46 protein-coding genes (1 of these 46 running past the window's edge) are annotated in these 57,671 nt (G+C 36.4%); 26 read left to right on the top strand and 20 right to left on the bottom strand.

All coding sequences use genetic code 11. From position 1 onward, the window contains the following. Positions 1-371 precede the first annotated feature (371 nt). Positions 372-770 carry a LytR/AlgR family response regulator transcription factor gene (locus QM491_RS01155; RefSeq protein ID WP_283325420.1) on the bottom strand — a complete coding sequence of 133 codons (399 nt, stop codon included), beginning with the start codon at positions 768-770 and terminating at the stop codon, positions 372-374. Between the two features lie 602 nt (positions 771-1,372). On the opposite strand from QM491_RS01155, the gene QM491_RS01150 reads away from it, so the two are divergent. Further along, positions 1,373-1,990, top strand: a complete 618-nt coding sequence (locus QM491_RS01150; protein ID WP_283325419.1) for an alpha-ketoglutarate-dependent dioxygenase AlkB family protein — start codon at positions 1,373-1,375, stop codon at positions 1,988-1,990. Between the two features lie 14 nt (positions 1,991-2,004). Here the strand turns inward: QM491_RS01150 and QM491_RS01145 are convergent, their stop codons facing one another. The 3 genes from QM491_RS01145 to QM491_RS01135 all read right to left on the bottom strand — a co-directional run bounded on the left by QM491_RS01145 (position 2,005) and on the right by QM491_RS01135 (position 5,741). Next, a complete protein-coding gene (locus QM491_RS01145; protein WP_283325418.1) occupies positions 2,005-2,736 on the bottom strand; it encodes a hypothetical protein in 732 nt (243 codons plus the stop codon). Between the two features lie 248 nt (positions 2,737-2,984). Beyond that, a complete protein-coding gene (locus tag QM491_RS01140) occupies positions 2,985-4,961 on the bottom strand; it encodes a beta-L-arabinofuranosidase domain-containing protein (RefSeq protein ID WP_283325417.1) in 1,977 nt (658 codons plus the stop codon). Positions 4,962-5,258: 297 nt separating this feature from the next. Beyond that, entirely contained in the window at positions 5,259-5,741 is a 483-nt protein-coding gene (locus tag QM491_RS01135; RefSeq protein WP_283325416.1) for a peptide deformylase, read from the bottom strand. Positions 5,742-5,812: 71 nt separating this feature from the next. Between QM491_RS01135 and QM491_RS01130 the strand changes: the two genes are divergently transcribed. From QM491_RS01130 to QM491_RS01110, 5 genes are all read left to right on the top strand, one after another. After that, positions 5,813-6,394 carry an aminotransferase class IV gene (locus QM491_RS01130; RefSeq protein ID WP_283325415.1) on the top strand — a complete coding sequence of 194 codons (582 nt, stop codon included), beginning with the start codon at positions 5,813-5,815 and terminating at the stop codon, positions 6,392-6,394. A gap of 53 nt (positions 6,395-6,447) precedes the next feature. After that, the gene (locus QM491_RS01125; protein ID WP_283325414.1) at positions 6,448-7,884 is read left to right on the top strand and encodes an ATP-dependent DNA helicase; all 1,437 of its coding nucleotides are present in this window, start codon (positions 6,448-6,450) and stop codon (positions 7,882-7,884) included. 104 nt (positions 7,885-7,988) lie between these two features. After that, positions 7,989-8,489, top strand: coding sequence for a lipocalin family protein (locus QM491_RS01120; RefSeq protein ID WP_283325413.1), 501 nt, complete (start codon positions 7,989-7,991; stop codon positions 8,487-8,489). A gap of 1,195 nt (positions 8,490-9,684) precedes the next feature. Next, positions 9,685-10,746: a glycoside hydrolase family protein gene (locus QM491_RS01115; RefSeq protein WP_283325412.1), complete on the top strand. Its 1,062-nt coding sequence runs from the start codon at positions 9,685-9,687 to the stop codon at positions 10,744-10,746. Between the two features lie 53 nt (positions 10,747-10,799). Beyond that, positions 10,800-12,605, top strand: a complete 1,806-nt coding sequence (locus tag QM491_RS01110; RefSeq protein ID WP_283325411.1) for a rhamnogalacturonan lyase — start codon at positions 10,800-10,802, stop codon at positions 12,603-12,605. Positions 12,606-12,825: 220 nt separating this feature from the next. On the opposite strand, the gene QM491_RS01105 is transcribed toward QM491_RS01110, so the two are convergent. Together QM491_RS01105 and QM491_RS01100 are read right to left on the bottom strand one after the other, a co-directional pair. Beyond that, complete coding sequence (locus tag QM491_RS01105; RefSeq protein ID WP_283325410.1) at positions 12,826-13,995, bottom strand: PQQ-dependent sugar dehydrogenase; 1,170 nt, start codon at positions 13,993-13,995, stop codon at positions 12,826-12,828. Positions 13,996-14,128: 133 nt separating this feature from the next. Further along, the gene (locus QM491_RS01100; RefSeq protein WP_283325409.1) at positions 14,129-15,091 is read right to left on the bottom strand and encodes an MBL fold metallo-hydrolase; all 963 of its coding nucleotides are present in this window, start codon (positions 15,089-15,091) and stop codon (positions 14,129-14,131) included. A 361-nt stretch (positions 15,092-15,452) separates the two neighbouring features. Here QM491_RS01100 and QM491_RS01095 point away from each other — a divergent pair, with 361 nt between their 5' ends. The 5 genes from QM491_RS01095 to QM491_RS01075 all read left to right on the top strand — a co-directional run bounded on the left by QM491_RS01095 (position 15,453) and on the right by QM491_RS01075 (position 26,455). Then, positions 15,453-16,409, top strand: a complete 957-nt coding sequence (locus QM491_RS01095) for a hypothetical protein (protein ID WP_283325408.1) — start codon at positions 15,453-15,455, stop codon at positions 16,407-16,409. Positions 16,410-16,413: 4 nt separating this feature from the next. Next, positions 16,414-17,742: a flippase gene (locus tag QM491_RS01090; RefSeq protein ID WP_283325407.1), complete on the top strand. Its 1,329-nt coding sequence runs from the start codon at positions 16,414-16,416 to the stop codon at positions 17,740-17,742. A 268-nt stretch (positions 17,743-18,010) separates the two neighbouring features. Beyond that, positions 18,011-20,917 (top strand): exo-beta-1,4-galactosidase, encoded by a 2,907-nt coding sequence (locus QM491_RS01085; protein ID WP_283325406.1) that lies wholly within the window; start codon positions 18,011-18,013, stop codon positions 20,915-20,917. 596 nt (positions 20,918-21,513) lie between these two features. Next, positions 21,514-24,837: a SusC/RagA family TonB-linked outer membrane protein gene (locus QM491_RS01080; protein WP_283325405.1), complete on the top strand. Its 3,324-nt coding sequence runs from the start codon at positions 21,514-21,516 to the stop codon at positions 24,835-24,837. 31 nt (positions 24,838-24,868) lie between these two features. Continuing rightward, positions 24,869-26,455, top strand: coding sequence for a SusD/RagB family nutrient-binding outer membrane lipoprotein (locus QM491_RS01075; protein WP_283325404.1), 1,587 nt, complete (start codon positions 24,869-24,871; stop codon positions 26,453-26,455). Between the two features lie 307 nt (positions 26,456-26,762). Here QM491_RS01075 and QM491_RS01070 read toward each other — a convergent pair whose 3' ends face one another. The 7 genes from QM491_RS01070 to xerD form a co-directional block, all read right to left on the bottom strand. After that, positions 26,763-27,086: a hypothetical protein gene (locus tag QM491_RS01070; protein WP_283325403.1), complete on the bottom strand. Its 324-nt coding sequence runs from the start codon at positions 27,084-27,086 to the stop codon at positions 26,763-26,765. Beyond that, positions 27,074-27,940, bottom strand: a complete 867-nt coding sequence (locus QM491_RS01065) for a hypothetical protein (protein ID WP_283325402.1) — start codon at positions 27,938-27,940, stop codon at positions 27,074-27,076. Before QM491_RS01065 ends, QM491_RS01070 begins: the two co-directional genes overlap by 13 nt. A gap of 795 nt (positions 27,941-28,735) precedes the next feature. Beyond that, on the bottom strand, positions 28,736-31,447 hold the full coding sequence (locus QM491_RS01060) for a PQQ-dependent sugar dehydrogenase (RefSeq protein ID WP_283325401.1): 2,712 nt from the start codon (positions 31,445-31,447) through the stop codon (positions 28,736-28,738). 384 nt (positions 31,448-31,831) lie between these two features. Further along, positions 31,832-32,350, bottom strand: a complete 519-nt coding sequence (locus tag QM491_RS01055) for a hypothetical protein (RefSeq protein ID WP_283325400.1) — start codon at positions 32,348-32,350, stop codon at positions 31,832-31,834. A 342-nt stretch (positions 32,351-32,692) separates the two neighbouring features. Continuing rightward, positions 32,693-33,136: a response regulator gene (locus QM491_RS01050; protein WP_283325399.1), complete on the bottom strand. Its 444-nt coding sequence runs from the start codon at positions 33,134-33,136 to the stop codon at positions 32,693-32,695. Between the two features lie 25 nt (positions 33,137-33,161). After that, positions 33,162-33,776 (bottom strand): transcriptional regulator, encoded by a 615-nt coding sequence (locus QM491_RS01045; RefSeq protein WP_283325398.1) that lies wholly within the window; start codon positions 33,774-33,776, stop codon positions 33,162-33,164. 2,871 nt (positions 33,777-36,647) lie between these two features. Then, positions 36,648-37,559 (bottom strand): site-specific tyrosine recombinase XerD, encoded by a 912-nt coding sequence (gene xerD, locus QM491_RS01040; RefSeq protein WP_283325397.1) that lies wholly within the window; start codon positions 37,557-37,559, stop codon positions 36,648-36,650. Between the two features lie 188 nt (positions 37,560-37,747). On the opposite strand from xerD, the gene aroQ reads away from it, so the two are divergent. The 3 genes from aroQ to QM491_RS01025 all read left to right on the top strand — a co-directional run bounded on the left by aroQ (position 37,748) and on the right by QM491_RS01025 (position 40,059). Then, positions 37,748-38,179 (top strand): type II 3-dehydroquinate dehydratase, encoded by a 432-nt coding sequence (aroQ, locus tag QM491_RS01035; protein WP_283325488.1) that lies wholly within the window; start codon positions 37,748-37,750, stop codon positions 38,177-38,179. A gap of 66 nt (positions 38,180-38,245) precedes the next feature. Further along, positions 38,246-39,340, top strand: a complete 1,095-nt coding sequence (locus QM491_RS01030; protein WP_283325396.1) for an aminotransferase class V-fold PLP-dependent enzyme — start codon at positions 38,246-38,248, stop codon at positions 39,338-39,340. 146 nt (positions 39,341-39,486) lie between these two features. Continuing rightward, complete coding sequence (locus QM491_RS01025) at positions 39,487-40,059, top strand: MarC family protein (protein ID WP_166549495.1); 573 nt, start codon at positions 39,487-39,489, stop codon at positions 40,057-40,059. Positions 40,060-40,414: 355 nt separating this feature from the next. Here QM491_RS01025 and QM491_RS01020 read toward each other — a convergent pair whose 3' ends face one another. Then, the gene (locus QM491_RS01020; protein WP_283325395.1) at positions 40,415-43,219 is read right to left on the bottom strand and encodes a TonB-dependent receptor; all 2,805 of its coding nucleotides are present in this window, start codon (positions 43,217-43,219) and stop codon (positions 40,415-40,417) included. A gap of 285 nt (positions 43,220-43,504) precedes the next feature. Between QM491_RS01020 and QM491_RS01015 the strand changes: the two genes are divergently transcribed. The 6 genes from QM491_RS01015 (at position 43,505) to QM491_RS00990 (ending at position 47,225) form a co-directional block, all read left to right on the top strand. After that, positions 43,505-44,080, top strand: a complete 576-nt coding sequence (locus QM491_RS01015) for an RNA polymerase sigma factor (RefSeq protein WP_283325394.1) — start codon at positions 43,505-43,507, stop codon at positions 44,078-44,080. A gap of 4 nt (positions 44,081-44,084) precedes the next feature. Further along, complete coding sequence (locus tag QM491_RS01010) at positions 44,085-44,378, top strand: hypothetical protein (protein ID WP_283325393.1); 294 nt, start codon at positions 44,085-44,087, stop codon at positions 44,376-44,378. Positions 44,379-44,415: 37 nt separating this feature from the next. Next, complete coding sequence (locus tag QM491_RS01005) at positions 44,416-44,886, top strand: Spy/CpxP family protein refolding chaperone (protein WP_283325392.1); 471 nt, start codon at positions 44,416-44,418, stop codon at positions 44,884-44,886. A 246-nt stretch (positions 44,887-45,132) separates the two neighbouring features. Then, on the top strand, positions 45,133-45,885 hold the full coding sequence (locus QM491_RS01000; protein ID WP_283325391.1) for a YHYH protein: 753 nt from the start codon (positions 45,133-45,135) through the stop codon (positions 45,883-45,885). Positions 45,886-46,035: 150 nt separating this feature from the next. Next, positions 46,036-46,602 (top strand): toxin-antitoxin system YwqK family antitoxin, encoded by a 567-nt coding sequence (locus QM491_RS00995; protein ID WP_283325390.1) that lies wholly within the window; start codon positions 46,036-46,038, stop codon positions 46,600-46,602. Between the two features lie 62 nt (positions 46,603-46,664). Next, positions 46,665-47,225 carry an SCO family protein gene (locus tag QM491_RS00990; protein ID WP_283325389.1) on the top strand — a complete coding sequence of 187 codons (561 nt, stop codon included), beginning with the start codon at positions 46,665-46,667 and terminating at the stop codon, positions 47,223-47,225. Positions 47,226-47,278: 53 nt separating this feature from the next. Here the strand turns inward: QM491_RS00990 and QM491_RS00985 are convergent, their stop codons facing one another. From QM491_RS00985 to QM491_RS00970, 4 genes are all read right to left on the bottom strand, one after another. Next, positions 47,279-47,938, bottom strand: coding sequence for a hypothetical protein (locus tag QM491_RS00985; protein WP_283325388.1), 660 nt, complete (start codon positions 47,936-47,938; stop codon positions 47,279-47,281). 12 nt (positions 47,939-47,950) lie between these two features. Further along, complete coding sequence (locus tag QM491_RS00980; RefSeq protein WP_283325387.1) at positions 47,951-48,556, bottom strand: hypothetical protein; 606 nt, start codon at positions 48,554-48,556, stop codon at positions 47,951-47,953. Positions 48,557-48,854: 298 nt separating this feature from the next. Beyond that, complete coding sequence (locus tag QM491_RS00975) at positions 48,855-48,995, bottom strand: hypothetical protein (protein ID WP_283325386.1); 141 nt, start codon at positions 48,993-48,995, stop codon at positions 48,855-48,857. An 84-nt stretch (positions 48,996-49,079) separates the two neighbouring features. Continuing rightward, the gene (locus QM491_RS00970; RefSeq protein WP_283325385.1) at positions 49,080-49,454 is read right to left on the bottom strand and encodes a hypothetical protein; all 375 of its coding nucleotides are present in this window, start codon (positions 49,452-49,454) and stop codon (positions 49,080-49,082) included. Between the two features lie 229 nt (positions 49,455-49,683). Here QM491_RS00970 and QM491_RS00965 point away from each other — a divergent pair, with 229 nt between their 5' ends. Genes QM491_RS00965 through QM491_RS00945 form a run of 5 tightly spaced genes read left to right on the top strand, consistent with a single transcriptional unit; the run spans position 49,684 to position 53,954 of the window. Continuing rightward, positions 49,684-50,313, top strand: coding sequence for a ribonuclease H1 domain-containing protein (locus tag QM491_RS00965; protein WP_283325384.1), 630 nt, complete (start codon positions 49,684-49,686; stop codon positions 50,311-50,313). Between the two features lie 58 nt (positions 50,314-50,371). Then, a complete protein-coding gene (locus QM491_RS00960; protein ID WP_283325383.1) occupies positions 50,372-51,064 on the top strand; it encodes a tRNA1(Val) (adenine(37)-N6)-methyltransferase in 693 nt (230 codons plus the stop codon). 36 nt (positions 51,065-51,100) lie between these two features. Further along, a complete protein-coding gene (locus QM491_RS00955) occupies positions 51,101-52,075 on the top strand; it encodes a glycosyltransferase family 2 protein (protein ID WP_283325382.1) in 975 nt (324 codons plus the stop codon). A gap of 30 nt (positions 52,076-52,105) precedes the next feature. Next, positions 52,106-52,894 (top strand): tRNA threonylcarbamoyladenosine dehydratase, encoded by a 789-nt coding sequence (locus tag QM491_RS00950; protein ID WP_283325381.1) that lies wholly within the window; start codon positions 52,106-52,108, stop codon positions 52,892-52,894. Positions 52,895-52,949: 55 nt separating this feature from the next. Then, the gene (locus QM491_RS00945) at positions 52,950-53,954 is read left to right on the top strand and encodes a hypothetical protein (RefSeq protein WP_283325380.1); all 1,005 of its coding nucleotides are present in this window, start codon (positions 52,950-52,952) and stop codon (positions 53,952-53,954) included. Between the two features lie 40 nt (positions 53,955-53,994). Here QM491_RS00945 and QM491_RS00940 read toward each other — a convergent pair whose 3' ends face one another. Both QM491_RS00940 and lepA read right to left on the bottom strand, forming a co-directional pair. Continuing rightward, positions 53,995-54,456 carry a hypothetical protein gene (locus QM491_RS00940; protein WP_283325379.1) on the bottom strand — a complete coding sequence of 154 codons (462 nt, stop codon included), beginning with the start codon at positions 54,454-54,456 and terminating at the stop codon, positions 53,995-53,997. Positions 54,457-54,683: 227 nt separating this feature from the next. After that, complete coding sequence (gene lepA, locus QM491_RS00935; RefSeq protein ID WP_283325378.1) at positions 54,684-56,471, bottom strand: translation elongation factor 4; 1,788 nt, start codon at positions 56,469-56,471, stop codon at positions 54,684-54,686. 431 nt (positions 56,472-56,902) lie between these two features. Between lepA and QM491_RS00930 the strand changes: the two genes are divergently transcribed. Then, positions 56,903-57,671: the 5' portion of a hypothetical protein gene (locus QM491_RS00930; protein ID WP_283325377.1), read on the top strand. Its footprint extends 164 nt past the window's final position; 769 of the gene's 933 nt are visible here — the first part of the coding sequence; its start codon is at positions 56,903-56,905; the stop codon falls past the right edge of the window.

Raw genomic sequence — 57,671 nt, 5'->3', positions numbered from 1 at the left:
TACCCCTGTAGCATAATTACTAACCCTGTTGACAATACGTTAATATTTACTTTACAAAAAAAATTGAGTCACAAGATAAACATTTATAGGTTTTTACAGGGATACTTAAGATTGTTCTAAAAATATCATACACAAATGGAGTTTGTACTCTTTGTCCGTAGTTTTGGTGACAACATGGGCATTGATTTTTAATAGTGGTTCTATTTTTCATTCTATAAAAATAGAGCATACCAATAATTACACTCACAACAAGAGCTATTGCTGTGAGAAAAACTAGGTTTAATAGTTCGGCTTTCATGAGTTCTAATTATTTAAATATAGTGTGTTAATGTTGAAAATGTATTAAATCAAAATAGTTTAAAGTAAGAGGTTTACATAAGCACTGTGCAGTTTAAAACAAGGCTTATAAAGTTTTCTTGATAATGTTTGCCAATAGGTAAAATACACCCATTACTAAGTGTAACTTCTTGAACACTAAATTCTATTAGGTGGTCAATGTTAATCAAATAGGAACGATGAATACGAATAATTTTTTCGTAATTCAAAGAGTTTTCTATTTGCTGAACACTTGTTTTTAGAAGGTATTTTTTTTGATTGCTTGTAATTAATTCTACATAATTGCCTGAGCTTTTTGCAAAAACTAAATTCTTATATGGCATCTTAACATATAAGTTATTTTGCTTTACAAAGACGTACTCGCGTCCATTGTTTTCTTTAGGTTCGAGTGTTGGCGAGATCGAAAAACTATCACTTTTTTTTAGATAAACCATTTAATACATAAGTGTTTGAAAGCAACTAATTTGAAAATAGAAGCTTGAAACAATGCTTTTCATTTTAATTGCCTAGGGTGAATGTTTAATAATATCAAAAATTAGGTTTTATATTATTCTAAAAACGGACAATTTAAGAAGTACTTAGGCGCAATAAAATGATAATGTTGATGATTTTTTAGTAAATAGAATCCCTGTTCGAAGGGCAATACCTTTGAATGTTTTATCTTAGAAATATGCAAGAAGAGTGGTACGACTGATTAATGTTAGGCAAGAAACTATTGAGTTGAATTCATAAAGTGTAGATGATAATATATGATTAAATACTATTGTTTTTTTTATTTTATGGTGAAAATTCTTCAGTTATCTTTTAGATTCTATACAAATCTCGTGAAACTGGAGACAGAAACCAATATCCTATTAGATATAAATTTATACTTAAAGATAATTAGAAGCAAATTTTTTTTGATTGTTAATCAACAATTTATGTTATTTCTTTAAATCCTTATATTTGAAAGTGAGCACAGAGAACATTTAGCAATAATCGGGTAGGATGTGTAGTGCAAATCCATAAAATTTGCTTTATAAAACCAACAAAATGTATGAGTCTTTTTTTATATAATGAGCATAATGCTCATATCAATTGGCTTCCAAAAGATGGTATAGTCAATTACCATGGCAAACTTTTTTTAGAAGAAGAAGCCAATATGTTTTTCGAAAAGCTTTGGAATACCATCGATTGGAGAAATGATGAGGCGATTATTTTTGGTAAAAAAATCATTACCAAACGCAAGGTAGCATGGTATGGCGATAGGCCGTTTCGATATACATATTCAAAAGTCACCAAAGAAGCTTTGCCTTGGACACCTGAGTTACTAGCACTCAAGAATCGAATAGAAATAGCTACTGGCGAAACTTTTAACTCATGCCTTTTAAATCTCTATCATTCTGGTGATGAGGGGATGGCCTGGCACAGCGACGATGAAATTGATTTGAAAAAAAACGGAGCTATTGGGTCGATTACTTTTGGTGCAGAGCGCAAGTTTGCTTTTAAACATAAACACTCTGGCGAGAAAGTAGAGATGTTATTAGAGCACGGAAGTTTGTTGGTGATGAAAGATACAACCCAGACTTTTTGGTTACATCGCTTACCACCAACCAAGAGAGTTAGCAAGCCAAGAATCAATCTCACTTTTCGCACTATTGAAAACCAGCACTGATGTATCAAAACTGGCTAAATCGCTTGGATTTTGCGCTCATAATACCAAACTATTTTGTCGAGTAGTACATCTCCGCCTCCATAAAAAAATACGGCTCCCATTGGAGGGTTGGCGGTCGCTAGTCCTCCATAAGTGATTGGCCTCCAAGTCCAACAGTTGTAATAGGTTCCAATTAGCTCGGTGGTGAATACTGCCAAACCAATAAAAAAATAGACATTTTGCCATCTTTTACGTCTTACCAGTATAAAAAACAAAAGACCAAATAATAGGGAAAAATCATCATTTAAGAAATAGCCAACGCTTAAGAACACAAGAGCATAAAAGGCAATAAAGATAGAACGAAGCGTATTGTCGTGTTTTATAACCCATTGGTTTTTGGCAAAAATATATCCAGTGGCATAAACAATACTATGCCCAAAAGGTACATAAAATGGGACATAGGGCGTTCGATAGTCATACATTCCGACACCATTACAAAATATTAATTCGCCAAGATATGATAAGAAAACCATGATGAATAATAGTTTTCGTAAGTGAGCATCGCTGTATTTAAACAAACTCGAAAAATAAAGAATAGTTAGGACGTCAGCTAGGTATCTACCCTCAAAAAAGCGCTCTACAAAGTAGGGTGAATCAATAAATAACAACAGAGCAATAAAAGGAAAAAATCCCCAAGCCAGAGTAATGAGTGCCTTAAAGTTTTGTGTATGATGGTTAAAAATGGGTTGGGAAAGAATGTACTTCATCTAAATATCAGATATAGTCAAGAAATATATATCTAACTTTCTTATTGAAGAGCGACCATATCACTACTCAATAAGAAAGTCTTGGATAAGCTGATTTTAAAAATAATATAAATCTTCGATTTTAAAAGGGAATAAACTACACAAATACAGTTTAAAATTAGCAAATGGTTTTAATCTTAAACCCAAAACAGCTTGTAAAGGTGTTTATCGCCTTTACAAGCAGAGCGTTTTTTATTAAAAAACCAATGTTATTTTGTGCCAACTACAGGAAATTGTGAAATTCGCAAAGTAGTACACCCATAGGGAATTAATTCGATGTCCTCTTCTAAATTACTTGCTTCTAAGCCATAAATTGGCGAATAAGGTAGGTGTCCAGCAGACTCATTATAAAGAGTCCATGTAGGGATTTTTTTAGCCTTTGTTCTAATTGTGATAGGAGTATTTTGGGTGTTCCAGGGGTAGCTTGAAATATGATTTGATTTTGTAGTTATAAAAAATGACTCTAACTTACTGTCAGGCATCTCAAAAATACCATAATTCCAATCTGTAGTAGGACGTGATTCTATATAGCTTTCGCCATAGATTTTTGAATCTTTGGTATTGATCATTCTTTTACTTTCCTCTCCAATTTTTAAAGCGTATGTAATTGGTCCTCGCTCAATTGATAAGGAATTTTCGAACCATTTATTTTTGAAAATATGCATTGGTAATATTAATTCTACGATATCGCCATTTTTCCAAATTCTATTTAAATTAACGATTTGATTTCCTTCAATTTCTTGAAAATCTTTACCATTTACTTTTACAATAGCCTTTTTACACCAAGCAGGAATCCTCAAATGAAAAGGGAAACTGTCTGATTTGTTGAGAGATAGCGTAAACTTGATGCTTTCGTCAAAAGGGTAATTGGTTTCTTCAAGTACGGTAAGCATGGTATTTTTACCAACCAAAGTTTTCATCTCATTGGATGAATATACCAACGCTGCGATACCTTTATCTGCGGTTGTGTACCAAAGATTTTGCGTGAATTTAGGCCAACCTTGGTGCATATTAGAAGTACAGCAAGGGTAACCTGTGAGTAAGCCAAAACACAAATCTGTTCCTCCATGATTGTCACCAAAATTGCGTTGATGACGAGTAGCCATGACCTGATTTGCTTGTTGGAAATATTGCCTTTCCATAAAATCATCGGTAATCTGAGTGGGTAAGGCGTTGAAAGCAAGTTTTTCTAACTGATCTGCAAAAGATATATCACCTGTAATTTCAAGAGCTTTTTCGAGGCTAAACATCATTTCTACAATTGTACATAACTCAGTTCCTTGGGTTGGATTATTGCCATGCAAAGCTTCATCTCCACCATATCCGCCATTTGCAAAACCATTATAATGACGAATATCTATAAGCCCTTTCTTTACGGCTTCAAGGTATTTAGCTTCTTGATGTTTTTGATAATAAATGATAGGTTCTTTGAGTCCCTGAGCCAGATTCACGGTGTGGATACTTCCAAAATGAGTCAAGAAATCTGTTTGAAGAAACTGATGAGTAAAGTCAAAAGATTGTTTGTGTAGCAACTCTCCAAGGTCTAACAAAAAAGGCTCATGGGTGATATCATAAAGCCAATATACTGCCATCAGATTGTCTGCAACTCGGAATTTTGCCCAAAAAGTCCAATGGTCAAGTGGTTTCTGAGGAAGTTCTTTTAATTGATAACGAAAGTAATTAGACATCAAAGTAAGCACTCTTTTGTCTTGAGTAGCGGAGTAATATTGCTGTAAAATCTTCAGCATAACCATCTTTGGCCACCAATCATGACTGTTGTCTCTTTGTATTCCAGCTTCATAGTCATAGTCTTTAGAAGGTCCAAAGTATCCATTTGGTTGTTGACTTTTTATACTCCATTCTATCCAAGGTTTTACTTTCGCAATTAGCTCTTTATCATCAAGAATATAGGCTAAGGGTAATAGCCCATCAATCCAATACGGACCACGTTCCCATTGGTCTCCATCACCGCCAAGCCAACCGTTGCGTTGTCCCATTACCAAAGGATACAACTCATCCAATTTTCCTGTTGATCCATTTTTTTGTGTCAAAAGCATTTCGCGAAGCCATCCTTTGGGTTTGATAGCACCTAAGGGTAGGGGCTGATAGTAGTTGCTTTGTGCCTGAAGGCAATAGGAAGCAATAAGGCAGAGTACTGCCAACCATGGTGTTGTTCTTTTTTTCATAGAAAATTTTATAGAAAATAGATTTATAGTGTATTAGTTGTTTGTGAAGAAAAAGATGTTTTATGATATCTTGTATTGGTTTCAAATGAAATAAACAAAAACGCTAAATCATCTTATTTCTTCAGACATAACTAATTCGTGGATGATTTATCCACTGCTAAAAATAGAATAAATTGCCCAATATGATATGCAGGGTTAGAGGGCAATAGAAGTAGGGGTATCAATACTGTTGAGCTCTATATTTCGGTAGGTACTTATTATTGTAGAAAGAGAGAATAAGGTGCAAAAAAATACACGCTACCTCCATTTGAAAGACTTATTATCGATAGCTCTCATAGTACACAAAATACCGTCTAAATGGTCATATTCATGTTGGAGCAATTCAGATAGATCATCTTGCATATCCCAAACCTGCTCTTGCCAATTTTCGTCAAGGTAGCGAATTGTAAGACTTTTATGACGCTTTACTTTGACCAAGAGACGAGGAAAACTCATACAATCATCCCAAAGCTCAAATAATTCTTCACTGAGATTTTCTAAAACTGGATTAATAAATACTACAGGTTTATCGATATTCATATAAATCACTCTTTTCATAATACCCAACTGCGGCGCAGCAATGGCTCTTCCAAAATTGTACTTTTCTCGTATTTCCTGCATGACTTGGTGCAGGTCAGCTGCCCACTCCTTTACCAAAACAAGTTCATCTTTTGTAACTTCTTGGCATATCTCATAAAGCCGAGGGTCGCCCAATACTAGCAAATCATCTAGAGTTTTCATTTTTGAATCAATTATTTATGCAAAATCTGGAATATCTATTTAAAAAAAGTAGTTTAAATTTACAGAAGAATATGAGAATTTTAGAAACTATACAGATACAAAATGGCAAGGTATTACAATTACCTTATCATCAAGCGCGCATGAACGCTGCCCGAAAGCAACTTTGGCAGTGTGAAGATGACATTGAATTAGCTCAGATTTTGACTATTCCTGAGGAATCCAAGGGCGGAATTGTGCGTTGTCGAGTAGTATATCAACAAGAAATAGAAGAGGTGCAGTTTATTCCATATCAGTGGAAAACTATTCGGAAAATAAAAGTGATAGAAACCTCACCGATAGATTATGCCATCAAATGGCTGGAAAGAAGTGTTTTTACACAATTACTTCAAGAAAATCCTGACGCAGACGAGTTGATTATTACACAGAATGGATGGGTTTCGGATGCCACTATTGCGAATTTGGCCTTTTGGGATGGAAAACAATGGTTTACCCCCGATACACCTTTGCTAAAAGGAACCAAAAGACAATATTTGTTGGATACTCAGCAAATACAAGAAAAAGCTATCAAAGTTGAAGACCTAAAGCATTTCGAGAAAGTATGCCTAATAAACACCTTTCGAGACTTGTCACATGAAGAGGCAATTATTCTTTAATGTATTAAAAATCACAATTCACTTTACTCCATCACAACTCACTCAATAATTCCGTGGCAGAAGAACAAAAGACACCTTCGTTTTTATTAAGACAAAAATTTCCATTTGAACCAACTGTTGGTCAGGTTGAACTTTTTCAGAAAATGGAAAAGTTTATCCTCAATACCGACGATTTTGGTCCATTATGCTTTTTGTTAAAAGGATATGCAGGTACAGGAAAAACCACGGTGATTTCGACAATAATTAAAGTTTTGCCCAAATTTGGCTATAAATCGGTATTGTTGGCACCGACAGGGCGTGCGGCAAAAGTCATGTCGAATTATTCGAAAAAAATAGCGTTGACGATTCACAAAAAAATTTATCGCCAAGTTGCCAATCAATATACAGGTAGCTTAGAGTTTCAGCGCCAAAATAACTACGCTACCAATACCATTTTTATCATTGATGAATCCTCGATGATTTCGGATGATGCCGAGTTTGGTACTGCGGGTTTGCTCACCGATTTGATGGAATATGTGTTTACTCATCCTGAACTGGATTATAATGGTAACAAAATCATTTTTGTAGGAGATACCGCCCAGTTGCCACCTGTGGGTAAATTTATGTCGCCAGCGCTGGAAAAAGTTTACATGGAAGGACAGTTTCATTTGGGCGTTTTGGAGCAAGAACTTACCGAAGTAATGCGCCAGGATGCCGAATCTGGGATTTTGTATAACGCTACTCAATTGCGTAGTACCCTCAGCACCAACAAACCGAAAATTTCTTTTGTGACCAAAGGATATAGAGATTTTTATAAGATGACTGGCGAAAAGCTAGAAGATGGCTTAAACTATGCTTATCGTAAATTTGGTAGAGAAAATACCATTATTCTAACGCGCTCCAACAAGACAGCGGTACTTTATAACCGATATATCCGACAACAAATATTTGCCTTAGACGATGAACTATCGGTAGGAGACCTATTGATGATTGTACGAAACAATTATCATTGGCTTGGAGAAGATTCACCCGCTGGATTTTTAGCCAATGGTGATTTTGTGGAGGTTATGAAAATTCGGGGTGTAGAAGAAATGCACGGGTTTCGCTTTGCGACCCTATACTTGCGTTTGCTCGATTATGAAGATCACCCCGAAATCGAGGCAAAAGTACTTTTGAGTACTTTATATTCTAATAATCCATCTTTAAATAAGGATGAAAGTAAAGCACTTTACGACTCTGTAGCCTTGGATTATGAGCATATTACAAACAAAAAAGATCGTATCGCCGAAATCCGTAAAGACCCCTATCTTAATGCGCTACAGGTAAAATTTGCTTATGCGCTTACTTGCCATAAATCTCAAGGTGGTCAGTGGAATGCGGTGTTTGTGGAACAAGGCTATCTGACAGATGAACAAATCAATGAGGACTTTGTGCGTTGGCTTTATACAGGTATCACACGTGCAACTCATGAAGTATTTTTAGTCAATTTTCATAATGAGTTTTTTGATTAGAAATTTGGTAATTTTCCCCAAAAAATTGATAAATGATAATGAGTTTTAAGTGATTCAAAATCTAAAAGACTGAGTTTTTCGTATTTTTCCAAAACGAGAAACTTATGAAATACTTACTTGTCTTTACTTTGTTTTGGATGAAAACCAATTTAGTGCCGAATGCTACAGTTGAGAAAGTTGATTTAAGACGCTATTGCGGTGTTTGGTATTCGCTTTACTCTTTACCCACAATGTTTGACCGCAATACTCGCGAAACCACAGGGTATTATTCTCTCAATTCCAAAGGTTATTTCGATGTCGTAACTACCTACAAAAAAGGAGATGACGAGGACGTTCACTCTGTCAAATCCAAAGTTTTTCCAGTTGTTAATACCAATAACGCTAAGCTCGAAGCACAATTTTTATGGCCATATCGAGTTGATTATTGGATTATCGAACTTCCCGAAGATTATTCTTATGTGGTAGTGGGACATCCAGAGTACAAATTTTTGTTTATCATGAGCCGCAAAAAGTCCATGCCCCAAAAGCAATTAGACGAGATTATAGCGAGATGTAAAGCGAAAGGCTATCCCGTAGATAAACTAAGCTCACAAAAGCATGATTAATGAATATCTGATGATATTTATTCTATCCATGTCGAGTGCCCTACTCGACAACTGGCGGTATCACATCGGATTACTTTTGCCAATTGGTCAGTGAGACACTGACCACGGACGCGATATGCGATGATATTTATTTCTCTATCTATGTCGAGTGTCCCACTCAACAACTGGCTATATCACATCGGATTACTTTTGCCAATTGGTCAGTAAGACACTGACCACGGATGCGATGAATATCTGATGATATTTATTCTATCCATGTCGAGTGTCCCACTCAACAACTGGCTATATCACATCGGATTACTTTTGCCAATTGGTCAGTGAGACACTGACCACGGATGCGATGAATATCTGATGATATTTATTTCTATCCATGGCGAGTGTCCCACTCAACAACTGGCGGTATCACATCGGATTACTTTTGGCAATTGGTCAGTGAGACACTGACCACGGATGCGATATGCGATGATATTTATTTCTCTATCTATGTCGAGTGTCCCACTCAACAACTGGTGGTATCACATCGGATTACTTTTGCTAATTGGTCAGTGAGACACTGACCACGGATGCGATATGCGATGATATTTATTTCTCTATCTATGTCGAGTGTCCCACTCAACAACTGGTGGTATCACATCGGATTACTTTTGCCAATTGGTCAGTGAGACACTGACCACGGATGCGATATGCGATGATATTTATTTCTCTATCTATGTCGAGTGTCCCACTCAACAACTGGCGGTATCACATCGGATTACTTTTGGCAATTGGTCAGTGAGACACTGACCACGGATGCGATATGCGATGATATTTATTTCTCTATCTATGTCGAGTGTCCCACTCAACAACTGGTGGTATCACATCGGATTACTTTTGCTAATTGGTCAGTGAGACACTGACCACGGATGCGATGAATATCTGATGATATTTATTTCTATCCATGGCGAGTGTCCCACTCAACAACTGGCTATATTACATCGGATTACTTTTGCCAATTGGTCAGTGAGACACTGACCACGGATGGACAGGTTCCTCTATTTATAATATCAATTAGTAGAAATTTATCAAAACAACCTTTTAGACTAAAGACGATATTCGTTTGTAAAGTTTGTTTAATAAACTCAATGTTAACAGCTATACATTTAACAAATAACGGTTACTTTCCTGATCTAAAAATTGATATTTATCTCTAAACAATATGCTATCTAGAAGAACCTTTTTGGCTTCTTTGGGAGTCTTGCCATTGACTACATTTAGCTTTGGAAAACCCAAAACAAAGGTTTTGCCTTTATCTGATTTTGTCAAGCATCTTGAACCAGTCGGTCGCCGATTGGAAATAGAAGGCTATTACGTTTGGTGCGCTTCGCCGATAATAGCTCCAGATGGGAAAGTGCATGTATTCTTTTCGAGATGGCCAGAAAAATACAAAATGGGTGGTTGGATTCATAAATCCGAAATCGCTCATGCTGTTGCTGATTCACCGACTGCTCCTTTTCAAGTGACAGGTACCATTCTTGCCCCAAGAGGCGAAGGATATTGGGACGCTACTACTTGTCATAATCCTCATATTCAGTTTGTAGATGGCCAATATTGTTTGTTTTACATGGGTAATTCCAATGGTAAAACAGACACCAAGCGTATAGGTATTGCTACAGCACCAAGTTTGGATGGCCCGTGGACTCGCTATGATAAACCGCTGTTAGAAGCGGGCGCCGAAGGTGCTTGGGATGACCATTGTACCACAAACCCTTCTTTTATCAAACATCCAAATGGTGAATATTGGTTGTATTACAAATCTTGGAATACGAAAGAATACCAAGAAGCTCAAGGTGCTATTCGAGGGAATCGAAAGTATGGTTTAGCGATAGCCAAAAACCTTATGGGACCTTATCAAAAGTATAAAGGAAACCCTATTGTGGATTTTTCAAGAAAAGGTAATAATGCCCAAGTTGAGGATGCTTTTACTTATTTAGAAAAGGGAAAATTTAAAATACTTACTCGTGATATGGGGTATTACAACCATGAAGTAGGTTTATTTATGGAGTCCCAAAATGGAAAAAAGTGGAGCGAACCTACGGTATCTTTTTTCCCTGCTGAAGCTTACATAACCGAACCACCAGCACCTGCGCACCTTAAGCGTTATGGTAGATTTGAACGTCCCCAATTACTTATGCAACACGGCAAGCCAACCCATCTTTTTACTGCTATGCAAGGAGGGAAGTATGCTACCTCTAGTTGTTTCGTTTTCCGCTTGAGCTAACATTTTACTACTAATATTCACTAATTTCTTTACCAATAAACCTGATTTATTTCATGAAAAAAATCGTAAGTAAAGTATTGCCCTACGCCGTGGGGTTACTGATGTCGCATGCTATTACTGCTCAATATCAACTTGAAAATTTAGACAGAGGTTTGGTCGCAGTGCGTACCAATCCCAAATCTGTTTTTTTGAGTTGGAGAATCCTTGGTACTGACGCCAAAAATCTTGCATTTAATCTTTATCGAGGCAAAACAAAACTGAATGCCAACCCAATTTCAGCTATATCTAACTGGGTGGATAGTAGCGGAGTTGAATCTGAAGAATACAGCGTTAGAGCCGTATTAAATGGCAAAGAGCAAAAAGCCTATTCTACCAAAGTATTAGCACAAAACTTTATTGAAATACCACTTAATATTCCTGCAGGAGGTATAACCCCAGATGGCAAACCCTATACCTATTCAGCATCGGATTGTTCGGTAGGAGATTTGGACGGTGATGGTAAATACGAAATTATATTGAAATGGGATCCGACTAATGCCAAAGATAACTCACAGCGTGGATATACAGGGAATGTCTATTTGGATGCTTATCGTATGGACGGGAAGCAATTGTGGCGTGTTGATTTAGGTAAAAATATCAGAGCAGGTGCCCATTATACTCAGTTTATGGTCTTTGACTTTGATGGTGATGGCAAGGCAGAAATTGCGTGTAAAACTGCCGATGGAACCACAGATGCAGCAGGGAAAGTGATTGGAGATGCAAAGGCTGATTATCGTAATGAAACAGGATATGTATTGGATGGACCTGAGTTTTTGACTGTTTTTGAAGGAATTTCTGGAAAAATTCTTGATTCAGTACCATTCACGCCTGAGCGTGGAGAGGTGGGAGCTTGGGGTGACAAGTATGGTAACCGAGTAGATAGATTTATTTCTGCTGTGGCATATTTGGACGGTAAACATCCAAGTTTGATTACTGGACGTGGCTATTATACTCGTTTGGTTAGAACTGCTTGGGATTTTGAAAAAGGCAAAATCAAAATGCGTTGGAATTTTGACTCCAACGATGCTGGAAACGAAGCTCACAAAAGTATGGGAAATCACCAGATGAGTATTGCCGATTTGGATGGAGATGGAAAGCAAGAGGTGATCAGTGGGGCTTCTGTCATAGCTTCAAATGGTAAAAGCTTTTATGCCAATGGCTTGGGTCATGGCGATGCGCTGCATGTTTCAGATATGGATCCAACCAGAAAAGGGTTGGAGCTTTGGCAATGTCATGAAGAACCAGCCAAATATGGAGAATATGGTATGGAGTTTAGAGATGTTTTAACTGGAAAACCTATTTGGGGAGTATCAGGAGAAGGTAAGGATGTGGGGCGTTGTATGGCTTCGGATATTGATCCAACACATTATGGATATGAGGTTTGGGGGTCTGTGGGAGGGCTCTATGACTGCAAGGGTAATCAGATTAGTGCGAATAGACCTCGTTCTATGAACTTTGCTATTTGGTGGGATGGTGACTTAACTCGTGAGTTATTGGATGGAAATCATGTAGATAAATGGGATTACCAGAATGGACAATTAGTTCGTTTGTTTACTGCTCAAGATTGTTCGTCTAACAATGGTACAAAGGCTACGCCTGCCGTTTCAGCCGATTTGTTTGGAGATTGGCGTGAGGAGGTTGTATTGAAAAAGAATGATAGTTCGGCGCTTCGTATTTTTACTACGACTATTCCAACAACCTACAAAATGCCAACTTTGATGCACGATGCCCAATATCGTGTGGCAATTGCGTGGCAAAACTCTGGCTATAACCAGCCTCCACATCCAAGTTTTTATTTGGGAGAAGTAGCACCGAAGTAATTTGAAAATTTGAAGATGTGTTGATTTGACAATGGATGATTAATAGCTAAACACCCGAATAGAAGTCATTCTGTATTTTGGGATACCTAGCTAGCAATATCATAACAGTTAACCAAAAAATGCGTTCGAAAAGAGCTTTTCGAACGCATTTTTTATACTATATCTCAGGGATAATAATCACTAATTTGCTCAATATCAACTCACTAAATTAGGGGCTAAATTATTCTGGAAGTAATTGGATAATTCTTCCTGGACCTTCTACCGAAATATAAATCAAGCCATCTGGACCTTGTTTTACGTTACGTACACGTCCGATGCTTTCCAATAGTTTTTGTTCTTTAACCACCTTTCCATCTTTGATTTCAAGACGACTTAAGTATTGATAAGCTAAACCACCAACTAACAAACTTCCTTTCCAACCTTTGTATTTATCACTTGTAATAAAAGCAATCCCGCAAGTTCCTATAGATGGGGTGTATTGGTGTTGTGGAAGCGTAACACCCTCTTTAGCAGGAGCTTTAGAAATTGTTTTTCCATCGTAGTTGATACCATAAGATACCACAGGCCAACCGTAGTTTTTACCTTTTTGGATAACGTTTACTTCATCTCCACCACGAGGACCGTGCTCTGATTCCCAAATTTCTTGTGTAGTGGGATTAAAAGCCAAACCTTGTGGGTTGCGGTGACCATAAGAATAAACTGTAGAAGGAGCAGAGTTTCCTTCTAAAATAGGGTTGTCGCTAGGCACTTTACCATCGTCTGTCATGCGGTGAACTTTTCCCCAAGGAATCGTAACATTCTGCGCATTCATGTTGGGCGATTCGGCACCGCCATAACTCGTTGCTCCACCTTCACCAATTGATAAAAACAAAAACCCTTTATTATCGAACTCAATGCGACTACCATAGTGATTGTACATTGTGTTGGTAGCAGGAGTTGTAAAAATCGTTTCAGTACCCGTAATAGCATCATCGCTGAGTTTGAAGCGAATCAAATTTAATTGTGATCCATCATCAGTGCCTTTGCTTACATAGGTCGCATAAATCCAACCGTTTTGAGCATATTTTGGATGAACTCTTAAGTCCAATAAACCACCCTGTCCTTTTACAAATACATCTGTTGGAGCTCCTGAAAGTTCAGTAGTTTTTCCACCTGAATAGCGGTAAAATTTACCTTGTTTCTCTGTAAAAAGTAAGTCACCATTAGGAAGAAAGTCCATTCCCCAGATAACATCCTTGTCATTAACTATGATGTTAGATTTGAGTTTTGGTTGAGTATCTGCGGTAGCGTTTTCTGTAGTAGGTTCTAATCCTCCATTAGTTTTGCAGGAGAATCCAGAAGAAAGAGACATGATTGATAAACAAGCACATCCTAAAAGTACATTTTTCATAATAATTGAATAGTTGGTTTTAATTTTTTTACAAAAGTATCATAATCAAGCTTTTCTCTGTCAGGGCTGTAGGGCTTTTGGTGCCAGATTGTGGAGCCATTCAAGAGTATTTCATGAAATCTGAAATCTTGATTTAGAGTTTAATTTTTTCTCCTTGTTGTGGAAAAATGATGTTTAATCCTAATATATTTTGAGCTTTTACCTGTTCAATGATTTTTTGCTCGTTGGTAGCTGGAGGTTTCAAATGCGTGATAACAACATTTAATCCTTTCATATTTTCTTTTCCAGCAAGGTCTGCCAAAACACTCATTTCTTTCATCAGCCATTGCGGTGTTAAGTGACCAAATAACAAATGATTGGGCTGTTCGTTGGGAAAAGAAACCTCGATAAGAATCCCTTTTAGTTGCTTACTTTTAACCAAGGGAGCTATATTCTTCCAAAGGTTTTTCAACTTACCTGCTTTTTCTAATTCATCAGCTCCTGTGTCTCCCAAATACAACACGTAGGAATCTTGATGTTTAATCAAAAAGGCTGTACTTTCAAAAGGTTCTATATGACTTAAAGAAAATGCTTTTACGGTCATATCTGTACCCGAAATATTTTGTTCAGTTTCAAGAGGTAAGGTTGCATAATGATATTTTTTCAAGAGTATCCCAACGCCTGCATCGCCAAAATTTACCCAAGTTTTATCATTGAAATAGTTTTCTTGCATAATACTCATACACTTCTGAGTGGCATAGATACTCTTGACTGTATCGCCAGGAGAATTAATAATAAGCCCCGAAACATGATCGAGATGAGGATGTGAAATAAAGTATCCTTTGATATATTTTCGCATCACTTGCGACGCTGGTAAAGTAAATGTCTTTTTCTCCACAGCTTTTTGCAAACCTGCATAAATCGTTCCTGCGTCTAATGCCACAAATTGTTCTGAACCACTCGCTCCAAGCATATAGCATGACATATTACTTTCGTCGGTGCCACCTTTTACTCCCAAAGGAATTAAGTCAAAGTGAGCTTTTTGTCCTAAAGTTTCTAGACTTAAAAGTGTTAATATTGTTAGAGCAAAAGTTTTTTGTTTGTTGAATCGTATCATAATCAAGAATATTAAATGCAAAGTAATTGGTCTAAATGAGACCAAGATTATCACTAATAACTGTAAAGTTAGTGGATTCGAAATTAAATTACGGTCGAAGTTCGGATTTAAAAAGGTTTGTACTTGTGTCTATCAATGTTGGAATACTTTTTGTAGAAATTTATAAAAAGAATCTTTTATAGGAAAAAGGAAAGAATAAAAATGAGAAATATTGCTTTTTATTTATCATTAAATTTCTATATTTAAAAAAAGAAATTATTCTTTCGGCATAATCATTGATGCTGTATCTTGTTTAATAAGATAATAGTAAAATAATTGTCCAAACCTGACTATTCTTTATATTGTTTCAACTCGTGTACTTATGTTTGAAAAAATCCTTAACAAATTTCTTAGCTTGATTGTCTTGCTCCGACACGGACGAATGACTCCAGATGTACGCTATTATTACCGTCATACTTATCGATGCCAGTTAACGCAACTTAAGTATGTTTTGCAAGACTATGTAATCAAGAAACCTTATAAGGAAATTGAGTTTCAAGGAGAATTTGCTCCTGAATTAGAATTTACGATTCCGTTTGCTTACTGGCACTACAAAAATGGTACGCTCAAAAGTACCAAGGCAGCGCTTTTTACCAAGGAAATGTACTTTTTTTCGCCACATCATGAAGAAGTCTTTGATGTAAGAACCAACGAAGGAAATTACAACTTTGAACTTCCTCGTGTATTGTACAGTCAAGATTATGATATGACCAAATGGCTTGAAGTGCCTTATAAAGAGCATTTTAAGAACAATGTTTATGTCTATGACAAACCGATGTTGATGATTGCTAATCGATACAATATGGAGTGGGGTGGAGCACCCATTAGTTTTTATAGTATCGAAGATTTGGACTTTATGATTAGTCACCTGAAAAAAGACTATACCATTCTTTATAACCGCCCACGCCCTCAGAATATCACCAATGATACCAGCGATATATACGAACTCAATGACTACGAATGGCTAGCCGAAACACATCCTGAAGTGGTGTTAATGGAGGATTTGTATAAAGAAAACAAAATCAAAGCTCGAAACTACAATCATTTTCAGTTATCGGTTTATGCCAATTGCGAGAAGTTTATCTCTATACATGGAGGTACTGCCGCTTTGGCGAGTTGCTTTAAAGGAGCCAATATTATTTTGTCTAAAAAAGGCCCAGAACATCATTTTGGTTGTTTCAAAACACTTTTTCCTAAACTTTCAGGAGCTACGATTTATCATGCCAAAACCAATGAAGAGGCGAGAGACTTTGTGCTAAAACATTACGTAAAATCATAATCGTATGGCAAACAACTATTGGCTAAAATCTGGCTTTTTGAATATTCTCCAAAGTTTGACTAATGTACTTTTTGGCTTTGGGGGATTTTATATGCTAGTGCGTGTTTTGGACAAAAATCAGTTTGGCGCTTGGACACTCTTTATGACTACTACCTCTATTTTGGAGGTAATCCGAAATGGGTTGATTGGCAATGCCTTGGTGAAGTTTTTGTCAGGCGCAAAGCCTGAAGAAAAGACGGCTATCGTTACTGCATCAGTAACGATAAGTGCATTATTATCAGTTTTTTGTGTGGTATTAAATCTTATTTTTTCTCATTACTTGAGCGTTATGTGGCATACGCCCGAGTTGGAACCAATGTTTTATGTGCACAATATTACTTTTTTGCTTTCGGGTGTATTGGCTATTTTTAATAGTGTAGAACAAGCTCATCTGGCATTTAATGGGGTTTTTATTACGACTTTTGTTCGCCAAGCAGTATTATTTTTGTTTATTCTGGTTTGTTTTATTACCAAGTTCACAATTCCTTTGGCGTATTTGGTTTATATTCAGATTGTGGCAGTTGTGATAGCAACTTTGATTGGATACAGCTACGCTAGAAAACACTTGACACTCGATAGACAGTTACACAAAGAGTGGATTAGTAAATTATTTCATTTTGGAAAATATACTTTTGGCACATCTGTAAGTTCGATTTTGTCAGGAACAATAGACCAAATGATGCTTGGAGCTATGCTTTCTCCTGTAGCTTCCGGGGCATTTAATGTGGCAGTACGAATCACAAACCTTATCGAGATACCAACCAATTCTATTGCTACAATTGTATTTCCACAAAGTGCCAAGCGTGCACAAGAGGGATTAGATGGAGTTCGATATTTGTATGAAAAATCTGTGGGTACAATTCTCGCATTGGTGATTCCTGCGATTATATTTCTTTATCTTTTTTCTGATTTAATCGTCAATATTATTGCAGGTGGAAAATACGATGATTCAATTCCTTTATTGAAAATCACTTTGTTATATTGCATTTTTGTACCATTTGGTCGTCAATTTGGTATTGTCATCGATTCTATTGGCAAAACCAAATTGACCTTCTCTGTAGTTGTTTTTTCAGCTTGTTTAAACATTGCTATGAACTACTTTTTGATTAGTTCACAAGGGGTGATGGGAGCGGCTAGAGCAACTTTGGTGTCAAGCTTTATTGGTTTTATCATCGGACAAGTAATTTTGTATAAAGAACTAAAAGTAAATGTGCTTCATCCATTTGTTTACGCTTTTAGATTTTATCCAGAATTTTATCACCAATATATCAAACCTCGTTTAAAAAAGGCTTGATTTGCAATCATTTTTAATGAAAAACTATTGAGTAATATAGAAGAGAGCAACTGGTTCAAGACTTCGTCTTGGACCTATTTTTTTTGAACAGTTTTAAAAATGTAGCAAGAGTGAGTCCGAGACAAGGTCTCGAAATAGAAAATAGACAAGCATCAGGATGATACATGATGGAGGGAAGACATTTGGAAGCTATATTTGATAGTTTAGGCTTATTCGGATTTTTTATCTTAATAAGCTATTCTTAATTGTATAACTTACCATTTTAACCGTGAAAAAAATCCTCAAAAATCTATTCATAGCATTATTTGTTCTTATAAGTTTCGCTTCGATAGGACAATCAAAAAGACTTAATTTACAAGGAACATGGCGATTTGCCATTGATTCCTTGGATAAAGGAGTACAAGAAAAATGGTTTTCTCAAAAACTAAAAGACAAGGTAATGTTACCAGGCTCCATGCTTGAAAATGGCAAAGGCAATACTGTAACACTTCAGACCCAATGGACGGGTAGTATATATGATAGTTCATGGTATTTTAATCCTCGAATGGCTAAATACCGCCAAGGTCCTCGCCCAAAATTCCCCTTTTGGCTTACTCCTAAAAAGCATTATGTAGGTGGCGCATGGTATCAACGTGATATTGTTGTTCCTGCTGACTGGAAAAATCAGCGTATTTGGCTAAATCTTGAACGTCCACATTACGAAACACGTGTGTGGATTGATAATCAGGAAATTGGTTTGCAAAATTCTCTTTGTGTAGCCCATGTTTATGATTTGACTGGAAAACTCAGCACAGGAAAACATACGCTAACAGTGCGAGTTGATAATAAAACCAAAGCAATCAATGTGGGGAAAGATTCTCACAGTATTACTGATCATACTCAAGGAAACTGGAACGGTATTGTTGGAAAAATGGAGTTGGCTACCGAAGGGCAAGTTTGGCTTTCGGATGTGCAGATATATCCGAGTGTAAAAGAAAAACTTGCTAAAGTAGTGATTCAACTGGAAAATAATCTGACCACTACCGTTTCTGGGAAAATTACCCTTTCTGCCAAAAGCTTCAATTCATCCAAACAACATTCAGTTGAACCTCTTGTGGTAGATTTTAAAGCGGATAAGGGAAGTAATACATTAACCTACACCTTACCGATGGGTGATAATTTTTTGACTTGGGATGAATATGCGCCAGCATTATACAAATTAAACGTACAGGTTTCTACAAATGAAGGTGTGCAGTCGGTAAGGGATGTTCAATTTGGTATGAGAGATTTTGCTATCAACGGAACTCGTTTTGAAATTAATGGACGTCCAATATTCCTGAGAGGAACGGTCGAAAACTGCCAGTTTCCATTAACAGGTTATGCCCCGATGGGTGTGGCATCTTGGGAAAAAGTTTTCAGAAAAGCCAAATCCTATGGGCTTAACCATTTTCGTTTTCATTCGTATTGCCCACCAGAAGCTGCCTTTATTGCTGCCGATTTAGTGGGTATTTATCTGCAACCTGAAGGTCCAAGTTGGGCAAATCACGGTTCGTCTTTGGGCGATGGACATCCGATTGATCAATATATAATGGACGAAACCAACCGTATGGCGAAAGTTTATGGGAATTATGCTTCCTTTTGTATGTTGGCATACGGCAACGAACCAAGAGGAGGAAAGCAGGTAGATTATTTAACAAAATTCATTAAATATTGGCAAGCAAAAGACCCTCGTCGTAAATATACAGGTGCTTCGGTAGCAATGAGTTGGCCATTAGTTCCTGCTAACGAATATATGATTAAGTCAGGACCAAGAGGTTTACCTTGGGACAAACTCCCATCAAGTAGTACTGATTTTGGAGATAAGGTCAAAAACTTTACAGTTCCTTACGTTACTCATGAGTTAGGTCAATGGTGTGTATTCCCTAATTTTGATGAAATCAAAAAGTATAAAGGACTTTATGAGGCTCGTAACTATGAACTTTTCCAAGAAGATTTGAAGGATAGAGGAATGGCTGATAGGGACAAAGATTTCTTTATGGCTTCAGGAAAACTACAAGCTATTAGTTACAAGCACGAAATGGAAATGGCATTTAGAACGCCTCTTTCAGCAGGATTTCAGATGTTAGGTCTCAACGATTATTCAGGACAAGGAACTGCTTTGGTCGGTTTGCTTGATAGTTTTTGGGAGGAAAAAGGATATATAGATGCCAAAGAATTCCGTCAATTTTGTGACTCAACGGTTATTTTAACTCGTTTTCCAAAATTTGTTTTTCAGCAAAATGAAAGTATCCAAATACCAGTTGAGTTGTTTCATTTTGGACAAAAAGCCTTGTCAAAAGCAGTAATTGCATGGCAAATTGTTAATTCAGAAGGAAAAACTGTACAAGTTGGTGAGTTTCAGTCCACTGATTATGCGATTGGAAATAACCTTTCAGTTGGAAAAATTACGTTTAATCCTCAGCAAATTAATCAAGCCCAAAAACTGTTACTTAAAGCGTCAATTAATGGCTCAGAAATTCAGAATCAGTGGACGTTTTGGGTATATCCAACAACTTTACCAGCTGTAAAATCAGAGGAAGTTTATTCATGTAATAGTTTAGATGAAAAAGCTTTGCAGGTTTTGGAAAAAGGAGGGAAGGTATTTTTGCAAGTCGCTGGCAAAATAGAAAGAGGCAAAGAAGTAGTCAATTATTTACAACCTGTTTTCTGGAATACCTCATGGTTTAAGATGCGCCCACCGCATACTTTAGGTTTTGTTTGTGATCCTAAGCATCCAGCTTTTCAATCTTTCCCTACTGATTTTCATGCCAATGTACAATGGTGGGAGTTAGTTCATAAAGCTCAAGTAATGCTACTAGACGAATTTCCGAAAGGTTTTAAACCTGTTGTTCAACCCATAGATACATGGTTTTTGAATAGACCCTTGGGTTTGATTGTGGAGGCAAAAGTAGGCAAAGGAAAATTATTGATTTGTAGCGCAGATGTTAGTTCAAATTTAGAAACAAGACCCGTAGCACGTCAATTAGCCTATAGTTTGCAGCAGTATATGGTCTCATCAGCCTTTAATCCACAGACTTCGGTTGATTTACAAATAGTGAAGAATCTTTTTGATAAGTCTTACAATCCTAATTTTAATACCTATACCAAAGATGCTCCTGATGAGTTGAAGGTAAAAAAGAATGGAATGAATCCCTGATAAGTGATAGATTAAAGTTCTCATTCCTTCTTGGGTACGACTTAAGTTGTATCCAAGAAGGAATTTTTTTGATATAATCTTTAACCCCTAAATCTTGTTACAAATAAGCCTATAAATGTTATAGTCAGTTTTTTTTAACTATTTGAAAATGAGTTTATAAGGCAAAGTACTAGGTGTTTTAGTAAGAATAGTTAATAAAATATTTTAAAAACATTTTGTGCTATTTGCTTCCTCATTTAACCCAAATTGCAATTGATTTTATCCTGAAAATTCCACTTTTAAGATAATTTTAGTGTAAAATGTTCAATTTAGTTGAGTATTTTATTCTCAAAACGGATTAATAAAATAATTTACAATAAATTAATATTTAATAATTTATTTTATTAATTTGGTTGCGAAATCCAACTAACACTTTCAAAACTAATTGCTACGAAATGGTTCATAGGATTTCAAAACCGCATCAACTTACCGTATTTAAACCATGAAAAACAACGAAAGGAGGGAAGCTTTTTCTCCGTAACACTCTAAAACTATTTTTTTCAAATTCGCTCTACCAGAGCTCCAATTTTCAATTTTCATCATTTTAATTCCTAACAATGAAAGCATGTAGAAAAATTTTTACTACGTTATTTGCTACACTCTTGATTTTGACTGGACAGTTCGTTATGGCTCAGCAGGTAGTCAAAGGAAAGGTCGTGGATAGCAATCAATCTGCCCTAGCAGGCGTAAGTATTTTAGTGAAAGGTACCACCAAAGGTACAGTAACGGATGGTTCGGGTAATTTTACGATTTCTGTTGCCAAAAATGCCTCTTTGATTTTCCAATCATTGGGATTCGCTACAAAGACCGTTGAAGTGTCGGGACGTACAACCATCGATGTGGTTTTGGAAGCTACTTCTCAAGACCTTGATGAAGTGGTTGTTACGGCCTTGGGTATCAAACGTGAACAAAAAGCCCTTGGTTATTCAATCGGAACGGTTTCGAGCAAGGAAATCACCGCTTCTGGTAATACCAACTTTGCTTCGGCATTGTATGGTAAAGTAGCAGGTGTTAAAATCTCTACGGCGCCAGGTGGTGCTACTTCAGCCGTAAACGTACAAGTGCGTGGCGTTAACTCATTGAATTACAATACACAACCACTTTATGTTGTGGATGGTATCGTAATCCGTGACTTTAACCAAGCAGGTGCAAACGGTTTGAACAACGGTGGTTATTGGGACGACCAACGTATCCGTGGTAATGGTATCTTGGATATTAACCCAGCCGATATTGCAAGCTTGTCAGTATTGAAAGGTGCATCTGCAACAGCCCTTTACGGTTCGGAAGCTTCGAATGGTGTAATTGTTATTACAACAAAATCTGGCGTAAAAGGTAAAGGTTTGGGCGTTGAATTAAACTACACGTATAACCAAGAGCGTGTGGCATTTACGCCTCAATACCAGAATGTTTATGGCCCTGGTTATGACCGTGCTACAAACCTCGCAGTTGGTGCTGATGAAGAAGGTTTTATCACAAATCCTGATGGTTCTAAGCGTGTTAACTACAGAGCTTACGGACAATTTGGCCCTAAAATGGACGGCAGAATGATGCCTTGGTGGGACGGAACAATGCAGTCGTATAGCGCTAAGCCAAACAACTTCAACGATTTCTACCAAACAGGTTATAACTCAACGGTTAACGCAGCTTTCTCAAATGCAACTGACAAGGGTTCTTACCGTTTTTCTTATACTGGTACAGATTACGCAGGTATTATGCGTGGAAGTGGTTTGAAACGTAATACTTTCAACTTGAACTCTTCTGTAAAATTGAGTAATAAAGTTACGGCCGATGTGGTGGTAAGTTATATCAACTCAAAAGTGCATAACCGTCCTGAGCAAATCAACCGTGTAACAGCCAACTATGGTGGTTTTTATAGCCGTGCGGAAGATATGAACAACTTCTTGAATCATTACCAAACATCACAAGGATACAAATATGTACCGTACAACGTTCCTGAGCGTAATCCTTCAGAGGCGTTCAAATACAACATTCGTGGTGGTGATATTATGGATTTGTTGTGGAATGCTTTGCGTAATAGCGAAGACGAAAACCAAGACCGTGTATTAAGTTCGGTGACTTTGAACTACAAAATCAATAATGAATTTGGCTTACGTGGTCGTGTAGGTAATGACTTTACAAGTTTGGGTACTGAAGTAAAGAAATATAACGAATTTCCAGCTTTGTTTAACTCAGGAAACAGTACTGGTGAATACCGTGTAGCAAGTGGTCGTTACTCAATCGTGTATGGTGATGCAATGTTGACTTATGCCAAAAAATTGAATAATAACTTTGACTTATCAGCTTCTGCTGGTGTACAAGGTCGTCAGGAAAAATACTATGACCAATCGGTTGGTACAAATGGTGGTTTGGTAATTGAGAACTGGTTTAGTATGAACAACTCTACTAACGTATTGAATGCCAGCGCTTCACGTAGAGAAATGATTAAGTTTGCTTACTTGGGTACGTTGAATGCAGCTTACAAAAATATGTTGTTTGTAGAAGGTACAGCTCGTCAGGAATACTCTTCAACATTGCCTGCTGGAAATAATGGCTATTTCTATACTTCGGTAAACTCTGGTTTTGTATTCTCAGACGCATTCCAAATGCCTAACTTTATGAACTATGGTAAAATCCGTGCTTCTTATGGTATTGTAGGTAATGCTCCTCCATTGTACGTAGCTAACACGACGTATTCTCAAACTATTTTGCAAACGGCTTACGGTGCAGTTCCTGCTTTAAGAGCAAGTTCTAGCTATGGTAACGATAACATCAAACCTGAGCAAAAATTTGAGAATGAATTTGGTTTAGAAACAAAATTCTTCAAAAATAAATTAGGTTTTGATGTAACTTACTACAACAGCCGTATCAAAGACCAAATCCTTCAAACTTCTATTCCAACAAGTACAGGTGCTAGCTCAGTATTGGCAAACGTAGGTGAGCTTCGTTCTTTTGGTTGGGAAGCATCGATTTATGCAACTCCTATCAAAACACGTGATTTCACTTGGAATACTCGTATCAACGCTGCTATCAACCGTACAAAAGTAGAGAAGTTGGCAAAAGGTATTCCTCAGTTAGTTGCTTATGATGCTGACCAATCTGCAATTAAAATCGTAGCTGACGAAGGCGATTATTTAGGAAATATCTACACGCATGTTCGTGCAACAGACTCAAAAGGTAACTATATTATTTCTGAAGACGGTCTTTATACATTGACATCTGACTACAAAAAAGTAGGTAACGTTATGCCGAAATTAATAGGTGGTTTCTTGAACTCATTTAGCTACAAAAACTTCAGTTTAGACATCAATATGGATTACCGTATCGGTGGGCAATTGGTATCAAACCCATTGTTGTATGCAACAGGTGCAGGTATGTTTGAAAGCACAATGAAATATCGTGATGCCGAAAATGGTGGTTTACCATATTATGTAGATGGAAGTGGCAACAACGTGTTGTTATCAAGTCACACTGCAACTGCGCCAAACGGTGGTAAAGTGTACCATGATGGTGTCATGTTGGATGGCGTAACAGCTAATGGTGAGAAAAACGGTAAAATTATTGATGCAGCCTCATATTACATGAACACTTACACTTGGGGTTCGTCGGGTTGGTACGAAAACGGTGCCGTTTATAACAACAGCTATTTGAAAGTTCGTGAAGCAATTTTATCTTATACTTTGCCTTCGGCAGTAGCTCAAAAATTGCGTTTGCAAAATGTTCGTGTGTCTTTGATTGGTCGTAACCTATTCTACTTGTATCGCACTTTGAAAAATCTTGACCCAGAAGCACCAATCGGTACTAGCTGGAATCGTCAAGGTATCGACGAAGGTTCAACAGCAGCAACTCGTAGCTTTGGTGTGGCTTTACACGCAAGTTTTTAATCAACCAATCAGACATTTTATTTAGAAAAGTATGAAAAAGACATTCATCAAAATAAGTGCAATGTTAGCGATTGTAGCTACTTTGAGTAGCTGTAAAGACCAACTCGGTGACTTGTACCTCAACCCTGAACAGACAACGACTCCTTCAGTTGAGAAGTTTTTTACTCAAATTCTCAACAATGATCGTATCTACCCAAAATATTGGGATATGCGTACTTTTGCGTTGACGCACGCAGGTGTATTTTCTCAAGTAATTTCATTTACCAACGATAAATTCATTTACCGTGAACAAGCGCAATATACTGAGCAACGTTGGGGTGATTTTTACACAACTAATGGTAATGGTAGTGGTCCTTTGGCACATTATCGTGAAATAGAAAAACAATACGCTAAACTTTCAGCTACAGAAAAACAAAGTGCAGATGTGTTTGTGAATGCAGCGAAAGTAGCAATGTTGGAACAAACTGCTCAAATGGTTGACCTTTGGGGAGATATTCCATTTTCTGAAGCAGGAATGTTGAACTTAAATGGCTCGATTACTTCACCAAAGTTTGATGACGCGAAGGAAGTATATTACACCGTAATTGCTGGCTTGAAAGATGCTTCAAATTATTTTGCTACCGCTAACTTGAGTAGTGTAACGGCTGGCTCGTTCAAAAAGCAAGATATTCTTTTCCAAGGCGATATTACAAAATGGCGTCGTTTGGCAAACTCTTTACGTTTGCGTGCATTAATGCGTATTTCATTCGTGGATGAAGCAAAAGCAAAAGCAGAAGTATTGGAAATGTTGAATAACCCAACACAATATCCTTTGTTGGAAGAAACAACTCAAAATGCTTTGTTGAACCCAGTAACAACTTATATCGACAATTTGCGTAATGCTTTCTATGAGTCAAATAACCATTTGGGAGCTTCGTTCTTGTTGGATAAAGTATTAAAACCTGCTAATGACCCTCGTATTGCAGTAATTTATGACAAAGGCGGTCGTCAGGATGGTAGCAAATGGGTAGCCAATGCAGATTATAATGCAATGCCTTTAGACTTGAACTCAACTGACCAAGCTACAAATATTACTAATGGTAAATATGCAGTGCTTGACTCAGCTACGTTTGTGTACAACAGCAAATTACCTGGCGTAATCTTTACTTCGGCTGAAACACATTTGTTGAAAGCAGAAGCGTATGAGCGTTGGGGAACTACTACAGATGCTGCAACGGCTTACAACAAAGGTGTAGCTCAATCAATTGCTTATTACTATGCTTTGAATAACTTGAGCAATAGTACAGCTCCAAAATTGACTGCTCCATCTGCCGCAGCTGTAAATGACTTTTTAGCAAACTCAACGATCAAATATGCTGGATCTTCGGCTCAAAAATTAGCCTTGATTTGGACACAAAAATGGGTACAATTTGGCTTTATGCAATCGGTACAAGCTTGGTCTGAACTTCGTCGTACAAAATATCCTCAATTGACTTTTGTAGCGGACAATACTTCAGGTTTTGCTTTGCCACCAAACAGATTGACTTACCCTGGTCGTGAGCGTACATTCAACCCGAACTATAGTGCTGTTTCTAGTAAAGATACTCGCGATGCGAAGATCTTCTGGGATGTTAAATAAAACAGATAAGTGAAAAACTGAATGATAATAAAAATCCCCCTCATCTATATGGACGTGGGGGTATTTTTTTAGTGCTGAGTTAAGAATGCGGAGTGAGGAGTTTTTACAGAATTTCAGATTTGGGATTTCTGTTTTCGGAAATGAAGCAAAATACTTTTATTTTTTACAAAATATAGAAGCTTACACTTCCGAAATCCAACATCCGATATCCGAAATAAACAGTTTTTACTTAGTTCAACCTATTTTAGGCAAGGACAACTCACAATTCACAATTCATCATTCAAAACTCACCATTCACAACTCATCACTACAAATGCTCCGCTATCTCCATAATTCTGTGAAGTATCATGTCGATTTCATCATCGAGGGTTGCAAGATTACTACTTGAAATATTTTCTGGATAATATCTCAAATAAGTCATGACCGATTCACGAACCCATTGAAGATTTTCGTCGGTGATATCTGATGTTGATAATGCTTGACACAATGAGTTGGATAAAATATCTTCTGCTCTCAGTCTTAATAATAAACCTGTTTGACCAGTAAGTAATTCTTGTTCAGCAAAACACTGAACTAAATGTTCGAAATTGGCTTTGAGCAATCTCAGGTACACGGGAGTTAACGTTTCCATGGTAATTCGTTGGCTGGTAATACTGTAATTCTATTTTGCATAGCTGGATTGATAGCTCTAAAATCAAAGCTTCCATCTGCCTTCTTTAATCTACGATATACCAGTGGAATCAAAATTTGTTCGCCTCCACCAGCTAAATATGGTTGACCAATATTCAAATTATTTGAGAGTTTTTGTGCTGCAGCTAATCCTCTCCAAACCCAAATACCACCCGCAGGAACGGAGTATTCTACAATATTTTTAAAGCTATTCCACTCTGGTTGTACGGCTGTTCCTCCAATTACCTCCGAAATTTGAGTCGGTTTGGTACGTGTCCAATAGCCTCCTGTGAATTGGTCCCAACCGTCATTACACACTCTGTACAATTTTGTCCCTTCTGGTAATTGCTCTAAGCTAGCCGTATTATTGACAAAAGACATCACATCTGGCGCATAACTTACAGCAAAATCTGGGTCAAAACTACCATTGGGTAATTTCACTTTGAAGTTGGCAAACTGTGTTCCTTGAGAGAAACCATTTGGCTGATAAGTACCGTTGGCTAGTCCTGCAAAGTCGAAATTACGAATAATTACCTTTCTATGGTAAATACTCAAGGCATTGTTTAGGTCAGAGTAAAGTTTCTGCTTGTTTGAGGTCGTGTCAAAAGTTCCTTTTAAGATACTTTCGTTTAATCCATCACGAATCCATTTTGACAATGTGGTATCCGAGCCTGCTGGCAAACTGCTGCTTAGTTGAACAATCCAAGCACGGGTACTGTCTTTTGAAATAGTAATTCCAGAAAAAGAAAATGAACTGAATGATAATAATAATAAGGTACAAAGCATCAAGTGCTTCAAGGTAGGTTGAGTTTTCATGATAAATAGTGTGAATTGAAAAGGAAATTAATTTGATTTGAGGTTACGAAGGTAGAGATTATTTTTAAATTATAAACGCAGAGTTTTTAATTTAAAACTTAAAAATATGGTCTCTATCTGTGTCGAGTGGGACACTCGACACAGATAGAGACATTGTACTGCTTTTACCTATGTATATGCGAGTTTTGCTGTCGCTAATTGGTCAGTGAGACACTGACCACGGATGTAGTACTATTTTTACCTATGTATATGCGAGTTTTGCTGTCGCTAATTGGTCAGTGAGACACTGACCACGGATGTAGTACTACTTTTACCTATGTATATGCGAGTTTTTGCTGTCGCTAATTGGTCAGTGAGACACAGACCACGGATGTAGTACTACTTTTACCTATGTATATGCGAGTTTTTGCTGTCGCTAATTGGTCAGTGAGACACAGACCACGGATGTAGTACTGCTTGTACCTATGTATATGCGAGTTTTTGCTGTCGCTAATTGGTCAGTGAGACACAGACCACGGATGTAGATTCATTTGTAATAAAAAATCGCCTTGTTGGTTGTTAGTCAACAAGGCGATAAAACAATCAAACTATTGTGGATTTGAGATTTCTGATTTCGGAAATAGGAACATATTCCTTATTATTCCCCTCCTTGTCGAATGTGCCACTCGACAAGCGACAGGACTTCGTACTACTTTTACCTATGTATATACGAGTTTTTGCTGTCGCTAATTGGTCAGTGAGATACTGACTACTGATGAAAAACAACATTCACAATTCACAAATCATAATTCAATATTACTTAAACTCAACCCATTCGAGGCTACACAAGTCTTTGTTTGGAGTATCTTTTTTAGTAAAGACAAAATACAAATCCTGTTTGCCCGTTGGCGCTTGAATACCCACTGTTTGCTCAGCATATTTGTCCCACGCACCTGTTGGACTATACGACAAAGTGCTAACTACAGGACCCGTTGGCGAACCAGTATGAACTTCCACAGTGGCAGCTTTGTCTCTTGACGAGAATTTGTAAGTCAATTCATTGATACCTTTCAAATCAATATTTTTCAAAACAAAATAAGAGCCATTATGAATAAAGCCCAAACGCTTGTCTTGACGACCAAGGTTATGTAATTCATCAGCTTCAGCACCATATACTCGGTTTGGACGTAATACTAAAGTGGCAGTTTTGTTTAAAGCCAAGATTGTTTTTGGCTTTCCTGCTGGAGCTACCAACGAACCCTTATCTGTGTACGAAGCAGTAATCACATAGCGACCTTCTTGTTCCTTGCCAACGTGCTCTTTCAAAGCCACTGTTCCTTTCGGAGCAATACGATTTTCAACTGGTTCTGTTCCCAATGAAAGGATATATTTTACCATTTCGGTAGTTTCCTCTCTCGAAAGTTGTGGGTGCGCGCTCATTTCACGGTCGCCCCAAAGACCACCACCACCAGTAATAATCTTGTTTGCTAGTTTGGCGATAGCTGTTTTATCATCACGATATTTTTTGGCTACTTCCTTAAATGCTGGTCCCGCTGAAGGAGCATTAAGTTGGTGACAAGCTTTACAGTCAGAACCTGCAATCAAAGATTTTCCTAAACTAAACGTAGATGTTAATTGCTGGTGACCCATTTGCGGTTCTCTACTTACTTTTGGAATATAGTTCAAAACCACCTTTATACGTTTCGAGTCGATGATTTTATCTTCCTTATCTTTTACTTCAACGGCGTATTTCAAATTACCTGTGTTAGCTTTGAAGAAAGTACTGTTTTCTTCTGTCGAAATAGCTACATCTGGTAAGGTATTACCCACTTTGATTGTCAAAGCCTTGGTATTGCTGATACCTGCTTGGTCTTTTACGGTTAGCGAAACTTTATAAATACCATTTTTCTTAAAAGTGTAACTTGGGTTTACTTCGGTTGAAGTATTATTTCCTTCAAATTTCCATAAATAAGACAATTTGTCGCCTTTGTCATAATCCAAACTTTGTTCGCCTTTAAACTGAACCGTCATTGGAGCCAAACCGATGGTATCTTGTGCTATTGCTTTTGCCACAGGAGCTCTGTTTCCTCCGTTAAAGTCAATTTTTACCAAACGAGCATCCTCATTGTCGATACCATATACCGAACCATATTCTAACAAATATATAGAACCATCTGAACCGATTTCCATATCGACAGGGCGACGGAAATCACCTGTTTGTGGCATAAACTGCTCCAGAGATTGATAATTCTGATTTTCGTCCAATCGTACAGCAAATATCCAGTTGCGCATCCAATCATATACAAATAATGCTTTGTCATAATACGAAGGTATTTTGCCTTTGTTAGCAATTTTGGCATCATAATGATATACTGGACCACCCATAGCGCAACGACCACCAACACCTAACTCAGGAAATTCAGCCGATTTGTTGTATGGGAACCAAATCATCGCTTTTTGAGCAGGAGGAAGGTTTTTGATACCTGTATTATTCGGAGAATTATTGATTGGTGCACTAGCATCAAATAAATCTCCCACTTTTTTTGTAGCGAAATCATACTGGTGATAAGGTTTGCTATCTCCTACAAAATAGGGCCAACCGTAGTTACCTGCTTTTTTTGCTTGGTTAAATTCATCATAACCTCTTGGTCCTTGTACGCCGTCGCTTCCTGCATCTGGTCCAATTTCGCCCCAGTAAACGATCGACGTAGCTGGGTCTACCGAAATACGGTAAGGGTTTCGACACCCCATTACATAAATTTCAGGACGAGTACCAGCAGTTCCTTTAGGGAAAAGGTTACCTTCTGGAATAGTATAAGAGCCATCTTTTTCGACATGAATACGAAGAATTTTACCACGTAAATCATTAGCATTTCCTGCCGAACGTTGCGCATCAAACGTAATACGTCCTTCACGAGAATCAATAGGAGCATGACCGCTCGATTCAAACGGAACAGTATTATCACCTGTCGAAATAAACAAATTGCCATGAGCATCCCACGCTAGTGAACCACCTGTGTGCGCACTCACTTCCAAATCAATCGGGAACTCGATAATAGATTGCTCACTAGCCAAATCAAGATTACTTTCGCTATCTACCTTGATACGAGAAATACGTTGTCTGGTTTGTTCTTTATCCTGAATCGTATAGAAGAAATACAAATAGTGATTATCCTTAAAATTAGGGTCAATCGTCATACCCAACATCCCATTCAGGTATTTGTCTACCGCTTTTACTGGAAAATCATACAAAAGACGAGTTTTCTTTTTGGCAGGTTCATACACATAAAATTTTCCTGCACGCTCCACAAAAAACACACGACCATCGGGGGCAACAGCCAATTCCATTGGCTCATTGAGGTCATTAGATAAGACAGTTTTAGTAAAACGATTTTCGTCAGGACGATTTAAGGTATCCACCTTTGTAAAAACCTCAGAGGGATAGGTTGAGGTAGGTGCTGGCTGGTGAATAAATGAGTACAAACCCAAGGATGCTCCAACAAGCACAGATAGTTTAGAAAGTGACATAGTTATTTATATAGTTAATTAATCTTTAGAAAATGGCCTTAAAAGCCAAAAGTTCTTTGGTCTGGGACTAAAATTATGGTAGTAAACGTAAAATACTATCATGCCTTAGGGCAATGACCTAAAATTATTAACTAATAGAGTTCAAAAAGTTGGAAATATACCCAGTTGGAAGAAAGAAATTGTATTATGCCCTCGTTGGAATTAACTCCTACGGGATGGTCGTCATCAACTAATAATGTTTTTAGGCATAATATAGGCTTGCGCAGGTTTGTTAGAAAAGCCCCCAAAAAGGCAGAAGGATAGCGAGGTAGTGAAATACAAATACCCTTGTTGTTTTTTCCAACAAGGGTGAAATAAGCAAGAAAAAATCCTATGTTACAGTTATTAATGTATTTCTACATTTGCTTTTCGACTAAGCTGGGCATTTTTTTGTCGTTCTGTCAATAGTTTTTGCTGCAATTGTAATTGCATAGCTTTGGTAAATCTTATCTTGTTGTTGAGAAGTCTTATTTTCTTTTGATATTGTTGATGAAGCCCCGATATTTTGTTGTTAAAGTTTGCAACAAGCATCGAGTTACTTTCATGACATTGTCTCAATTGTTCCTCATAATCTTGTAAACTAAGTTTATATTTTACAAGCTCTAGACTGTCTAATTTTATGGCATCTGCCAAATAATTAACTTTTTGATTTAACTCATTCAACTTGTGTGATTCTTCATCAAATTTGTTAATCAAAATATAAGTTTTTTCTCTTAGGCTCCCTAATTCATTCTCGGTGTACACAAGGTTTTTGGTAAGTCGCTCTTTGGACGATTGAAGCCTTTCGAATTTTGTTGTACTTACACACGAATACAATATGATATTGCCAATCAATAGGTATTTGGCGGAGCTGAATATTTTCATTTTAAGACAAATTATAAGTTAAAAAGATAGATTAACTCATGATAAGTATTAATACAATTTTATTTTGCATTAATACGCATTAGGCAGTAAGCCATAGGCATTAGGCAAAAAAGCTTTACATATTTCCTAAGAAATGCTTTTTAACGTTTAGCCTATGGCATAAAGTCTAGTGCTTAAAGCGGGTAAAATCATTTTAATTTTGCCCACTAACTTAATTTTTCATAAGCCAATAGATAATCATTCACTGCAACAGTATTGACGGATTACTGTTACAGTAATAAATGCAATTGATTGTGAGCGTGCCAACAAAAGTTAAAATGGTATTTATTCAAAATCAAACCATCATCTACTTTGCTGAAGACCCTCGTTGAATTTTGCCATATAGCAACTCGTTTTAAATGCTTCTTTAGCATTGTGAATAGCCAATTTTATATGTCGTAAATCAACAGGTTTATTCAAATAGTTGATAATTTTTGCATAGGGCATTTTTTTAATAAAATCGATATACATCACCGATGATAAAACAATGACTTTAATGTTTTTATGGGTAAAATCGTGAGCAAATTCATCTAAGAATTGTAGAAATTCATATCCATCCAAAACAGGCATATTCAAATCTAGAAAAACTATTATGTGGCTATAGTCTGTTGATTTAAGAAAGTTTATTGCTTCCTGACCATTGATTGCCTCATAGTGAATTTGTCCAAGCTCTTCGAGGGTTTTTGAGAGAATGAAACGATTAATTTTGTCATCATCAATTATTAATGAGATAGGTTCTATTTTCATGTTGTGTTAATGTTGTGTTATTCTTTTAAGATATGAATAGAGATAAAAGTTCACCTTTGGAATTGATATTAAGCTTAGTATAAATATTTTTTACATGATCATTAACTGTAAAAAAGCTAATATTTAAGCTATTCGCAATTTCCTTATATGACATTCCTTTTAGTAAAAAATGGACAACTTCAATTTCTCGTTTAGTAAGTATTTTTTTAAGTCTTGTGTCGGTTTTGTTTCTAGCTCTAAAAGAAGCATTTTTGATGTCATAGGGTATTGGTGTTCCTTTTTGTTTAAATAAATCAGGTTGATCATAAATGGTTGAGGCTAATATTGGTGCAAGCATATAACCACTTGCTCCAGCTTTAAATGATTCAAGAATTGAATGATCGGTAGTATCACTTGTAACGACAATAATTAAAGATTGTAAAAATTTTTTTCGAATGTTACTAATCTGCTCAGTACCTCTAAAACCACTCTGTTTTATTCGTATAAATATTACATCGGGTTCGGGGTTATCAGTAACGCCTACTATAAAATTTTCTATATCGTTCCCTGATACAATCAAGTCAATATCTCTAAAAGTGGTAAAGAATTCCTCTATGTTTAATATTTTATATTGGTCTTCATCAATTATTCCGATTAGCATGATATATAAATTTAAAACTAATAAAAAAAATACGGTTCAGTGAAAGACAACAATATAGGCTAATTGGTAAAATACTATTATTAATACAAAGTTAGAAAAGACTTTTTAAATACTTAAACATGTTTTTGGTTTCAAAAATTCAGTATTTATTAGCAAGAAAATCGTGCGGTTTAACATCTTTATAAATCAAACTGGTATAAAACAATGGTGGTGTTCGATGCTCAATTAGAAAATTTCTTATCACAAATTTGCTCTAGGAGTGGTTGTTTCAATTGAAAATATGCTACAAAGATAGGGATTAATAAAAATATTTAAAATCCCTATTTTTAGGGGGTATTTGCTAGAATTATCATTTGTTAAGTAGAATGAGATGGTCAAATTAAGCTTGATACATCAGAAAAATATATGCCACACAGCTCGCAAAGCATAGCAAGACTTCTTTGTATTGGGAAATTTATAAGTTCTTAGAGATGAGTTTTAGGATATATGTAAAGAAAATAGAGTTATGAAAGTCAATTAATTAAATAAGTGGAAATCATTTAATTAATTGATTATTAGTGGTTTATTTGGGCTTATTCTGGAGATAGTATAAACATTATCAATAAATGCCAGAAGAAGGAAGAAGTGTCGTAGAAACTAAAATACTTAAATCTTTAGATAAGGAAGTTGAAATTTACCCCTAACGTTATCGTACCAATAATTTATTAAAGGGATAACGTTAGGGGGGAGATTTTGCTGAGAGAGACAAAGATGAGTCTTACTCAATAAGGTTTGTCTCTTTACTGAAAATCTAGCATCAAATTTCGCTCATGACGCTTGTGATTGCAATCAGATTAAAGCCAAAAAGATAATTAATTATGGTGTTAAATATAGAGAAAGATGTTAACGTTGTTGCATATACGTATTCTGCGGTATGTCACTTTCTTTGACGAAGAAAATGGATTTGCAGGATAGACATTTATAGGTTTTTACCTTTATTCCTTTTATGTCTCTTAGCTTTCTCATAATAAAAGGGGTTTTGACACGAGTACCATAATTCTGGCTACATACAGGGCAGTGATTTTGGGAGCTTAGCCGTTTATTAAAGTATAAATTGTACTTGTAGCTGATATATAAGACTGGAATTAATACTGTAATAAATAGTGAAATTAGTAGGTTAAAAGTATTAGTGCTCATGTTTTTAATTAGATGTGTTAAATTTTGAAAAGGACTTTAATCCTCAATTATAAATAGTTAGGGCAATAGTTTTCCTGTGAGAATTTCTCCGAAAAACTCATTGTTTATTGGACAAAACAAAGTTCAAGCAAACCATTATTGGTGCCTTTAAGTGTTTTGTCAAAACATTATCTGCTTTCGAAAACAAAGTCAAGTCGTCAATACAATTAGTAACTATATTTTGTGATTGAGTTAGCGGTATACCAATCACAGGCCTATATGTTTAATTGACAATACTTAACATTATACTTTCAAAAGTAAATACAAAATCAATCCTTGACTGTCTGAAAATCAAGGTGTTGGTCGTTTAATAATAAATACAAAGGCTAATAGATAAAATTTTTGACCTCCTCGGTGGAAGAATCAAAATAGAATTATAAGATTAAAAGAAGCAAGTAATTTAATTTAGACACCTTTCGCCCACTCAATGGTCTGTGGCGATTTTCAAGAGCAAGAAGAAAAGTATTATATATATAGTTGAGCAAGAATAAGAAAAGTTTTTCTCTATAATTTAAAAGCAAGTTAGTATATCTATATTATATTTTGCATGATTCGTAAGTTATATTCAAGCAATATCGTCAATGTTTTTTCTTGATGAAATCCAATAAAAAATCATAAGACAAAAATAGTATATATTTTAAATTGCTGATAATTAGATTTTTATTGTAACATTAGTAAGCATTAATACTAAATCCTAGTTTGCTGATAATCGATAAAATTTAAACTAAACTCTTTTTCCTTCTGGATCATATATTCTTAGATGATTCAGAAGAAATAGGTGTGTAATGTGTAAAAATACTCTATCATTAAACTAAAAAATCATGTAGAATTATAAGAAATTGAATTTTGTATAAAGTTTTGATTATCAGATTACTGAATGATTTTTGTTGCGTATTGCTCTACGCAATTACTTAAATCTTGATACAAAATAAAGTTAATTGTTTACACAAGTTGTTAGATGTAAATATCGTTTAAAATTTTCGATACAAAAATAGGGATAATTATTTTGTCATAAAATCCCTAAAAATAGTGGGTTTGTGCATTTTTAGTAAAAAAATGAAATCCCCAATTATACTTTATTGATATGTTTTGGGATATTTTATTTATATGAGTTTGTTGGAGATAACTCCAGTAAAGATGTGAAGTCTAGATTAAGGTTCAGTTTGATATAACTCTGAGTTCTGTAAGATCATGAAAACTTGCATCATCACTATAATCAAACTAAATACAAGGCAAATTGTAAACTGAGTTTTAAATACTTTTTTATAAGAAATGGAATTTTCCATCATTGTTTTTAGTAGTGCCCAAACTAGAACACTCATTGTAGAAACGAAAGCACCTACAATGCAACTGAAGAAAAATTTTTCTATTAGATATGATATGAAATTTTCTATTATTTGATGGTATATATTGTATGTTGTTGTTAATCCAACTGTATGTAAAAATAGCATTATGCCAAATATCAATATCTCATATAGAAAAATTGTAATATAGTCTTGTGTATTGTTCATTGTATTAATATGGTAATTTAATTGTTAACTTAGATTTGCTCTCGTCGGAATTATCTGTAACGAAATAAACATTATTGATTAGCCCAATTTCGGCATTATATCGAGCACTAGACTTCAATCTCCCATGTTTTTTCATACTTTTTTACTATCTAAACCCTCTATTCCTAGGATGAAAATCTACAATGGTTTGTTGTAGATAGGCTCGGTCGAGGTGTGTGTATATTTCGGTGGTCGTAATGCTCGAATGTCCCAACATTTCTTGGATGGCACGCAGGTCTGCACCCCCTTCAATCAGGTGAGTCGCAAAAGAGTGACGGAATGTATGTGGACTGATATTTTTCTGAATACCTGCTATCAAAGCTAGGTCTTTGATAATCAAAAAGACCATCACTCTGGTGAGATTTTTTCCTCGACGGTTTAAAAAAAGATGGTCTGAAAAATCAGTCTGAATGGGCTGATGCTTTCTGATTTCTTCCATATAAATCTGTGTGTAGTGCATGGCATCTCTGCCAATTGGCACTAATCTTACTTTATCTCCTTTACCTCGGACTCTAATAAAACCAATATCAAAATAGCACTCCGAAATTTTCAACTCTACCAGTTCCGACACACGAAGTCCAGAACTATACAATACTTCTAGCATTGCACGGTTGCGGGTGCCTTCGGGTGTTGAGAGGTCGATGGCTTCCAGTATTTGTACAATTTCAGGATAGCTGAGCGTTGATGGTAGTTTTCTGCCAACTTTGGGCGAGGCTATCAAAAGGGTTGGGTCTTGTTTGATAATATCTTCTACTTCAAGGTATTTATAAAAAGCCTTGAGTCCCGAAAGTATACGTGCTTGGGAGGTGGCTTCCAGTCCGAGTTCGTCGATATATTGAAAAAAGTTAAAGATATGCTTGTCGTTTACCTCCGTTACCGATGGGGCATCTTCGTGCATGATTTCGAGATATTCCCAAAATTTACTAACGTCACGAATATACGCCTCAATTGAGTTCTCAGAAAGTGCCCTTTCGAGTGTAAGATAGTTTTTAAAGTTTTTTATATAAATTTGCCACATCTTGATACTTCCGAAATAAGTGAAAACAAAGCGATTTTGTATGAACTAGCGTATTTGAAGCTTTGTTTTTAGGATATAATTTTTATTGTATTTTGCGAAGCTAATCAATATTTGGCATATTCGTAGAATCAGGTGAAGGGGATGGAGCTTTTTCAAAGCCTGATTTCATTTTTAACTTTAAATTGATAATAGTTGTGACAAAAAAGCAAATTTTAATCGTGAATGGTCCTAACTTGAATTTGTTAGGAAAACGTGAGCCAGAGATATACGGTCACCAAACATTTGAGCAGTATTTTGAAATACTAAGAGATAAGTTTGAAGGTCTGGTGGATTTGCACTATTTCCAGTCAAATCACGAAGGTGCTTTAATCGACAAAATCCACGAAGTAGGTTTTACATTCGATGGTATCGTTTTGAATGCTGGCGGACTTACACACACGTCTATTGCCTTAGCTGATGCTATTGCGGCGGTAAAAACACCAACCGTAGAAGTACATATTTCGAATGTTCATGCTCGTGAAGAGTACCGTCATCATAGCTTTTTAAGTAAAAATTGTATCGGAATCATTATAGGCTTTGGCTTGAGAGGATACGATTTTGCTATCCAAACATTTTTATAATTTGGATTTGGGGTGATGAAAGCAAAACTCATCACCCCAAACTCCACTCTCCAAAGCCTTACTACGATGATTACATTTTATCCAGGACCTTCCAAAGTTTATCCAGTGGTTGAGCATTATCTCAAACAAGCCTTTGACGAGGGCGTGCTTAGTATCAATCACCGTAGTCAGACTTGTATGCAGATTACCCGTTCTGCTATTGATTTACTTCACCAGAAACTCCATATTCCAGAAGATTATACAATATATTTTGTATCCTCGGCTACAGAGGTTTGGGAAATCATTGCCCAATCGCTCACCCAGCGACATAGTTTACATTTATACAATGGAGCTTTTGGAGACAAATGGGCTGAATATGCCGAGCGTATTTTACCACAAGTATCGAGAGTATTTTATGATTATGAACAGTCGATAGAAGAGATTTTACTACCAGCTTCAGATGCAGACGTTGTATGTTTGACACATAACGAAACTTCAAATGGTACGCACTTAAAGCAATGGAATAATATTTTAGAAAAATATCCAGAAGCACTCATTGCCGTAGATGCTACCTCGTCGATGGCAGGGGTAGAGCTGGATTGGCTAAAGGCAGACATTTGGTTTGCTTCTGTGCAAAAATGTTTTGGACTGCCCGCAGGTATGGCAGTAATGGTATGTTCACCCAAAGCACTGCGATATGCTGAAATAATTGGTGATAGAAAATACTATAATAGTCTGTTGTTTATGAATGATAATTTTAAAAAATATCAGACTCATTATACTCCCAATGTATTGGAAATCTATTTGTTGTCTAAAATTTTAGACCAAATACCAGATATTTCAGAAACTTCTGCTCGTATTGAAGCACAAGCAAAAGAATGGTATGATTTTTTTGAAGAACATTTTGATTCAGATTTAACGAATGGAGGTGTAAAACCATTAGTACAGGCACCTGAGTTACGCTCAGATACGGTATTGGCAATTGAAACACAACCTTCGGTAGTTAAGTATATCAAACAGGTTATGGAAACACAAGGTATTACTTTAGGCAACGGTTATGGTGCTTGGAAGGAAAATACGTTCAGAATTGCCAACTTTCCCGCTATTTCGGAAGCTGACCGTTTGGCTTTACGAGAGCAGTTATTATTGCATTTGCCCAGCAAAGCGGTTATAACAGTTTAAAAAAATATTATGCTATATGCTGTAGGCAATAGGCAAAAAATGTATTGACAATTTTATAAAGAATATTTTGCCGAGTTCTCATCGCCAACTGCCAAAGGCTGAAAAGATAACTTCTGCTTTTTCATCAACTAAACCCCTTTCAAATCATGAATTTCAATCTAAAAGAGATTTTCTCTGTTTCACTCATTTTATTTTCTGTGATCGATATTCTTGGGTCGATTCCTGTGATTATTGATTTACGTAAAAAAACAGGTAATATCCACCCCGAGCAAGCTACCTTGGTTTCAGGCGGTATTATGATTGCTTTTTTATATGTCGGAAAATCTATTTTGAGCCTTTTCGGTGTCGATATTAATTCCTTTGCCATCGCAGGAGCATTGATTATTTTCTTGATTGGTCTCGAAATGATTTTAGGACGTAATATTTTCAAGTCTGAGGAGGTTTCAGGTTCAAAAGCTGCTTCGATTGTACCTTTAGCATTTCCAATTATTGCTGGAGCAGGTACCATGACGACTATTCTTTCTTTAAAATCTCAATATGATGAAATTAATATTCTAATTGGGGTATTTCTCAACTTAATCTTTATTTATATCGTACTTCGCTCAAGCGAATGGATTGAAAAAATGTTAGGTCAAGGAGGTACAAATGTGCTCAGAAAAGTGTTTGGAGTAATTCTTTTGGCGATAGCAATCAAGATTATCAAAACAAGACTAGGATAGTTCTGAATGATGAGTTTTGAGTGCTGAGTTTTGAGATGTTTTTATAGGTATTCATATCGTAGAGACGCAATGCTTTGCGTCTAAAGAGGTATCATTTTGGGATATAGTATCAAAAAAGGCGTTCGAAATTAGTTTTTCGAACGCCTTTTTTAATGAGTATACGATAGTCTAGGAAAATAGAATTCTTCCAGCTATGATTTTAATACATTAAGTAATAGAAAGGATTAAATAAATGGTATTGAGGTGTAATTTGGATATAACATTTTGATTATGAATGTCTTCAAATAACCCATATACTATTAACTAATAACGTCTTCCTACTTAACTGATATACTGTTAACAAATAACCTCGTCATTAGAAATTGAAATTCAAACGAGCAAATACATATCTACCGTTAAATCCAAACTGCTGAACACGACGAGAATACACAAAACGTCCAGCGCTCATGTTTCCTGAGTGAGTATGAATATCTTGGTAAACATCAAAGATATTGTTTGCCCCAACAGCAAGGTTAATTCCTTTCGCCACTTGGTAGTTTAATGTTAAATCAGTAGTGATTTTTGGTGAAAAAGTTTGGTCTAACGTCTCTTTGTTATTGTTATTGAAAGCATTAGCTACAAAGTTAGCAGAGCTTAACATCGTTGGGTCAAGATACACCACTTCTCCAAAACGGACCGCACGAAGCATGGCTCCAAATTTACCAAATTTGTAATTTACTGTACCCGTAATTTTGCTTTTTGGACTAGCTACCTCGATACGGCTTTGGTCTTCACGGTTGAAATAATTCCCTAACTGACCAGTTTCAATCAATGTCGGAGTGGCTTTAATTACTGGTTTACCATCAGAGCCTTTGATTACCTCATTGTCGATAAATGCGCCCGCTAAGGTAAATTTCAATGAATGCCCTTGTGGCAAGCGAGTTGCATAAGCTACCACAGCCTCCAAACCACGTGAACGAGTATCAATGGCATTTGTAAAGAAGTTAACTGTAGTTGCACCTGCTTGAGCTAATTGCGCAGCAATAGTGGCGTTGCCGTTAGCCGTAAAGTTATTGGTCAAGATGATACGATCTTTAATATCAATCTGATAAGCATCAACAGTTACTTCTAATTTACCCAATTCTGCCGTAGCACCGATACTATAGCTTTGTGAAGATTCAGCTTTTAACTCAGGAATACCAAATATTTTGGCTGGCTGACTGCTATTGGGGAATGTACCACTTTCAACAGGCGTTTGTACACCATTGATTGTTTGGAACAAGGTATTTGTTTTTGAATAATACTGTTGTTGTAAAGATGGTGCTCTAAACCCTGTACTTACGGCTCCACGTATTGCTAGTTTGTCCAACAATTTGTAACGAGTCGCTACTTTGTATTTTAGTCCTGTACTACCAAAATCCGAATAGTTTTCTAGACGCAAAGCACCTGAAACTACCCATTTTTTAGTTACATCTAATTCTAGATCTGTATAAACCCCAACGTTGCTACGTGAGTGTGTACCTGCATTTGAAGGTAAGAAACCTGGGAATACTTGCGCACCAGCCGCAACACCTAAGCTTGTGTTATAGTTTTTGTAAGAGGCTTCTTCACCAGCACGAGTACCAAATTGGTCGACACGATATTCTGCACCAAACGCTACGTTCAAACCTTCCAAGATATCACCGTATTTACGACTCATATCAAAATTGGTCGTATTTTGTGAAAATGTATTGCCTCCTGCATCAAACGAAGTTTGTGGAGTGCTTACACTGCCAACTTGAGAATAGTTAATAGAGTTTTGAACACCATAATCAAAAATATTCTTACCATAAACATTACTTAAATCGAAGTTCCAGTTTTTAGCAATTTTACCACGCACACCTGCTGCAATGGAAAAATCTGTTACATCAGAAGTGATTTCAGGTAAAAACCCATTTGGATAAAGTGCAAAAACTCCAGTACGAACTGCCGCAGGAACACCATTTGGATAACGATAAAAACCTGCAGCGTTACCTTTTTTGTTGTTATAACCTCCAAAAATATAGGCTTCAATATTATCATTGATAGGCATAGCACCGTTTACCACAATACCGCCACCTTTTACTTCAGAGTTACCAATACGCATATCAAAAGCATCACGTGTAAGTCCTTTACTTGCGATAATTTGGTCGTCGGTTTGACCTGTTACAGTTGGATATACCTGACCTGTGTATGTACCCGTACGGTTGGTACGTCCTCTCGAAACATATTCACCCGTGATATTCAAAAAACCTTTATCTCCTAGTTTGATACCATAGTTCAAGCCAAGTTGTCCCGTAAAACCATCTTGAACCGATACATCTTTGGGCAAACCGTTGCTGAAATTAACAGCATAATTCTTCGCATAAGATGTTACGTATTCTCCTGCCGATAGATTCCCTGATAGACCTGTTTGTTTTTTCAACACAATGTTGATAACACCTGCTATGGCATCAGAACCATATTGTGCCGCTGCTCCATCACGAAGGATTTCTATTTTATCAACTGCAGTAGCAGGGATCGCATTCATATCAGTACCAACTGTACCACGGTTTACGGTACCATTTACGTTGACCAAAGAGGACTGGTGTCTTCTTTTACCATTTACCAAAACTAATACTTGGTCTGGGCCAAGTCCACGTAGTTGAGCTGGGTCAACGTGGTCAGTACCATCCGAAATAGCCTGACGAGAAGATTGAAATGAAGGAGCGACAAAAGTTAAGATTTGGTTAATGTCAACTTGCCCAACATTATTGGTTACTTGCGAAAGCGGAATAACATCAACAGGCACTGGCGTGTCTATTTTGGTACGACCTTCACTGCGTGTACCTGTTACGACCACTTCTTCCAACGAAGAAATACTTTCTACCAAACTAAAGTTTTTGTTTGTGCCACTCGCATCAATTTGTACATTTTCAGTAATTACTTGATAGCCCACAGCACTAACTTTGATCGTGTAACTACCCGCTTGAAGTTTTAATACATAATTCCCATTGCCATCAGATACCGTACCTGTAGTACGTCCTTGTACACTAATTGATACCCCAGGAATTCCTTGACCTGTTTTGCTGTCCTTAATACTACCTTTTAAACTCTGAGCAAAAGTGAAAACACTTGAAAATAGTAGTACTAAAATCATTGAAAATCGATAGAACTGTCTCATAGAATAGTTGTTTATAAAAATTTAAAAAATTGATAAAGCATTTTATTTTTTCAAATAATAAGTTTTAAATCTATCTCATAAATCGGCAAAAAACAAAAATAATGCGATTAAAGGTATTAAAATGATGATAAAATTCAATAATTATCAGAAAAAATATAAAAAATAGTTTGAATTTGAAATGAGAGATTTTTGCGTTATAAAAAAAAATTAGATGTAAACCGCAGGTTTTACTTTAAATATAACGTCTAAACTCCAAATACCAAATCACTTGGCTAAATTATCTCTATGACTGAACAAGAACTTGTAAAAAAACTACAACAAGCCGATCAATTAGCTTTCAAACATCTTGTCGATAAGTATCAAGATAAGGTGCAGAATACTTGCTGGGGTTTTGTGAAAAGTTCGACGGAAGCAGAGGATTTGACTCAAGAAGTTTTTATTGAAATATATGAGTCTATTCATGCATTCAAATTTGATTCAAAGCTTGGAACCTATATCTATCGGGTAGCAGTAAATAAATCTCTTGACTATATACGTAAACAAAAAAGTCAAAAGCGATGGGGTGTAATATTATCTATCTTAAGCTGGAGTGAAAACAAAGAGTTACCCTCTATGCCAGACTGGGAGCACCCCGGTGTCACTTTAGAAAACAAGGAAAGAGCCAGTATTTTGATGAGTAAAGTCCAGGAATTGCCCGACAATCAACGTGTGGCTTTTACGCTTCACAAAATCGAAGGGCTTTCGTACCAAGAAATCGCAGAGGTAATGCAAGTATCATTGGCTTCTGTCGAATCTCTAATTTTTAGAGCAAAACAAAATTTAAAAAAGAAACTACAAGGATATTATCAGCAAGGAATCTAACACGATGGAAACAAATAACGATGAAATAGAAAAAACATTACAGAGCTTAGATGCGCTTGAAAGGGTAGAAGGTAATCCATTTTTGTTTGCAAAAATTCAGTACAGAATTAGCCAACGAAATCATAGAAAAACCATTAACCCTGTTTGGAAAACGGCTGGGATAAGTTTTGCATTGATACTATTATTCTTTAACGTACTGACGGTTTGGAATAATCTAAAGCCTCAAAATGAAACAAATATTATGGTCGAATTAGGTAATGAATTTGGTATAAATACTGGTTTATCGCAATTGTACTAATTAATAGATGCTCTATTCAAAAAAAATATTTTTAGTTATGAAATTATTCTCTCCTTGGATATTCGCTGGTTTGGTAATCATGAATATTGCTTTACTAGCCGTAATTTGGCTGGGACGCCCTACTGGAAGACCTCCACATGGTCAACCTTTTGGTATGGGGCACCAAGGACCACGTCTTCAGCAATACTTAGAGTCAAAATTGAATTTTGATGAAAAGCAAAAACAAGCTTATGAAACATTGATTCATGAACATCGTCGCCAGATAGATTCCCTCCATCTGGCGATTCAAGAAGCCAAAAAAGACCTATACAGTAAAGGTTTATCACAAAATGATTCGATTATATCTCAAAAGCAAAATCAGATTGCGAACCTTATAGCCAAACAGGAGCAGACCAATTTTGACCATTTCAGAAAAGTAAGAGATAAAGTCTGTGATCCTCAGCAGAAACAAGAGCTCGATAATATGATTGGAGAAGTGCTGGAGCAAGTATCAAGACCTCCAAGATAGCAATAAGTTGAGTCTGAATATTTAACAGATAAGTAACCAGAAATTCAAATAACGTAGTGACAACCCATGCGGTTGCAGTGTTAAATGGAGCAACTGCGAGAGTTGCCACTACATTAATTTCATTTTAAAAAAACGCTTGAGTTTCCTTCAATTCCTAACTCACAATTCATCATTAATGAGACATCTCTACCCACAATTATGTTTAATCAAACTGGCAATAAACTTTTGCCTTAAATTTTAAAAACTATGAAAAAGCAATTATTTGCATTGGCTTTTATGGGTTTGTTTGCTTGTAAAAGCGATAATACTACGTCTGTAACTCCTGACAATACTACAACGACTTCGGATGTGGACATATCAGTAGTGCAGTCTAAGTTTTCAAATTCTGGTTTATCTGTTACAGTCGAAGGCAATTATTTGGTCATTAAAAGCAATGGTATTCCTAATCATAAAAGCCCCTATTTTCAATCAACAGATGCTAGATACGAGGCTTATAACGGAACCAATACACGTTTTAATCTAAACCCTAATCGGATATCTTCACAGAATTTAGTCTTTAAAATACCACTTCATCCTGCAAAAGCTACTACACATGCTTCTACGCCTCTAGGGCCAATTGGTATTTCACTGAATGGAGTTCCTTTTTTTAATCAATATGCAGGACCCAATCAGCCTTTGACCAATGAGATTAATTCTTTTGACCAATACTTAGGGCATCCTCAGCAGACTGGGCAATACCACTATCATCAAGAACCAGCTTACTTGACTACACAAAATGGGAAATCAGCTTTTCTGGGTTTTCTACTGGATGGTTTTCCTGTGTATGGCCCTCAAGAAAATGGCAAGGCGGTATCCAATGCTGATTTGGATACTTATCACGGACATTCGCATGTAACAGCGGAATTTCCTAAAGGAATTTACCATTATCATATAACTGATGCCGATCCTTACATCAATGGCTCAGGCTTTTATGGAACGTCAGGAACAGTTAGTCAGTAATAAGGTGGAATTGCGAGTAGTGAATTTTGAATGTAAATTATTGATAATTAAAAATTTATATTCAAAATTTCCCACTCATTATTCAGCAATTCCAAGTTCAAGACTTAGTCTTAGACTAACTTTTTAAACTGTATTAATATAAAGTTGAATATGAAATTTCACCATTGGTTAGTTCTCTTTTTAAGTCATATTTTGCTGTTCGCTTGTGAAAAATCTCCACAACATTATCGGTGGGATGATAAGGCTTTTGTGTATCAACAAGATGTACTTTTTTATCAAGGAAAACCTTTTTCAGGTGTGCTCGATACCTTTTTTCCTAGTCATCAAAAATCTTCGGAAAGAGTTTATGATAATGGAAAGCTAGAAGGATGGGCTACGCAATGGTATGAAAATGGTAACTTATCTGAAAAACGTTTTTATCGAAATAATCAAAAATTTGGGCATCATATTGCCTTTTGGCAAAATGGTCATAAGCGTTTTGACTACCATTTTGTGGAGGATATCCCTGTCGGGGAACATAAGCAATGGTATCAGGGTGGTCAACTTTTTTCTCTGTGCCATTATAATGCTCAAGGTCAGCCAGCAGGAAGACAAAGTTTTTGGTATGAAAACGGAAAGTTAAAGGCAAATTTTGAGGTAGTCGAAGGAAGAAGATTTGGACTATTAGGTGCCAAAGGTTGTATGGGCGAAAATGAGAAACAACAAACTGGTCTATGATGAGGATTCATATTATACTCATAATACTGATAATGTCAGGCTGTTCCACCCCCGAGAAGAAGGTGAAAATACCCTATTATAATACAGCAGACTTTACCACAATTTGGAATCCTGATAGTGTTACACATGATATTGCTGACTTTAGTTTTCAGAACCAAGCAGGTCAAAAGGTGACACTCAATACTGTAAAAGGCAAAATTCATGTTGCCAATTTCTTCTTTACGATTTGTCCAAGTCTTTGTCCTCGACTAATGGAAGGGATGCAAAAGGTGGCACAGGCGTATGCAAAGGATAGTTCAGTCAGAATTATGTCCTACAGCGTTATGCCCAATCGTGACAGTGTTACAATTTTGGCACGTTATGCAAAGGCAAAAAATATAAACTTGCCACAATGGCATTTACTGACGGGTGATAAAAAACAGATTTATGAATTGGCCAGAAAATCCTATTTCGCAGACGAGAATTTAGGTGTAGCCAAAGATGAAAACAATTTTTTACATACCGAAAATTTTATTTTGGTAGACTCCCAAAACCGAATCCGAGGAATATATAATGGTACCTTAGCCACAGATATAGAAAATCTAATTGCGGATATTCGAGTGCTGAAAGAGGAGGGAGATTGATATAATTGGCAAAAAAGAAAAAGAGGTTATCCCATCGGACAACCTCTTTTTCTTTAGAATACATACCGCATACCTATACCCAGATTAAGATTGATAGTAGGTGAAATACTATAGCTAATCATGCTAGTTCTAGAGGTAGATATCATTGTTTCATTTTTTGTTTGACTAAAGTCTAGCGCAAATAAATTTGAACTTACAATCGGTACAACGAGTGCTAATTTTTTATTAACGAAATAACTTATACCTCCTGAACCTCCAAAAGTTATCCCAGAGGAGAATGTGTCGGTATCTTCAATGTTAGATGGAGACACATCATCTTTAATGGTTTTAGAAGTATTACCTGCATAAATATTTCCTTGAAGCCTTCCATAAATGCCTAAATTTCCAAAAATTGGCTTGTAATATTCATTTCCCAAACCAATGGAGAATCTATTTTGTGAATTTTTTACATTGTACTCAAAACCATTTTCTGTTTCTGAATGACTAAATCCAAAAGTCCAGAAACGAGCTTTTGATTTTGTTACAAACTTTCCGTAAGTAAGATTTAAGTTAGAAGATAAAGCATCACTTTGAGTAGGGTTCTTTACACTGACTTTTCCTATTCCGAACGACCCTTCTAAGTATTTTTTGCCTTCACTGTATTGTCCAACGCTATAGAAATTAGATAGTAGACAAATCGATATAACTAATAAGCTAAATTGTAACGTTTTCATGATTTTTCTAGATTAGAGTGTTTTACCGATAGCAATTTTAAAAGAACCAATAGAGGGTGATAGTCCGATAGAAAAAGCTTCCCAATTTTTTACTAATAAATCTGTACTTTGATAATTGACAGAGCCAATATTAGCACTACAATCTAGAAAAAGTTTACTTTTAAAATGATATCTCAATCCTACATTGGCTAGTATGGAAGCTCCCCAACCATCATTTTTATATCCTTGGTTTGACCTAGCGAGGAGGTATTTCCCCATGCCTACAGCCTCAGCATATAAACCTATATTTTTGTTAAGAGGCTGAAATTTATTGATAAAGTAGCCAGCTCCAATAGTATGTGAACCATATTTAAAGTTGACGCCTGATTCAGTCCACATAAGCGTATAATCTACTAACCAGCCTCTTGAAACCTTATTTGCTCCAAATTTTCCTGATTTGAAGTATAAGTTCAAATTTTGAACATGTCCTGTCTGGGAAGAGACAAAATAATTCCCGAAAGTTCCATTAAGAGAACCACCCATTAGCCAGTTTTTAGTGCCTGGGTCATATTGGGCTTGAGATGAATTGTGGACCATGAGTAGCATCACAGTCAAACAGGTTAGAAAAATTGCTTTCATAATGTCAATGGTGTTAAAATTTTGTACTAAAGTAGGAATTATTAGATATATTTTAATCAATTTAACAAAACATTAACAAAAAGAGAACGCTCCACCTTTGGCAGAGCGTTCTACTTATAACCTCGTTTCTTAGTGCGAAACAATCCTAATTGAACAAAACGGTGTAGAGTAAACGTAATATTGCACTTTGTATAAAAAACAAATAATAGATGCTAAAATGACTGTACATATAGAAATGAAACACTTTTGTTAAAATCTACCTGTAACTGATATACTACTAACCAATAACTTCTACACGCTAAAAAGTCTTGCCAATAGAAACTTTGAATGTCCCGATACTTGGCGCAATAGCTCCTGAGAAGTTCTTTACATCACCCATACTTTGGTATTGAAGCGTTCCTAAGTTAGTCCCTAAATCTAAGAACCACTTATTTTTCATGCTGTAGCGTAACCCAACATTTCCCTCAATGGTTGTTCCTCAGCCATCAGTGCCAGTGCTTCCTTTTGAGGTATTGTATAGATATTATGCTTTGCCAACGGCTTCGGCATACAAGGCTAAATTTTGGGTAATAGGTTGAAATTTGCTTACAAAATAGCCCGCTCCAAAACGATACTGGTAATAGGTCGTGTTAAGAGTTGACCCCGACGATGTTTGAAGGCTATAGTCCAAGAGCCAACCTTTTGCCACATTGTTTTCTCCAAATTTTCCTTTTCTAAAGCTCAATGAGATAGCATGGCTATGCATATCTTCTCGACCAAGATTGCTAAATGTGGTATTATTAGTAGCTAATGAACCACCCAATTGCCAGTATTTTGTATTAGGGTCGAACTGTGCTTTTGAAGTGAATGAAAGTGCGCTCAATGCGACAATACAACAGGATAGAATGAGTTTTATCATGATGCAAGCGGTGTTAAATTTTGAACAAAGCTAAAAGGTCATTTTTAGAAGAACAATAGCAAAATGACCTCAACACGCTTATTTAACATTAATTAACTAAAATCAGCACTTGGCACTTATTAGGATTTTTCTGAAAAAATGCTCTTCATATCTATTCGAAATACCTTAGTATGTTGATTCTTTCGAGATAAAGCCGAAAATTGATTATCTTCACGGTTTTTTAAGAGAAATGGCAAAAAAAGCAAAATATTATGCAGTGTGGAAGGGAAGAAAAACGGGTGTTTTTTCTTCGTGGGCAGAAACTGAAGAAGCTGTAAAAGGCTTTGAAGGGGCACAATACAAATCCTTTGATACGGAGGCGGAGGCCGAAAAAGCTGCTAAGGGAAATTACTGGCAGTCTGTTCAGCAAGGAACTACTGGCACAAAAGCAGTAACAAAAAAAAATGTAGGCAAACCCTTAGCCAATAGTATTTCTGTAGATGCTGCCTGCTCAGGCAACCCTGGTGTGTTGGAATATCAAGGAGTTGAAACTTCTACCAAAAGAGTATTATTTTCAATGGGGCCTTTTCCTGAAGGAACTGTAAATATCGGAGAGTTCTTGGCAATAGTTCATGGGTTGTCTTTCTTGCAAAAACACAATTCTGATTTACCCATCTATTCAGATTCAAAAACGGCTTTGAGTTGGGTCAGAAATAAAGCAATAAAGACCAATTTGGAACGTAATGCTAAAACCGAAGAGCTTTTTCGATTAGTAGATAGAGCATTAATCTGGTTGAAAAATAATACGTATTCTAATCAAGTTCTTAAATGGGAAACCGAATTCTGGGGCGAAAACCCTGCGGATTATGGAAGAAAATAATGAGTGATTTAGTGATTACTATAGAAAATCACTAAATCATTAAATATTATAAACTTATATGTTTCAGTTCAAGCAATTTACCATACATCAAGACCAGTGTGCCATGAAAGTGTCTACCGACGCCTGTATATTGGGTGCTTGGGTAGATGTTGCTCAGGCTGAAAATATTTTGGATATAGGTGCAGGAACAGGTCTATTGTCATTAATGATGGCTCAAAGATGTCCTGCTCACATTGATGCCATAGAATTAGACCTACCAGCTTTTGAGCAAGCCAAAAGTAATATAACTCAAAGTAAATGGAGCGAAAGAATAGGGGTATTTCATGGGAAAGTACAAGAATTTTCAGCTAATAAAAAATATGATTATATTGTGTCAAATCCTCCCTTCTATCAGAATCATTTGAAGTCTGAAAAAGCACAAAAAAATCAGGCACATCATACCGAAACTTTAAGTTTTGAAGAACTTTTAGACTCAGTGCTTAGGTTACGGACAACTTCTGGTAAATTTGCAGTATTATTACCAGCTTATGAGGCGAATGTACTAGAGAGTTTGGCAATTAATAAAGGATTATTTCCACAAAATAGACTTACTGTGCGTCATCGAGATGGGGCTAAAGTATTGAGGGTAATCACAGAGTATGGGGCTGAAGTTGGGGAAGTTAAAAGCCAAGAACTCTTCATCAAAAATGCCCAGGAGCAGTACACAGAGGAGTTTATTACATTATTGAAGGAGTATTATTTGATTTTTTGATAAGGACTTTGTCCATCATTGGTTGTCGATAAAACGATGACTTTTCTAATAAACAAAATTATGTTAGCAATTTCGATTGTAGTACCACTATATAATGAGGAGGAATCTCTGCCTGAACTTTGTGCATGGATTGAGCGAGTGATGGATGAAAATCAGTTTACGTATGAAATGATTTTTGTGAATGATGGGAGTAAAGACCGCTCATGGCAAGTGTTGAAATCTCTTGCCGCACAGAATCCCCGTATTAAAGCTGTTTCATTTAGTCGCAACTATGGTAAATCTGCTGCTTTGCATGTGGGTTTTCAGAAAGCGCAAGGAAGTGTGGTTATTACAATGGATGCTGATTTGCAGGATAGTCCTGACGAAATCCCTGAACTATATCGAATGATTACGGTTGAGGATTATGATTTAGTTTCGGGTTGGAAACAAAAACGATTTGATCCACTTTCGAAAACCATTCCTACGAAACTTTACAATGCGGCCATCAAATGGATGTCGGGTATTAATCTGCATGACAATAACTGTGGTTTGAAAGCCTACAAATTAGAGGTAATCAAAACGATACGTCTCTACGGTGAAATGCACCGCTATATCCCTGTTCAGGCCAATTGGAATGGTTTTTCAAGAATTGGAGAAAAAGTAGTGCAGCATCAAGCTCGTAAATATGGTACGACCAAGTTTGGTATCGAGCGTTTTCTTTACGGATTACTAGATTTACTTTCGATTACTTTTGTCCAAAAATTTGGCAAACGTCCAATGCACCTATTTGGTAGTTTGGGTATCTTGTCATTTTTGGTAGGCTTATTTATTACGCTTTATCTGATTGGTGACAAAATTTATTGTATTTCCAATCATATTCCTTTCCGAAATATTACCGATAATACATGGTTTTATTTGGCATTGGTTGCTATAATCATAGGTTCTCAACTGTTTTTGGCTGGTTTTATTGGCGAATTACTAACCATGAACTCTGATAGAACTACTGATTATCAAATTAGAGAAGAACTTTAAGGATTTTAAGTAAAAGATATTCAATAAAAAATGAGTGATTTAGCTTGGCTTGGTAGAACCAAATTGTTGGTAGGTGACGAGGGAATTCAAAAATTACAGAACGCTCATGTATTAGTGGTGGGCTTAGGTGGCGTTGGTTCATTTGCTGCCGAATTTGTCGCGCGCTCAGGCGTTGGCACAATGACGATTGTAGATGGCGATGTGGTCGATCCATCCAATCGTAACCGTCAGTTGCCCGCTTTGGCAACCAACCACGGCGAGTCCAAAGCCGATATTATGACTGAGCGATTGTTGGCGATTAATCCAGAGTTAAAGCTAACGACCATAAAGGAATTTTTATCTCCAGAAGCCGCAGAAAAGCTTTTGAGCGAAAATCAGTTTGATTATGTGATGGACTGTATTGATTCAATCACGCCCAAATTGACACTTTTGAGTACAGCTTACAACAAGGGGCTCAAAATTGTAAGTTCGATGGGAGCAGGAGGAAAGGTAGATCCAACATTGCTTCGTACAGCAGATTTATTTGATACTCGTCAATGTTATTTGGCGTCCTTAGTTCGCAAGCGCTTACGTAAATTAGGAGTCCGTTCGGGCATCAAAGCGGTCTTTTCTTTAGAAAAACACGACGATGATTCATTGATGTTGACCGATGGAAGTAACTTCAAAAAGTCAGCTTATGGGACAATCTCTTACATCCCTGCGGCATTTGGAGGCGTTTGTGCATCAGTGGTAATTCGTGATTTGTTGAGCTATCCGATCAAAATGGAGAAAAAACCAAAAGAGATGGTGGCTCGTGAAAAGAAACAGAAAAAGAAATAATATACTTCATTACCAGTGCTTTATAATGATTTAAGGCACTGGTATTTCCTTTCTCATGCGTAGATTTATTTGGACTATTCTCAAGTTTTCGATTGTTCCTTTTGTTGTAGGCTGTTTGTTTTTGTTGGGATATTGGTATTTCGACCCCTTCAAAGTATTGCATACATATTCGGACTTTTCAAAACCTGTAATTGTTCCAAACAGAGACTATGTTTCTACTGAAACTTTTATTCGCAATAATCCTCATTACCATTATAATTCTTTCATTTTTGGGAGTTCGCGAACGATGGCATTTAAACCCGCTCGTTGGAGAAAGCATTTACCTCAAGGGGCAGAACCATTTCTTTTTGATGCTTCAAACGAGTCTATTTATGGGATTTATACTAAAATCAAATGGCTGGATAGACAAGGAGTGGAGTTGAAAAATGTACTACTCATTATTTGTCATGATCGTACGTTTACGCATACTTCAAACGTCGACAATCACTTGTATATCAAGCATCCGAAGGTCTCAGGAGAGTCAGAATTAGATTTTCAAACACTATTTCTCAAAGCCTATATACAACCTGACTTTTGGATTCGTTATTATGGGTATCAATTATTGGGCTATCAAAATTGGATGAAAAGCTATATTCAAGAAAAGCCCATTTATTATGATACTCGCAATAATACCATCTATATGCCTTTTCAGGAGCGTTTGGTAAGTCGACAGCCAGAAGAGTACTATCAGGGAAAAAAGGGAGTATTTTATAAAAGAAAAGGTCAGAAGACAGACAACTCAATTTTAATTGAATATCGTCAAGAAAAAATGCTTCAAGAGATAGCTGATATTTTCAAAAAGCATCATACTGATTACAAAATAATTTTGAGTCCATTGTATGAACAAGTCAAGTTTCATCCCACAGACTTGGCTCTATTACAAAAATTATTTCCTAAAAGAGTGTATGATTTTACTGGAAAAAATGGGTTGACAGAATATTATCAAAACTTCTACGAACAGAGTCATTATCGTACAGGTGTAGGCGATGCGATTATGAGAAAAGTGTATAGTGAGAAGTAAAATAAGTCCAAGACTTAGTCTTGGACTTATTTTTTGTATCTTAAAAAATCTCTTTTATCGTATAATGATGTCGGTTGATTTGTGCCTCTTCGCCAACTGTTTTTCCCTCTAGAGCTTTAAACACTGGTGCTTGGTCTGATACTAGCATAAAACGTTCGTTATTTAATTCTATTTGAGGCATATTTATCGCAAAGACAAAATTAAACTGCTCTGTTTTTACAATACTTCCCACACCAACTTTAGAATCGATTTGTACATCTTGATATAATGCTTCAAGTTTACTGAGTTCAGCTTTTGCATTAGCCAAATGAATTTTCTCTTGTTGAATATCTTCAACATCTTCTTCTCGACGAGCGTCGTCACTTCCGCCGAAACTTCCAACTTCTAAAGATGTAATGCTTTCTTTTAAATCAGAAAGTCGTTTTTGAATATCTTTTACTAATGTTAGTTGCTGTTGAATCGCTTTTTCAAAAAGCTGTTTTTTTATTGTTAACTTTTCCATATTGCTTACGGTTTTGATTGATAGCAAGATAGAAGGAATTATTACCTAGAAGTATGAGAAAGATTGGATAAAGATATGAGTGAAGTTAGGTGTGCGATGTGGATGCTAAATCGTATTGTATTTAAACGACAAAAGCCCAAACTTACGATTGAGCTTTTGTCGTTTATAAAGAAAAGGATTTTTTGAAAAACAGTCATCATTCAAAAAACACAATTTCTCATTTAATGCTAGTCTAGTTTCAATACAGCCATAAATGCTTCTTGAGGAATTTCTACGTTACCTACTTGACGCATTCTTTTCTTACCTTTTTTCTGTTTTTCCAACAATTTACGTTTACGAGAAATGTCACCACCGTAACATTTTGCCAATACGTCTTTACGAAGTGCTTTTACCGTTTCACGAGCAATGATTTTTTGACCAATTGCAGCTTGAATAGCGATTTCGAACTGTTGACGAGGCAATAATTCTCTTAACTTTTCGCACAAACGTTTACCCCATTCGTAGGCTTTTTCACGGTGTACAATTGCAGAAAGTGCATCGACAGGTTCAGCATTTAGCATAATATCAAGCTTCACCATGTCGCTTTCTTCGTAGCCTTTGAATTCATAATCCAATGAAGCGTATCCACGAGAGATAGTTTTCAATTTGTCAAAGAAGTCAAATACAACCTCAGAAAGTGGCATATCAAATTGTAACTCTACACGGTCAGATGTTAAGTAAATTTGATTTTTGAGAATACCACGTTTGTCCATACAAAGCTTCATAATCGTACCTACATACTCAGATTTAGAGATAATTTGCGCTTTGATGAATGGTTCTTCTACACTGTCAATTTTGTTAGGGTCTGGTAACTCAGATGGAGCAGACACCCAAATCTCTCCTTCATTTGTCGTATTTACTTTGAATTTTACTGAAGGTACAGTTGTGATTACCGTCATGTCAAATTCACGTTCCAAACGCTCCTGAACGATTTCCATGTGCAACATCCCTAAGAAACCACAACGGAATCCGAATCCTAAAGCGGCTGAAGTTTCGGGCTCCCACACCAATGAGGCATCGTTTAATTGCAATTTCTCCATGGCATCACGAAGGTCTTCAAACTCCGTAGTATCTACAGGATAAATACCCGCAAATACCATAGGCTTTACCTCTTCAAAACCTTGAATCATAACCGAACAAGGTTTGTCACGGTGTGTGATAGTATCACCAACTTTTACTTCTTTGGCATCTTTGATACCCGAAATTAAGTAACCTACGTCACCTGCTCTTACCTCTGATTTAGGTTCTTTATCAAAACGGAGCGTACCAATTTCATCGGCGGTATATTCTTTGCCAGTGGCTACGAATTTAACTTTATCACCTTTTTTGATAGTACCATTATATACACGGAAAATTACTTCAATACCACGGAATGAGTTAAATACCGAGTCGAAAATTAATGCTTGTAATTCAGAGTCTGGATTACCTTTTGGTGCAGGTACACGCTCAACGATAGCATCCAAAATATCTTTGATACCGATACCTTCTTTTCCTGAAGCATGAATAATTTCGTCACGGTCACAACCCAAAAGATCTACTACTTGGTCTTTTACTTCTTCTGGCATCGCCCCTGGAAGGTCGATTTTATTCAAAACTGGAATAATCACCAAGTCATGATTTAATGCCAAGAAAAGGTTTGAGATAGTTTGAGCTTCGATACCTTGTGAAGCATCAACAATCAATAACGCTCCTTCGCAGGCAGCAATTGAGCGAGAAACTTCGTAAGAAAAGTCAACGTGTCCTGGAGTGTCGATGAGGTTAAAAGTATAACTCTCGTCGCCGTATTGATAGTTCATTTGGATAGCGTGTGACTTGATAGTAATACCACGTTCACGCTCCAAGTCCATATCATCCAAAAGCTGAGCTTGCATATCACGCTTTTGAACAGTATTAGTAAATTCAATCAAACGGTCGGCTAGAGTACTTTTGCCGTGGTCAATATGTGCAATAATGCAAAAATTACGAATGTTTTTCACGTTTCGTTTAATTTATCTGTTGTTTCTTTTGCGATGCTTTTTGATACCTTAGGCATCGTAAACCCACAATTCTTCAAATTGTATTTACAAAATTACGTCCATTCCTCCGAAAAAGATAATAACCAGCCGAAAAGTTTAGATAGATTCATTTTAAAGCGATTAAAAATAAACTTAAAAATGGTATTTGACAATTTCGTTTTAACACATCTGATAAAACATGATTTGCCAAACCCACTTAGCAACCGTATTTTCAAGAAAAGAAGGTATTGAAGTATCGGGTAATTGTATCTTATAAAGATAGAGTTGTGAAACATGGAGAATTTTTAGCGATTTATCAACCACTCATTTTTCATTTTATTACACAAATTCATTTTTAAGGAAATTTTAATAAATCACGCAATTGCCCAGAATCTCCCAAAATTGCGTTGCACATGAACAAACTAAATTTACGTTTAATTATTATCGTTTTAAGTAGTATTTCTGCTCACTTTTCTACTCAAGCTCAAAACAAAGTTGTAGACCGCTTTACGATTCGAAAATCCTTTCAAACGAAAGAAGATTGGGCAAAACCCGCTGTTATCACATTTACCAAACCACAAGAAAAATCTGCATCTTGGCTACTAGACATGGCTATTGGTTATAGTGCTTATCATCATCCTCAAGGAACATTATCGGTAATTCCGTACATGGAGTTGCATCGGAATACCTTGATTGATAAGCCTCAAAGTGTCTGGATTGGTGGTGTCGCAACCGAATGGCGAATGAATAGTTTAGAACACAAAAAATGGTCTCCCATTTTGGTGCAATCTTTCAAGTTTATGGAAGATAAAGTCAAGCAAAATGCTTCTTTTCAAAGCAACTTTTATTTGACTCCTGTTTTTGCTTTTAAGGATATGAATCCTAAATATTTTTGGATTCCCAATCATCCTGTGAGCCTTGGAAGTAGACTGAGTTTTGTGTACACGCCCTATATTGGTATCGAAAATGAAAATCGTACTTATACCGAAACTCACCTTTCGGCAGGTAATATTTATCGGGCATTCGGACGTATCTCGACAGATATTACGTTTTATCCTTCCAATAATAGCCTAAAAGGAAAGCTGGACTTATCTCTTGACTGGCAATATCGCTACAACTATTACCAAACAGTTTCCGATGTGAAAAATAGTACTCAGCAGTTTTTAAATACTAGTCTCAATT

The sequence above is a fragment of the Flectobacillus longus genome (assembly GCF_030056705.1).
GTDB classification, from domain to species: domain Bacteria; phylum Bacteroidota; class Bacteroidia; order Cytophagales; family Spirosomataceae; genus Flectobacillus; species Flectobacillus longus.
This window is presented reverse-complemented; position numbering and strand designations above follow the sequence as displayed.

Bases quoted from the DNA above. Each gene is read 5' to 3' on its own strand.
- QM491_RS01155 (WP_283325420.1), bottom strand. From the start codon at position 770: ATGGTTTATCTAAAAAAAAGTGATAGTTTTTCGATCTCGCCAACACTC.
- QM491_RS01150 (WP_283325419.1), top strand. From the start codon at position 1,373: ATGAGTCTTTTTTTATATAATGAGCATAATGCTCATATCAATTGGCTT.
- QM491_RS01145 (WP_283325418.1), bottom strand. From the start codon at position 2,736: ATGAAGTACATTCTTTCCCAACCCATTTTTAACCATCATACACAAAAC.
- QM491_RS01140 (WP_283325417.1), bottom strand. From the start codon at position 4,961: ATGAAAAAAAGAACAACACCATGGTTGGCAGTACTCTGCCTTATTGCT.
- QM491_RS01135 (WP_283325416.1), bottom strand. From the start codon at position 5,741: ATGAAAACTCTAGATGATTTGCTAGTATTGGGCGACCCTCGGCTTTAT.
- QM491_RS01130 (WP_283325415.1), top strand. From the start codon at position 5,813: ATGAGAATTTTAGAAACTATACAGATACAAAATGGCAAGGTATTACAA.
- QM491_RS01120 (WP_283325413.1), top strand. From the start codon at position 7,989: ATGAAATACTTACTTGTCTTTACTTTGTTTTGGATGAAAACCAATTTA.
- QM491_RS01115 (WP_283325412.1), top strand. From the start codon at position 9,685: ATGCTATCTAGAAGAACCTTTTTGGCTTCTTTGGGAGTCTTGCCATTG.
- QM491_RS01110 (WP_283325411.1), top strand. From the start codon at position 10,800: ATGAAAAAAATCGTAAGTAAAGTATTGCCCTACGCCGTGGGGTTACTG.
- QM491_RS01105 (WP_283325410.1), bottom strand. From the start codon at position 13,995: ATGAAAAATGTACTTTTAGGATGTGCTTGTTTATCAATCATGTCTCTT.
- QM491_RS01100 (WP_283325409.1), bottom strand. From the start codon at position 15,091: ATGATACGATTCAACAAACAAAAAACTTTTGCTCTAACAATATTAACA.
- QM491_RS01095 (WP_283325408.1), top strand. From the start codon at position 15,453: ATGTTTGAAAAAATCCTTAACAAATTTCTTAGCTTGATTGTCTTGCTC.
- QM491_RS01090 (WP_283325407.1), top strand. From the start codon at position 16,414: ATGGCAAACAACTATTGGCTAAAATCTGGCTTTTTGAATATTCTCCAA.
- QM491_RS01080 (WP_283325405.1), top strand. From the start codon at position 21,514: ATGAAAGCATGTAGAAAAATTTTTACTACGTTATTTGCTACACTCTTG.
- QM491_RS01075 (WP_283325404.1), top strand. From the start codon at position 24,869: ATGAAAAAGACATTCATCAAAATAAGTGCAATGTTAGCGATTGTAGCT.
- QM491_RS01070 (WP_283325403.1), bottom strand. From the start codon at position 27,086: ATGGAAACGTTAACTCCCGTGTACCTGAGATTGCTCAAAGCCAATTTC.
- QM491_RS01065 (WP_283325402.1), bottom strand. From the start codon at position 27,940: ATGAAAACTCAACCTACCTTGAAGCACTTGATGCTTTGTACCTTATTA.
- QM491_RS01060 (WP_283325401.1), bottom strand. From the start codon at position 31,447: ATGTCACTTTCTAAACTATCTGTGCTTGTTGGAGCATCCTTGGGTTTG.
- QM491_RS01055 (WP_283325400.1), bottom strand. From the start codon at position 32,350: ATGAAAATATTCAGCTCCGCCAAATACCTATTGATTGGCAATATCATA.
- QM491_RS01050 (WP_283325399.1), bottom strand. From the start codon at position 33,136: ATGAAAATAGAACCTATCTCATTAATAATTGATGATGACAAAATTAAT.
- QM491_RS01045 (WP_283325398.1), bottom strand. From the start codon at position 33,776: ATGCTAATCGGAATAATTGATGAAGACCAATATAAAATATTAAACATA.
- xerD (WP_283325397.1), bottom strand. From the start codon at position 37,559: ATGTGGCAAATTTATATAAAAAACTTTAAAAACTATCTTACACTCGAA.
- QM491_RS01030 (WP_283325396.1), top strand. From the start codon at position 38,246: ATGATTACATTTTATCCAGGACCTTCCAAAGTTTATCCAGTGGTTGAG.
- QM491_RS01025 (WP_166549495.1), top strand. From the start codon at position 39,487: ATGAATTTCAATCTAAAAGAGATTTTCTCTGTTTCACTCATTTTATTT.
- QM491_RS01020 (WP_283325395.1), bottom strand. From the start codon at position 43,219: ATGAGACAGTTCTATCGATTTTCAATGATTTTAGTACTACTATTTTCA.
- QM491_RS01015 (WP_283325394.1), top strand. From the start codon at position 43,505: ATGACTGAACAAGAACTTGTAAAAAAACTACAACAAGCCGATCAATTA.
- QM491_RS01010 (WP_283325393.1), top strand. From the start codon at position 44,085: ATGGAAACAAATAACGATGAAATAGAAAAAACATTACAGAGCTTAGAT.
- QM491_RS01005 (WP_283325392.1), top strand. From the start codon at position 44,416: ATGAAATTATTCTCTCCTTGGATATTCGCTGGTTTGGTAATCATGAAT.
- QM491_RS01000 (WP_283325391.1), top strand. From the start codon at position 45,133: ATGAAAAAGCAATTATTTGCATTGGCTTTTATGGGTTTGTTTGCTTGT.
- QM491_RS00995 (WP_283325390.1), top strand. From the start codon at position 46,036: ATGAAATTTCACCATTGGTTAGTTCTCTTTTTAAGTCATATTTTGCTG.
- QM491_RS00985 (WP_283325388.1), bottom strand. From the start codon at position 47,938: ATGAAAACGTTACAATTTAGCTTATTAGTTATATCGATTTGTCTACTA.
- QM491_RS00980 (WP_283325387.1), bottom strand. From the start codon at position 48,556: ATGAAAGCAATTTTTCTAACCTGTTTGACTGTGATGCTACTCATGGTC.
- QM491_RS00975 (WP_283325386.1), bottom strand. From the start codon at position 48,995: ATGAAAAATAAGTGGTTCTTAGATTTAGGGACTAACTTAGGAACGCTT.
- QM491_RS00970 (WP_283325385.1), bottom strand. From the start codon at position 49,454: ATGATAAAACTCATTCTATCCTGTTGTATTGTCGCATTGAGCGCACTT.
- QM491_RS00965 (WP_283325384.1), top strand. From the start codon at position 49,684: ATGGCAAAAAAAGCAAAATATTATGCAGTGTGGAAGGGAAGAAAAACG.
- QM491_RS00960 (WP_283325383.1), top strand. From the start codon at position 50,372: ATGTTTCAGTTCAAGCAATTTACCATACATCAAGACCAGTGTGCCATG.
- QM491_RS00955 (WP_283325382.1), top strand. From the start codon at position 51,101: ATGACTTTTCTAATAAACAAAATTATGTTAGCAATTTCGATTGTAGTA.
- QM491_RS00950 (WP_283325381.1), top strand. From the start codon at position 52,106: ATGAGTGATTTAGCTTGGCTTGGTAGAACCAAATTGTTGGTAGGTGAC.
- QM491_RS00945 (WP_283325380.1), top strand. From the start codon at position 52,950: ATGCGTAGATTTATTTGGACTATTCTCAAGTTTTCGATTGTTCCTTTT.
- QM491_RS00940 (WP_283325379.1), bottom strand. From the start codon at position 54,456: ATGGAAAAGTTAACAATAAAAAAACAGCTTTTTGAAAAAGCGATTCAA.